At 56.3% G+C, this 57671-nt stretch carries 46 protein-coding genes (2 of these 46 only partly in view); 35 read left to right on the plus strand and 11 right to left on the minus strand.

The window, feature by feature from the left end; translation table 11 throughout:
• The 4 genes in view from VGE55_RS01960 to flgL are tightly spaced (at most 16 nt apart) and all read left to right on the plus strand, a layout consistent with a single transcriptional unit that may run on beyond the window.
• Positions 1 to 393, plus strand: the 3' portion of a protein-coding gene (locus tag VGE55_RS01960; RefSeq protein WP_331130036.1) for a flagellar basal body P-ring protein FlgI. It extends 732 nt beyond the left edge of the window; only the last 393 of its 1125 coding nucleotides appear in the window; its start codon lies off the left edge, out of view; the stop codon is at positions 391 to 393.
• Positions 393 to 743, plus strand: a complete 351-nt coding sequence (locus VGE55_RS01965) for a rod-binding protein (RefSeq protein WP_256765351.1) — start codon at positions 393 to 395, stop codon at positions 741 to 743. Before VGE55_RS01960 ends, VGE55_RS01965 begins: the two co-directional genes overlap by 1 nt.
• A gap of 16 nt (positions 744 to 759) precedes the next feature.
• Positions 760 to 2496 (plus strand): flagellar hook-associated protein FlgK, encoded by a 1737-nt coding sequence (flgK, locus tag VGE55_RS01970; protein ID WP_331130037.1) that lies wholly within the window; start codon positions 760 to 762, stop codon positions 2494 to 2496.
• Positions 2497 to 2510: 14 nt separating this feature from the next.
• Positions 2511 to 3458: a flagellar hook-associated protein FlgL gene (flgL, locus tag VGE55_RS01975; RefSeq protein ID WP_331130038.1), complete on the plus strand. Its 948-nt coding sequence runs from the start codon at positions 2511 to 2513 to the stop codon at positions 3456 to 3458.
• A 73-nt stretch (positions 3459 to 3531) separates the two neighbouring features.
• On the opposite strand, the gene VGE55_RS01980 is transcribed toward flgL, so the two are convergent.
• From VGE55_RS01980 to VGE55_RS01990, 3 genes are all read right to left on the minus strand, one after another.
• Positions 3532 to 4137, minus strand: coding sequence for a hypothetical protein (locus VGE55_RS01980; protein ID WP_331130039.1), 606 nt, complete (start codon positions 4135 to 4137; stop codon positions 3532 to 3534).
• Positions 4138 to 4149: 12 nt separating this feature from the next.
• Positions 4150 to 4728 (minus strand): hypothetical protein, encoded by a 579-nt coding sequence (locus VGE55_RS01985; RefSeq protein WP_256765355.1) that lies wholly within the window; start codon positions 4726 to 4728, stop codon positions 4150 to 4152.
• 345 nt (positions 4729 to 5073) lie between these two features.
• Positions 5074 to 5523 (minus strand): NlpC/P60 family protein, encoded by a 450-nt coding sequence (locus tag VGE55_RS01990; protein ID WP_331130040.1) that lies wholly within the window; start codon positions 5521 to 5523, stop codon positions 5074 to 5076.
• Between the two features lie 167 nt (positions 5524 to 5690).
• Between VGE55_RS01990 and VGE55_RS01995 the strand changes: the two genes are divergently transcribed.
• A complete protein-coding gene (locus tag VGE55_RS01995; RefSeq protein ID WP_256765357.1) occupies positions 5691 to 6392 on the plus strand; it encodes a DUF599 domain-containing protein in 702 nt (233 codons plus the stop codon).
• On the opposite strand, the gene VGE55_RS02000 is transcribed toward VGE55_RS01995, so the two are convergent.
• Together VGE55_RS02000 and VGE55_RS02005 are read right to left on the minus strand one after the other, a co-directional pair.
• The gene (locus tag VGE55_RS02000; protein WP_331130041.1) at positions 6379 to 7554 is read right to left on the minus strand and encodes a hypothetical protein; all 1176 of its coding nucleotides are present in this window, start codon (positions 7552 to 7554) and stop codon (positions 6379 to 6381) included. The two genes, VGE55_RS01995 and VGE55_RS02000, sit on opposite strands and share 14 nt — an antisense overlap.
• Positions 7555 to 7650: 96 nt before the next feature.
• Positions 7651 to 8292: a TetR/AcrR family transcriptional regulator gene (locus tag VGE55_RS02005; RefSeq protein ID WP_331130042.1), complete on the minus strand. Its 642-nt coding sequence runs from the start codon at positions 8290 to 8292 to the stop codon at positions 7651 to 7653.
• 107 nt (positions 8293 to 8399) lie between these two features.
• Here VGE55_RS02005 and VGE55_RS02010 point away from each other — a divergent pair, with 107 nt between their 5' ends.
• Together VGE55_RS02010 and VGE55_RS02015 are read left to right on the plus strand one after the other, a co-directional pair.
• Positions 8400 to 8594: a type II toxin-antitoxin system VapB family antitoxin gene (locus VGE55_RS02010; RefSeq protein ID WP_256765360.1), complete on the plus strand. Its 195-nt coding sequence runs from the start codon at positions 8400 to 8402 to the stop codon at positions 8592 to 8594.
• A complete protein-coding gene (locus VGE55_RS02015; protein ID WP_331130043.1) occupies positions 8591 to 9019 on the plus strand; it encodes a type II toxin-antitoxin system VapC family toxin in 429 nt (142 codons plus the stop codon). The genes VGE55_RS02010 and VGE55_RS02015 overlap by 4 nt, the downstream gene beginning before the upstream one ends.
• 22 nt (positions 9020 to 9041) lie before the next feature.
• Here VGE55_RS02015 and VGE55_RS02020 read toward each other — a convergent pair whose 3' ends face one another.
• Positions 9042 to 10265, minus strand: a complete 1224-nt coding sequence (locus tag VGE55_RS02020; protein ID WP_331130044.1) for a voltage-gated chloride channel family protein — start codon at positions 10263 to 10265, stop codon at positions 9042 to 9044.
• A gap of 211 nt (positions 10266 to 10476) precedes the next feature.
• Between VGE55_RS02020 and VGE55_RS02025 the strand changes: the two genes are divergently transcribed.
• The 3 genes from VGE55_RS02025 to VGE55_RS02035 all read left to right on the plus strand — a co-directional run bounded on the left by VGE55_RS02025 (position 10477) and on the right by VGE55_RS02035 (position 16300).
• Positions 10477 to 11682, plus strand: a complete 1206-nt coding sequence (locus tag VGE55_RS02025) for an acetyl-CoA C-acetyltransferase (RefSeq protein WP_256765363.1) — start codon at positions 10477 to 10479, stop codon at positions 11680 to 11682.
• Positions 11683 to 11700: 18 nt separating this feature from the next.
• Positions 11701 to 13836 (plus strand): 3-hydroxyacyl-CoA dehydrogenase NAD-binding domain-containing protein, encoded by a 2136-nt coding sequence (locus tag VGE55_RS02030; RefSeq protein WP_331130045.1) that lies wholly within the window; start codon positions 11701 to 11703, stop codon positions 13834 to 13836.
• Positions 13837 to 13951: 115 nt separating this feature from the next.
• Positions 13952 to 16300, plus strand: a complete 2349-nt coding sequence (locus tag VGE55_RS02035; protein WP_331130046.1) for an acyl-CoA dehydrogenase — start codon at positions 13952 to 13954, stop codon at positions 16298 to 16300.
• Between the two features lie 52 nt (positions 16301 to 16352).
• Here the strand turns inward: VGE55_RS02035 and VGE55_RS02040 are convergent, their stop codons facing one another.
• Positions 16353 to 18836 (minus strand): hypothetical protein, encoded by a 2484-nt coding sequence (locus tag VGE55_RS02040; protein ID WP_331130047.1) that lies wholly within the window; start codon positions 18834 to 18836, stop codon positions 16353 to 16355.
• A 497-nt stretch (positions 18837 to 19333) separates the two neighbouring features.
• Here VGE55_RS02040 and VGE55_RS02045 point away from each other — a divergent pair, with 497 nt between their 5' ends.
• From VGE55_RS02045 to VGE55_RS02055, 3 genes are all read left to right on the plus strand, one after another.
• Entirely contained in the window at positions 19334 to 20338 is a 1005-nt protein-coding gene (locus tag VGE55_RS02045; protein WP_331130048.1) for a CaiB/BaiF CoA-transferase family protein, read from the plus strand.
• 512 nt (positions 20339 to 20850) lie between these two features.
• Positions 20851 to 21660, plus strand: coding sequence for a hypothetical protein (locus VGE55_RS02050; protein WP_331130049.1), 810 nt, complete (start codon positions 20851 to 20853; stop codon positions 21658 to 21660).
• Positions 21661 to 21881: 221 nt separating this feature from the next.
• Positions 21882 to 23648 carry an AMP-binding protein gene (locus VGE55_RS02055; RefSeq protein WP_331130050.1) on the plus strand — a complete coding sequence of 589 codons (1767 nt, stop codon included), beginning with the start codon at positions 21882 to 21884 and terminating at the stop codon, positions 23646 to 23648.
• 37 nt (positions 23649 to 23685) lie between these two features.
• On the opposite strand, the gene VGE55_RS02060 is transcribed toward VGE55_RS02055, so the two are convergent.
• From VGE55_RS02060 to VGE55_RS02070, 3 genes are all read right to left on the minus strand, one after another.
• Positions 23686 to 24057 (minus strand): hypothetical protein, encoded by a 372-nt coding sequence (locus VGE55_RS02060; RefSeq protein WP_331130051.1) that lies wholly within the window; start codon positions 24055 to 24057, stop codon positions 23686 to 23688.
• 283 nt (positions 24058 to 24340) lie between these two features.
• Positions 24341 to 25012 (minus strand): OmpA family protein, encoded by a 672-nt coding sequence (locus tag VGE55_RS02065; protein WP_331130052.1) that lies wholly within the window; start codon positions 25010 to 25012, stop codon positions 24341 to 24343.
• An 83-nt stretch (positions 25013 to 25095) separates the two neighbouring features.
• Positions 25096 to 25872: an SDR family oxidoreductase gene (locus tag VGE55_RS02070; RefSeq protein ID WP_331130053.1), complete on the minus strand. Its 777-nt coding sequence runs from the start codon at positions 25870 to 25872 to the stop codon at positions 25096 to 25098.
• Positions 25873 to 25982: 110 nt separating this feature from the next.
• On the opposite strand from VGE55_RS02070, the gene VGE55_RS02075 reads away from it, so the two are divergent.
• From VGE55_RS02075 to VGE55_RS02130, 12 genes are all read left to right on the plus strand, one after another.
• Positions 25983 to 26351, plus strand: a complete 369-nt coding sequence (locus tag VGE55_RS02075) for a CidA/LrgA family protein (RefSeq protein WP_331130054.1) — start codon at positions 25983 to 25985, stop codon at positions 26349 to 26351.
• Positions 26344 to 27096, plus strand: coding sequence for an LrgB family protein (locus tag VGE55_RS02080; RefSeq protein WP_331130055.1), 753 nt, complete (start codon positions 26344 to 26346; stop codon positions 27094 to 27096). Before VGE55_RS02075 ends, VGE55_RS02080 begins: the two co-directional genes overlap by 8 nt.
• A 127-nt stretch (positions 27097 to 27223) precedes the next feature.
• Positions 27224 to 28720, plus strand: coding sequence for a hypothetical protein (locus VGE55_RS02085; protein WP_331130056.1), 1497 nt, complete (start codon positions 27224 to 27226; stop codon positions 28718 to 28720).
• Positions 28717 to 29664: a hypothetical protein gene (locus tag VGE55_RS02090; protein ID WP_331130057.1), complete on the plus strand. Its 948-nt coding sequence runs from the start codon at positions 28717 to 28719 to the stop codon at positions 29662 to 29664. Before VGE55_RS02085 ends, VGE55_RS02090 begins: the two co-directional genes overlap by 4 nt.
• Before the next feature lie 24 nt (positions 29665 to 29688).
• Positions 29689 to 31380 (plus strand): GspE/PulE family protein, encoded by a 1692-nt coding sequence (locus tag VGE55_RS02095; RefSeq protein WP_331130058.1) that lies wholly within the window; start codon positions 29689 to 29691, stop codon positions 31378 to 31380.
• A gap of 7 nt (positions 31381 to 31387) precedes the next feature.
• Positions 31388 to 32635, plus strand: a complete 1248-nt coding sequence (locus tag VGE55_RS02100; protein WP_331130059.1) for a type II secretion system F family protein — start codon at positions 31388 to 31390, stop codon at positions 32633 to 32635.
• A 1-nt stretch (position 32636) separates the two neighbouring features.
• A complete protein-coding gene (locus VGE55_RS02105; protein ID WP_331130060.1) occupies positions 32637 to 33503 on the plus strand; it encodes a hypothetical protein in 867 nt (288 codons plus the stop codon).
• Complete coding sequence (locus VGE55_RS02110) at positions 33500 to 33985, plus strand: hypothetical protein (protein ID WP_331130061.1); 486 nt, start codon at positions 33500 to 33502, stop codon at positions 33983 to 33985. The genes VGE55_RS02105 and VGE55_RS02110 overlap by 4 nt, the downstream gene beginning before the upstream one ends.
• On the plus strand, positions 33978 to 34892 hold the full coding sequence (locus tag VGE55_RS02115; RefSeq protein ID WP_331130062.1) for a peptidylprolyl isomerase: 915 nt from the start codon (positions 33978 to 33980) through the stop codon (positions 34890 to 34892). Before VGE55_RS02110 ends, VGE55_RS02115 begins: the two co-directional genes overlap by 8 nt.
• The gene (locus tag VGE55_RS02120; protein ID WP_331130063.1) at positions 34889 to 35584 is read left to right on the plus strand and encodes a hypothetical protein; all 696 of its coding nucleotides are present in this window, start codon (positions 34889 to 34891) and stop codon (positions 35582 to 35584) included. The genes VGE55_RS02115 and VGE55_RS02120 overlap by 4 nt, the downstream gene beginning before the upstream one ends.
• Positions 35585 to 35701: 117 nt before the next feature.
• Entirely contained in the window at positions 35702 to 36259 is a 558-nt protein-coding gene (locus VGE55_RS02125; RefSeq protein WP_331130064.1) for a hypothetical protein, read from the plus strand.
• 22 nt (positions 36260 to 36281) lie between these two features.
• Positions 36282 to 43586 carry a tail fiber domain-containing protein gene (locus tag VGE55_RS02130; protein WP_331130065.1) on the plus strand — a complete coding sequence of 2435 codons (7305 nt, stop codon included), beginning with the start codon at positions 36282 to 36284 and terminating at the stop codon, positions 43584 to 43586.
• Positions 43587 to 43642: 56 nt separating this feature from the next.
• Here the strand turns inward: VGE55_RS02130 and VGE55_RS02135 are convergent, their stop codons facing one another.
• Positions 43643 to 45175: a hypothetical protein gene (locus tag VGE55_RS02135; protein ID WP_331130066.1), complete on the minus strand. Its 1533-nt coding sequence runs from the start codon at positions 45173 to 45175 to the stop codon at positions 43643 to 43645.
• 134 nt (positions 45176 to 45309) lie between these two features.
• Here VGE55_RS02135 and VGE55_RS02140 point away from each other — a divergent pair, with 134 nt between their 5' ends.
• The 10 genes from VGE55_RS02140 to VGE55_RS02185 all read left to right on the plus strand — a co-directional run.
• Complete coding sequence (locus tag VGE55_RS02140) at positions 45310 to 46482, plus strand: NAD-dependent epimerase/dehydratase family protein (RefSeq protein ID WP_331130067.1); 1173 nt, start codon at positions 45310 to 45312, stop codon at positions 46480 to 46482.
• Positions 46483 to 46575: 93 nt separating this feature from the next.
• A complete protein-coding gene (locus VGE55_RS02145) occupies positions 46576 to 48555 on the plus strand; it encodes a hypothetical protein (protein WP_331130068.1) in 1980 nt (659 codons plus the stop codon).
• 125 nt (positions 48556 to 48680) lie between these two features.
• Entirely contained in the window at positions 48681 to 50828 is a 2148-nt protein-coding gene (locus tag VGE55_RS02150) for an alpha/beta hydrolase (protein ID WP_331130069.1), read from the plus strand.
• 233 nt (positions 50829 to 51061) lie between these two features.
• Complete coding sequence (locus tag VGE55_RS02155; RefSeq protein WP_331130070.1) at positions 51062 to 52855, plus strand: DUF1302 domain-containing protein; 1794 nt, start codon at positions 51062 to 51064, stop codon at positions 52853 to 52855.
• 172 nt (positions 52856 to 53027) lie between these two features.
• The gene (locus tag VGE55_RS02160) at positions 53028 to 53825 is read left to right on the plus strand and encodes a ParA family protein (RefSeq protein WP_331130071.1); all 798 of its coding nucleotides are present in this window, start codon (positions 53028 to 53030) and stop codon (positions 53823 to 53825) included.
• An 84-nt stretch (positions 53826 to 53909) separates the two neighbouring features.
• Positions 53910 to 54044 carry a hypothetical protein gene (locus tag VGE55_RS02165; protein ID WP_331130072.1) on the plus strand — a complete coding sequence of 45 codons (135 nt, stop codon included), beginning with the start codon at positions 53910 to 53912 and terminating at the stop codon, positions 54042 to 54044.
• A gap of 33 nt (positions 54045 to 54077) precedes the next feature.
• Complete coding sequence (locus VGE55_RS02170; RefSeq protein WP_331130073.1) at positions 54078 to 56375, plus strand: penicillin acylase family protein; 2298 nt, start codon at positions 54078 to 54080, stop codon at positions 56373 to 56375.
• A gap of 41 nt (positions 56376 to 56416) precedes the next feature.
• The gene (locus VGE55_RS02175) at positions 56417 to 57043 is read left to right on the plus strand and encodes a ParA family protein (protein WP_331130074.1); all 627 of its coding nucleotides are present in this window, start codon (positions 56417 to 56419) and stop codon (positions 57041 to 57043) included.
• A gap of 113 nt (positions 57044 to 57156) precedes the next feature.
• On the plus strand, positions 57157 to 57558 hold the full coding sequence (locus VGE55_RS02180; protein ID WP_331130075.1) for a response regulator: 402 nt from the start codon (positions 57157 to 57159) through the stop codon (positions 57556 to 57558).
• A gap of 83 nt (positions 57559 to 57641) precedes the next feature.
• Positions 57642 to 57671: the start of a pilus assembly protein TadG-related protein gene (locus VGE55_RS02185; protein ID WP_331130076.1), read on the plus strand. Its footprint extends 1452 nt past the window's final position; the window shows 30 of its 1482 coding nt (coding positions 1-30); it begins with the start codon at positions 57642 to 57644; its stop codon lies beyond the right edge, outside the window.

Genomic DNA, 57671 nt, shown 5'->3' on the forward strand with positions numbered 1-57671 from the left:
TTTATTGCGTCCATTCAGGCCATGCCCATTGAACCGACTGGCCCTGCTGCCCGCGTGGTGGTCGATTCAAAGACAGGCGCAGTGGCCATGAACCAATCGGTGAAACTGTCGCCAGTGGTGGTGGCCCATGGCAGCCTCACGGTTGAAATTACCCAGACACCGCTCATCAGCCAGCCTGGCCCCTTCAGCAATGGTCAAACCATTGTTGCAAACCGAACCGACATCAACATCACGCGCACAGGTGGCCAGGTCATGAAGCTGGAAGCGGCGGACAACCTCAATGATTTGGTGACGAGTTTGAACAAAATGAACGCCACCGTGGATGACCTGATTTCCATCCTCCAGGCCATTGAACGTTCCGGCAGCATTCGCGCGGAAATCGAGGTGATTTGATGGCCAGCGGTGATGTGGGCAACAACACAGCGTACTGGGATTCACAGGGCCTGTCGCAACTCAAGCGCCTGAGCACCGGAACACCCGATCAGCAGCGCCAGGCCGCCAAGGCAGCCGCACAGGAATTTGAAGCGCTGTTGTTGTCGGAGTTGCTGAAAGCCGCCAAAGCTGGCGAGGGCACTGAAGACGGCTTGTTTTCTTCCGATGCGATGAAGAGTTACCAGGGCATGTTCAATCAGCAAATTGCCCACAGTTTGGCGGGCAAGGGCCTGGGGTTTGCGCAGCAAATCGAGCAGATGATTCTACAGTTCAGTGCCCCGAAAACCGTAGATCCACCTGATTCGCAATAACACTGGAACACAGCGCATGAGCATATTATCGGTGGGTTTGTCAGGTTTGCTCACGTCGCGGGATGCGCTCTCGGTGACGTCCAGCAACGTGGCCAACGCCAACAACCCGGCCTACAAGCGGCAAGTCTTGAAACAGGCTTCAGGCCTGAGTCAGTTCTTGCTGGGCGGTTATGTGGGTCAGGGTGTGCAAAGCACTGGGGTTGACCGGGTGACCAACCAGTTCCTGTACAACCAGATTTTGAAAACAGGTTCCGAGTCACACTATGCATCGACGTTGAAAGGTCAGTTGTCGCGTGTGGATGAAATTTTTGCCGATGGCAACAACGCCTTGGCCGATGCCATGACGGCATTCACCAATGCCGCGCAGGACCTAAGCCTGCGACCTGCGGACAATCCCTCCCGTCAACAGTTCTTGTCCAGCACACAGTTTCTGGTCGAGCAGTTCAACAGCGTCAGTGGCCGGTTTGATGCCATCCGGCGAGACAACACCGAACAGATTCAATTCACGGTCAACCAGATCAACGACCTCACCGGCAATATTGCAGACCTCAACAAGTCGATTGCGAAGTCATACCTGACGGGTGACGGGAAAGGGGTTCCGCTGAACCTGCTGGATCAGCGGGAGGATTTGATTTTGCAACTGTCCGAGAAAGTCGATGTTCAGGTGATTGAAGGCGAGCGTGGGGAATTGAATATCCTGATGCGCCAGGGTCAACCGCTGGTTACATTCGACAAAGCATATTCATTGCTGGCCCTGTCTGATGCCAGCGACCCCGAAACCACCGTGATTGCGCGCGACCCTGAAACCGGTGGCGCCCCCATTCGCTTTGCCAACAAAAACCTCGGCCGTGGCGAACTGTCTGCTTTGCTGGAGTTTCGGGATACGGCGATCAATCAGTATCAAAACACCCTGGGTTTGATGGCATTGAGCATTCATGATCAGGTCAATGCCATCCAGGCCGGTGGCGTTGAGCTGGTGGATGATCCAGGCCCGCCCGCTGCCAATGTGCCTGGCAAGCCGCTGCTCTCGTTTGCGAAAAACACCAGCGACCCCCTGGACAATGGCTTTTCCCGGGTGGTGGCCAATGCATTCAACAGCGATGCCAACACACGCCTGGCGGTGGGCACAGTCAACACCAGCACGTTGCAGTCCAACGAGTACGAGGTGTTCGTCTTGAACAATGCGGGCACACCCGAGGTGCGCTATCGCCCCTTGGGGTCCAAGTCGGCCGGTCAGGTTGCAACCGACCTGGGGGGCGGCAACTACCAAGTGCCCGATGCATTCACATTCTCGATCTCGGGCGGCGCATTTGTGCCGGGCGACAGTTTTCAGGTGAAGCTGACAGCCAAGGCTGCACTGAATCTCCGACTGGAAAACCTGGGCACCGACCAGGTGGCCACCCGTGCACCCAGTGCCTCGGTGGGCGACAACACGCAGGTGTTGAAAATGACCCGCGTGCTCGACCAGGCCACCCTGTTCCAGCGTGCAGGCAGCAGCGGCATTTCCGTGCGCGACACATTCAGCCGCCTGCTCACCACCGTGGGCAACGATGTGCGCGTGGCTGACAACTCCGCCAAGACCAGCCTGGGGGTGTTGGAATCCCTGAATGCCGAGCAATCTGCACAGTCTGGCGTCAACCTGGATGAAGAGGCTGCCAAGCTGATTCAGTATCAGCAGGCCTACAGTGCCAACGCCAAAATCATCAGCTTGTCCAAAGAGCTGTTCGACGACCTTCTGACCGCTGTCCGCTAAGCACTGGAGCCATGATGCGTGTATCGTCACTTCAATATTTCCAAGGCAATGTGGGCAAGCTGACCGATGTGCAAGCCCAGTTGGTTGAACTACAGCAGCAAATTGCCTCCGGGGTGTCGGTGGACCGTCCATCGGACGACCCAACCCGACTGTTCCAGGGCATTCAGGCGCAGCGGGGCATCGACCGCGCAGCTCAATACAACCGCAACATTGTGTTTGCACGCACACAGCTCGAGCAAATCGAAACCGGGCTCTCCCGCGCCTCAGACAACCTGGTGGATGTCAAAGAGCGCATGATTCAAGCGGCCAACGGCACCTTGAGCGCGGCCGATAAAAAAACCATCGCCATCACCGTGCAATCCCTGCGTGACGATCTGCTGCAAACCTTCAATCAGAAGGACCTATCAGGCCGGTATTTGTTTTCAGGAAAGTCCGAGGATCAGCAAACGTTTGCAGTTCAAAGCCCAGGCCCGACCTTTCCGGTGTACCAGGGTGAGGTGGCTGCCAGTGCGGGCAGTGCTGGTTTAACCGTGGAAGTGGGCAACGGCATTTTTGTCAATTTGGGCCTGACCGCCCGCGAGGCCGTGGTGTTGTCAGACGCCGATGCGCTGACTGCCACACCCGAGGTCAATGTGTTTTCGCTGCTGGACGACGCCATCAACTTGTTGAACAACAACGCCAGTGCCGCGCAATTGGCCCCAGTGGCCAGCCAGCTGGATGCGGTATTCGACAAGGTTCAGAATTCCCGAACCGCGGTTGGGATTCGACTGGCCACATTGGATGCGAATGAGGCCATCAATTCATCAGACCAGTCCACCTACGCCCAAATGAAAAAAGACGCTGTCGACACCGATGTGGCGGATGCCATTTCCAAATTGGTGCAAGGGCAGTCGCAGGCGCAGGCTTTTCAGTTGTCCTATTCCAACATCGCCAAGCTGTCGCTCTTTAATTTCATTGCATAAAAAAATCGGGCTCACACTGTGAGCCCGTCAATCATTCCCTGCAAGTTCTCATGCTTGCTCATTCCCAAAGTCATTAAATGCGCACCGACTCCCGGGCCTGTGCCAAGCGAAGGCTCGCTTTCTTTTCCTGCCGAACAGCGCAAACCGTGCAAGGAGTCTGAATACCATCCATTCGACTACCAATGCTGTTGCAGTAGTTGCACTGTGCCAGTTGCCAGTCGTTGTGCAGGTAGTAACTCATGACAGCGACCAAATCAATGAGGCGAATTTTTTTCTTGGTGACCAATTCTTGATTCTTGAAGCTGTCCCACACCCGCAGGGTTGCCATCAGCATGAGGCGCTGGTGTTGCGCCAGTGGGCTCTCCGGTTGAATTTGCTGCCGATAGCAGGTTTCCAGTTTGACGATCTGTTTACACAGCACGGTGTAAATCAACGCCAAGTCCCGGTTGTTCCGCATCGGGTTTTGGCAGTATGTACCGCCAGAACCCTTTCGGTTCGGGTTCTTGAACTTGTTGATGTACTGCTGAATTTCTTTGTTCTCCCGCCCGTTCAAGAATGTGTGAACAGCCTGACGTACTTCCACCTGGCGCAAATCGTGGCCAAACAGCCGATCAATAATCCACTGGTCGGTTACCTTTTGGCAGAAGAAGTGATTGGCAACGCTGGCGAATTCCTGCATGGGTCGTTTCCTTCAATCAAACAACAAGCCAACAGGCACCAGGCCTGTTTTGCCCAGCACTTGCAAATGGGCCGCTGTGAAACGTGGCTTTGTGCATGTGGCTGCGGATTTGGCCAGCTTGAGCACACTAGCGGCGTCGAGTCGTGCAATTTGTTCCACCACCGACTGCGAACAATTGAACCGGTAGTTTGTGGTGGTACTAAAGGTCGACCAGCTTTGGATTTCCTGCAGCACCCACTTGATGAATGCGCGGGATGGGGTGGCGGCCACCTCCAGCATCAGTGAATTGGCTGTGAACAAACTGCCCAGCACCGACACCTTGCGCTCGGCCTGTTCGGCCAGCAGATCCGTCAATTCAGTGGCTGACACTTCCAGTGAAAACAAGGTGGTGGTGCGGCCGTTGAGCAAGTCCTGGATGCCGGGCTCATCGGCTTGTGCAAGGCCAGCCAGCAGGTCTGCATCCATGTGCAACGTTTCGGCCAGTTCGTCGACCTGCTTGTTCCATTGCAAATGTTGGATCAATTGAATGTAGGCTGCGTTCAGCTCATACACCCGTTGGCTTTCTCTGCAACTTGTGGAAGTGATGCTCATGGGCACACGCTCTTCTTGGAATATGTTTCAGGTCGATTGGCAACCTGTACAAATCAAGAATAGAGCACCTGCTCAAAACTTAAAATCCGCACTATTACAGGCATTTAGTGATTTATTTTGCGACGCTTTCTAATGTTTGAAGTGTCAAATTGTGTCAAATGTAGACACATTGTTAAAAATGGTGGTTTTGAGATCGACCGGTTTCGAACGGTGAAAGACCGTTTTGCCGCTTACAGCCTTGTAAGTTGTTGTCAGAATGAACAAATCTCAAACCCCCTAAAAGATGGGGGGCTCAAGGGGTGTCGGTAAATCACCGATGGTATGTTTTAAGAAATTTGCGGCTCATCACATGAGCCGCTGGGCTTTGAGGAACCGCTTGCGCCAATAGCTTTCATCCAGGTCGCTCAGCATGACACCGCGTCGAGTGGACACATGCAAAAAGCGGTTGTTGCCGATGTACACCGCCACATGCTTCAGGGTGGGGCCCGTGCGGAAAAACAGCAGGTCACCAGTGCGCAGATTTGATTTGTCGACCGTGGTGCCCAGTTGCATTTGCTCGCGCGAACTTCGGGGCAGCTCTATCCCGAAATGTTTCTCGTACAGCTTCTGGATGAAACTGGAGCAGTCCACACCGGCATGGCTGGTTCCGCCCAATTTGTGCCGTGTGCCGCGCCATTCGTCGTAATGCTCAAGGATGGCTTCTTCCACGTTTGGATTGCCATCATTGGCCATGGCTTTGCTCGGCAACAGCCCGTGGGCCACCAGCAGCAGCGCAGCGCAGCTCCATGCGTGCACCCATTTTCTCAACCCCACCTGTCTTGGCATTTCTGCTCTTCTCCCGTCGGTTGATCACCCCAAACTGCACGTGATGGCGCAAAACTTAACACGCCATATCGGGATCAACAATTCGTAACTTTTCCACCTGTGTCACAATCTTTTCATCACCAACCCATGCTTCATTCATGCCAACAGTTCATGCATCACTTTCACTTCTAACGCCACTGGATTGGTTTTCTTTGGTGTTTTTTCTAGTGTGTTTTCGTGGTTACGGTTACCTGCTGGAGGGCTCCAAACGGTTTGGTCGAAAAGGCTTAAGCCGCACCACGCACGAATATCGCCAGGCCTGGGCTGCAGAGTTGATCAAACGGACCAACCGGGTCGGTGATACAGCGCTGATTGGCAACCTGGTCAACAGCGTGACCTTTTACGCCAACACCACCATCTACATCATTGCGGGTTTGTTTGCGTTGCTGGGTACGCTGGATCAACTGGTCAACATCGCATCCGATTTGCCCTTTAGTCGCGACGTGCCGCGTGGGTTGATGGAAATCAAGGTGCTGTTGGTGTTGACCGTGTTTGTGGTGGCTTACTTCAAATTCACCTGGAGCTTGCGGCAGTTCAACTTGCTCACCATCCTGGTGGGCGCAACACCGGAAAATGCCAAGGACGATCCCGACATTGATGCGCATGTGGAGCGCATGGCGCGAATCAACAGCCTGGCGGGCGATGATTTCAACCGCGGCTTGCGCAGTTATTATTTCGGCATTGCCTCCGTGACCTGGATGATCAACCCAGTGATGTTGATTGCATTCAGCAGCTTGGTGGTGCTGATTCTGGTTCACCGGGACTTTTACTCTGAAGCCCTGAAAATCATGTCCAAGTAAGCCGGGCACGGTCACGGTGGTGCCGCTTCATGGGGTCGTCCGCTGGGTTGGCTGTGGCCGCCACAAGCGGGGGCAGACCCCAATGCTTGCCTAGGCTGTAAAGCGCCGCTGAATACCGCTGTGCTGGGGTGGGCCATTCCCCCCGCAAGTGTTCGACGTGCTGCAGGGCCTCGTCAAACGTCAGTGCGACCGGCGGCTGTGTGCCGTCTTGCCCAGGCAGGCTGGCCAGCAGTTCTTGTTGTTTGCCCAGTTCCAGAAGGTGTGCTTCGATTTGCGCATCGGGTTTCAACCGCACGGTGCTGTAGTCGTCATTGAATTCCAGCAGGGCGTGCAGGTCCACATCATCACCAAATTCGGTTTGCAGCAGGCGTTGCACCGTGTCGCCTTTCAGGGCGCTGCTGGGGATGCCTGTGTGCAGCTCACTGCCCAGCGCGGTGGTCAAGATGGCCACCAACTGTTCACTCAGGTTACGTGCCACCGCCTGTGGCGTGACAGTGCGTTGGAGCAATGCACGCGCCATGTTGCCAGCCTGTTGGCAGAACGCTGCAGAGGCATGTCGGTCTTGGTGAACAGGAAGCCCCCATTCAGCCGCCAGGTGGTTTTTCAGGGTTTGAACATCGTGAATTTCGAGTTGTTTGGCAAGGCTGGCGCTTCGGTGAATGCTGCCTTCATGTCGAACCAAAGCAAGCAATTGTTGCTCGACCAATTGATGAACAGCCTGCTGCCACCGCATCTTCAAACCGGCCGCGCTGCCCTTGAGCATTCGTGTGCTTTCCAGGATGTTCAGGCATTCCCCTTCCTTGCAAACGCCCAGCCCCTGTGCCAAGTTGAGCAGCGCGCTGGTTTTGTGGTGCTGGCCCAGGTCTGGATTGCCCAGTGCCTCAACAAATTCGCCCAAGGCATTCTGTGCAGTGGCTTCAATGGGCGATGGCGGGTGTTCATCACCCCGGCGCGCATGCCGTTGCCCATACCGACGGAGCGCTTCCAGGCAGTCGGATCGGGCTTTTCCCATGGGCAGGTGTCGATCTGCATAGTCCACCATGGCTGCCAGGTGGGTTTGCAGTGTTGGGTGCGGCCCAGGTGCCACGGTCGGCGGTGGGTTGTGGACTGGCCCCCGGGCTGTTGGCAGGGGGGTGTGGCCAATGTGGGGAAGGGAAGACATGCATACACCCGCAGCGTTTGAAATGGACGGTCTGGTCGAACGTTGTTGAACACATCGTCCATTTGGGTGGTGATTTGACAGCCAGCGGTTCCATTCTCAAGCCGGGTTTTTCAATGCCCCCCACACCATGGCAAACAGGCTCTCGAACTGTTCCAGCAGCGGGTTGGGTTCCCGCCGCAAAAAATGCATTTGCACCACACGGCCAAAAATGCCCATGAACACATCCAGCAGTACTTTGCTGGACACCTGGTTGTTCAGCACCCCGCGGTGCTGTCCGTCCTTGAGCAGACCCAGAAAAGCCGCCATCAGCTGGGGGCTTTCATACACAGGCAGATCCCGGTAGCGGTGCGCCGGAATCGACTGTGTCATCATCACGATCACCTTGGGGTGTCGGTCAAAATAATCCAGCATCACCCACAAGGTTTTTCGCAATCGCTCGCGGATGTCCTCAATGCCTTCCAGGTGATCAATCATTCGGTCGGCCAGGCGGCTTAACGCGCTGTCCAGCACGTAGGCCACCAGTTGTTCTTTGCTGCCGAAATATTTGTAAATGGTTTGTAGCGACACATTGGCCATGCGCGCCACGTCAATCAATGCCACCGAGTTGAAATCAGCCGATGTAAACAACTCCAGCACCGATTTTTCAATCCGCTCCAGCGTGGCTTTTCGCATGGTTGATGGATGGGCGGTCGCGCCGTCGTCGCGTGTGGACATGGTCTGTGGCGTGGAATGGTTCATGGCCAGAAGTGTAACCCGTGTGAGGCAGAACGGAGCCGCGCGTTGATCAACGGGTGTTGCTGCGCCTAGCATCAACTGATGAGCTTTTTGATGCACTGGACCCCATTGTGAGAACCACCGTAAACCTGGACGACACGTTGTTGAGCAAAGCCGAGGAACTCACCGGCACCACCGAGCGTACCGAGTTGCTGCGCGAGGCACTTCGTGCACTGATTCAGCGTGAGAGCGCCCGTCGCCTGGCCCTGCTGGGGGGCACGCAGCCCGGCCTTCAAGCGGTACCCCGCCGGCAGATGCAGCCATGAAGGTGCTGGTGGATACCTCGGTGTGGGTGGGGCACCTTATTCACCGTGAGCCGCAGTTGGTCCGCTTGCTCAACGAGGGGTGTGTGTTGATGCACCCCTGTGTGCTGGGTGAACTGGCCTTGGCCAACCTCACGCAGCGGGATGATGTGCTCAAGCTGCTCAGTGACCTGGAGCCTGTGGTGCAGGCGTCGCCGGAAGAGGTTTGGCGCCTGATCACCCTGCGCGGTTTGCATGGCCTGGGTTTGGGTTACGTGGATGTGCATTTGTTGGCATCGGTGTTGCTAAGCCCTGGTGCCACCCTGTGGACCCGGGATTGGCAATTGCTGCGCGTGTGCAAGAACCTCGGTGTGCATGCACCCATTCAGGACCGCTTTTTCATGCACGATACCCAAGCCGATTATGGTGCTGCCGGCTCGGACACCTGAACCCGCAGCCAGCAGGCCATGCTCACTTGGGCAACCCGCGCCGCTGTGCCTTGTAGATGCTGCTGTGGCCTGAAAACAGATAGCTCATGACGCAGGCCAGGCCTGCATACACACCCATGCCGCTGCCAAACAGTTCCATCGCCATGATGGTGCAGGCAATCGGGGTGTTGGATGCCCCGGCAAACAGCGCCACGAAGCCAACACCAGCCATGAGCGCAAACGGCATGTGCAGCAACGGGGCCAAGGCGTTGCCCAGGGTGGCGCCGAGGAAAAACAGTGGCGTTACCTCTCCGCCTTTGAAGCCACTGCCCAGCGAGAGCACGGTCAGCGACAGCTTGCCGATGAAGTCGGTGATGGCCAGCGGGTGTTCGAAACTTTCCAGAATGACCGGAATGCCCAAGCCCTGATAGCGGTCCAGCGGGAAGCTCCAGAACAACGCAGCCAGCAGACAGCCACCCAGGAATGGCCGCAGTGGCGCGTAGGCAATGCGCTGTTTCATGAAGCCTGCCAATGCATGGGTGGTTTCGGCAAACAGTTTGCCGCCCAACCCAAATGCAGCACCGGCCAGCGCCACCGCGCACAGGCCCCACAGGCTGATGGCCGGAATGCTGGCCACCACATAATGGGTGTGCTCCACGCCCCACAGCAGGCAAACCTCGTGGGCGACCACAGCGGCCACCGTGCAGGGCAGCAGGGCGTCGTACTTCAACTTGCCGGTGGTGAGCACTTCCAGTCCCCAAATGGCGCCTGCCACGGGCGTGCCAAACACGGAGGCAAAGCCCGCACTCACGCCACTCATGAGCAAAATTCGGCGGTCTTCGGGTTTCAGGCGAAACAGGTGCGTGAGTTGGTCGGCCAGTGCCCCACCCATTTGAACGGCCGTGCCCTCGCGGCCCACTGAGGCGCCAAACAGGTGGGAAATCAACGTGCCCCCCAGCACCAGTGGAGCCATGCGCAGCGGAATGGTTTTTTTGGGGTCGTGGATCTCATCGATCAGCAGGTTGTTGCCAGCCTCCACCTGCTGTCCAAACCGCAAATACACCCAGCCCACCACCAGGCCAGCCAACGGCAGCCCCAGCACCAGTTGGGGGTGGGTGGTCCGGGTTTGGCCAACCCAATCCAGTGCGATCAGAAACCATGCAGACGCAGAGCCTGCCAGCACGGCCACGAGGCTCGCCAGGGCGATCCAGCGGGCCGTATTGGCGGTGCGTTCCAGGCGGTCGGACAGTCGTGGGTGGATTGGCATAGGCGCCAGTGTATACCGAAGTCTCGGGGCAACCCGCTGGGGGTTGGTCTTCAAAATGGGTAATGGATATTACCAAATTCCTAGAGTCGATACTCTAAAGTAACTTGGTGGGTTGATTGTGCGTTTGCACATCGACATTCTGGACTGTGAAGAACTCACTTCCAAATCGGTAATGGCGATTACCGAAATGCAATCCAACAGGAGTCAAAGCATGCCATCTGCACTGATTTTCGATGCAGTACGAACACCCCGAGGAAAGGGAAAGAAGGACGGAAGCCTGCACGGGGCAACGCCCGTGTGGTTGTTGAACAATTTGCTGACCGCCCTGCGCGACCGCAACCAGCTGGACACCAGCCTGGTGGACGACGTGGTGCTGGGTTGTGTAACCCCCGTGGGCGAGCAGGGTGCCGATGTGGCCCGCACTGCGGTGCTGGACGCCGGCTGGGCCGAAACCGTGGCGGGTGTTACCCAGAGCCGCTTTTGCGCGTCGGGCCTGGAATCGGTGAACCTGGCTGCTGCCAAAGTGGGCAGTGGCATGGAAGACCTGGTGGTGGCTGGTGGCGTTGAAAGCATGAGCCGTTGGGCCATGGGCAGTGACGGGGGCGCCTGGTTCATGGACCCTCGCATCAACAACAAACTGGGCTTTGTGCCCCAGGGTATTTCGGCCGACCTGATCGCAACACTGGAAGGTTTTTCCCGTGCTGATGTGGATGCGTACGCGGTGGAAAGCCAGCGACGCGCAGCCAAGGCCCAAGCCGAAGGCCGTTTCAACAAAAGCCGCGTGGCCGTGCGCGACATCAATGGCATGGTGATGTTGGACCATGATGAATTTATTCGTGGCAACGCCACCGTGGAAAGCCTGGCCACTTTGCAGCCGTCGTTTGCCATGATGGGCCAAATGGGTTTTGATGCCACAGCCCTGCGCAAATACACCACCGTTGAAAACATCAACCACGTGCACCATGCCGGCAACAGCTCCGGGATTGTGGACGGCGCTGCGCTGGTGCTGGTGGGCTCCGAGTCGGCTGGCAAAGCCGCCGGGCTCAAGCCGCGAGCCCGCATTCGTGCAGCCGCAGTGATTGGTTCTGAACCCACCATCATGCTGACTGGTCCAACACCCGCATGCCAGAAAGCGCTGCGCAAGGCGGGTCTGAAGGCTTCCGACATCGATCTGTGGGAAATCAACGAGGCGTTTGCCGTGGTACCCATGCAGACTGCCCGTAACCTGGGTGTCAGCTTGGACCGCGTGAACGTCAACGGTGGTTCGATTGCCATGGGCCACCCACTGGGTGCCACCGGCGCCATCATTCTGGGCACGTTGCTCGATGAACTGGAGCGGCAGGACAAAACCCTGGGCTGCGCCACGCTGTGCGTGGGCGGCGGCATGGGCATTGCCACCATCATCGAACGCATTTAAGGCCGAAGGAGAACACACATGAGTGCAGTGAAATTTGAACTCGGCCAGGACGGCATTGCAGTGGTCACACTGGACATGCCCGGCCGTTCCATGAACGTATTGAATGAAGAATTGATGGGCCCTTTCGCCGAGGTGCTCAGCCAGATTGAAACCGACGCCGCCGTGAAGGGCGTGGTGCTGACATCGGGCAAGCCCGAGTTTTTGGCCGGTGCCGACCTGGACAAGGTGTATGCCATCACCAAACCGGAAGAAGCATTTGAACTGGCCGAAGCCTTTAAAACCCTGCTGCGCCGCATGGAAAAATGCGAGAAGCCGATTGTGTGCGCCTTGAACGGCACCGCGCTGGGCGGCGGTTTGGAACTGGCACTGGCCTGTAACCACCGCATTGCACTGAACAACCCCAAAGCCAAGTTTGGTTTGCCCGAAGTGAAACTGGGCCTGTTGCCAGGCGGTGGCGGTACACAGCGGTTGCCCCGCATCATCGGTATTCAGGGTGCATTGGAAATGATGACCCAGGGTTCAGAGCTGCGCGTTGAGCAGGCCGTGAAGAAGGGCATCATCAATGACACCGCCGATACCATCGATGACATGATCGCCAAGGCGCGCGCCTGGTGTGTGGCCAACCCCAAGGTGCAACAGCCTTGGGATCAAAAAGGCTTCAAGTTCCCTGGTGGTGATTCCAAGCACCCCGCCATTGCGCAAGTGTGGGCGATTGGTCCATCCATGGCCAACCAAAAAGCCTACGGCAACTACCCAGCCATTCAGCACATCATGAGCTGCGTGTTTGAAGGTGGTTTGACGGACATCGACACCGGCCTGAAAACCGAAAGCCGTTTCTTCGCTGCTTGCGTGTTGTCGCAGGAAAGCAAGAACATGATGAACACCCTGTGGTACCAGCTCAATGCCATCAAAAAAGGCCAAAGCCGACCACAAGGCCCTGCGAAAAACACCGTGAAAAAAATCGGTGTGTTGGGCGCAGGCATGATGGGTGCTGGCATTGCGTATGTGTCGGCCAAGGTGGGCATTGAAGTGGTGTTGATTGACGCCACACAAGAGTCTGCAGAGAAGGGCAAGGCCTATTCCGCCAACCTGCTGGACAAAGCCATTGCCAAGCGCAAGAGCACCCCGGAGAAAAAAGAGAAGCTGCTCAGCCTCATCACCCCCACCACCGACTACAGTTTGCTGCAAGGTGCTGACCTGGTGATTGAAGCGGTGTTTGAAGACCGCGGTGTAAAAGCCGATGTGACTGCGAAGGCAGAGGCGGTTATTCCTGCCACAGCCGTGTTCGCATCCAACACATCGACATTGCCCATCACTGGTCTGGCCGAAGCATCCAAGCGCCCCAACCAGTTCATTGGCCTGCACTTCTTCAGCCCAGTGGACAAAATGCCGCTGGTTGAAATCATCTGCGGCAAGCAAACCGATGATGACACCTTGGCCAAGGGTTTCGACTATGTTCAGCAAATCGGCAAAACACCGATTGTGGTGAACGACAGCCGCGGCTTCTTCACCAGCCGTGTATTCGGTACCTACCTGATGGAAGGTGCTGCCATGGTCGCCGAAGGCGTACACCCCCGCAGCATTGAAATGGCCGGTTTGGAATCGGGCATGCCCATGCCACCACTGGCCATTCACGATGAGGTCAGCTTGTCGCTCTCTATCCTGATCGAGAACCAAACCCGCAAGGACATGGAAGCCGCTGGGCAGAAGTTCCCAGAGCACCCAGGTTCGAAAGTGATGCGCACCATTGCTGAAAAGCATGGCCGCATCGGCAAAAAAGCGGGCAAGGGCTACTACGACTACACCGCCACGGGCAAAACCCTGTGGCCTGGTTTGGCCGAGGAATTTCCTTTGGCCACCGTACAGCCTTCCAGCCAGGAAATTCAAGACCGGTTGATGTACATCCAGGCCAACGAAGCCGCCAAGTGCTTGCAGGAAAAAGTGCTGCGCACCGTGGCCGACGGCAACATCGGTTCCATTTTTGGTTTGGGTTTTGCACCGTTCACGGGCGGCATGTTGCAGTTCATCAATGCCAAAGGCTTGCCCCAGTTTGTGAAGCGCTGTGAAGAGCTGGCCGCGAAGTATGGCGAGCGCTTCAAACCCGCCAGCCTGCTGGTTGAGCTGGCTGCGCAGGGCAAAACCCTGCAGGACTAAGCCGCTGGCCCGGCTGGGTGTGCACCCTGGTGTAGAGGTGTACACCCACACAAACGGCCACTGTGCATGCACAGTGGCCGCACCCCAAAAACGAAAGACAAACAGGAGCAGTACCATGGTGTTTAAAGCAATCATGAATGGCTTGATCAAAGCCAAAGCCATGCCGCAGATTTCCGCCACAGAGCGCCAGGCCCTGGAAGCCGGCACCGTGTGGATTGACGGTCAGGTGTTTTCCGGCAAGCCCGACTTTGCCAAAATGTTTGCCGAGCCCTACAGCAAGCTGAACGCACGCGAGCGCGCCTTCGTGGATGGCCCCGTGCAAGAGCTGTGCACCTTGTTTGATCCGCATGAGGTGGCCACCACCCGCGTGATCCCCCAAGCTGCCATCGACTTTTTGGCCAAGAAAGGTTTCTACTCCTTCCTGATTCCACAGGCCTACGGTGGTCTGGAGTTTTCGGCCAATGCCATTTCCACCATCATGGCCATGCTGACCAGCTACAGCCCGTTGCTGTCCACGCTGGTGGTGATTCCCAACAGCCTGGGTGCAGCCGAGTTGATCAAGCACTACGGCACGCAAGCGCAGAAAGACCACTACCTGCCCAAGCTGGCCAGTGGCGAATACCTGCCGTGTTTTGGTTTGACCGAGCCCACCGCAGGTTCCGATGCAGCCTCTATTCTGGCCCGGGGCGTGGCGTTCAAAAATGCCGACGGCAAGGTGCAAATCAAGCTGAACTTCCGCAAGCGCTACATCACGCTGGCGCCCGTGGCCAACCTGATTTCACTGGCCTTCAAACTGCACGACCCACAAAACCTGCTGGGCAAAGGCGAAGACGCGGGCATCACCGTGGCGCTGGTGCACCGTGGCACGCCTGGCCTGGAAATGGGCAAGCACCACCAGCCGATTGGCGATGCCTTCTACAACGGCCCGATTGTGGGCAAAGACGTAGTCATTGACGCAGACGAAATCATTGGTGGTCAAGAATGTGCAGGCCAGGGCTGGCGCATGCTGATGGAACAGCTGGCCGGTGGACGTGCCGTGTCGCTGCCGGCTGGTGCGGTGGGTGGCGTGCGCGCTGCTGCTGCGGCTGCAGGCGCTTATGCCAAGGTGCGTCAGCAGTTTGGTATGCCCATTGCTGAAATGGAAGGCATTCAGGAAAAACTGGCCGAAATCGCTGCCATGGCCTACCTGTCCGAAGGTGCCCGGGTGTACGCACTGAGCGCGCTGGACAACGGCGAACAACCCCCTGTGGTGTCGGCCGTGTGGAAAGCCTACCTCACCGAACTGTCCCGTGAACAGGCCAAAAACGCCATGGACGTGATGGCCGGTGCTGGTGTGATGCAGGGCCCCAACAACATCATTGGTCGCGGCTACTGCTCCGCACCGGTTGCGATTACGGTGGAAGGTGCCAACATCATGACCCGCAGCCTGATCACGTTTGGTCAGGGTGCTGTGCGTTGCCACCCCTATGCATTCAAGATTGCCAACGCACTGGAAGCCAACGACCTGCCCACTTTCAGCAGCGCGCTGAAGGGCTGGATTGGCCACATGGTGACCAACACATTGCGACTGATTGGCATGACCGCCACACGCGGCGCGATTGCGAATGTGCCGCAGATTGAAGGTGTTACGCCTTACCTGAAAAAGCTGGCCTGGGCCTCTACACGGTATGCTTACCTCACCGACATGGCGCTGATCAATGTGGGTGGCAAGCTGAAAGCCCGCCAGCAACTCACCGGTCACTTTGCCGATGCACTGGCTTGGCAGTTGCTGGCCATTTCGACTGTGCGCCGTTATGTGGCCGAAGGCGAAATCAAGGAAGACCTGCCCCTGGTGCAATACGCCATGGAATATTCACTGGAAAAAGTGCAGCGCGCATATGAAGCCATCTACGCCAACTTTGGCAACAACCTGCTGGGCAAGTGGATGCGCACGGTGGGTTACTTTGGCCTGCGCATGAGCCCCCTGGTGGGCGCAAGCCGCGATCGCCTGGTGCCCACGGTGGCCAAAACCATCACCAAAACCGATGCGCAGTCGGCCCGCATTTTGGGTGACTTGGCCATGCCCAAGATCAACTTGGCCGAGCTGGACAGCGACGAGGTGCTGGCACGCACCAAGGGTGTTAAACGCCTGATGGCGGCCTTCCAGGCAGTGCAGGAAGCCGACGTGGTGCAGACCAAAATTCTGCAGGCGCGCCGTGCCAAGCTGATCGAGAAGGGCAGTGTGCAAGACATGGCCGCCGCCGCGTTGGCCAAAGGCATCATCACGGCCGCTGACAAAGTGCTGCTGGACCGTGCCAACCGCCTGAGCCTGGAAGCCATCATGGTGGATGAGTTCACGCCAGCCGAGTTCTTCGGCATCGAAGGCGCCACGTATGCACCGGGCTTTGAATGCGCCAATGTGCCCAACATTGGTCATGGTGTTGTACACGACGCACCCGTTGAGAAGCTGCGCGTGGTTGCTTAAGAAAGCGTGCTGTCAACTAAAAAGCCGGGCTCATCCAATGAGCCCGGCTTTTTTATCTGTAGAAATCTCCGGGTAGCCGAAGGTAGAAGTCACGCTGATTGGGATCTGCTCCAAATTGCAGTAGACAATTGATCAGCGCTTGATCTTGAAGTCGATAGGCCAAGTGCAATGGTGCTTTGTATCGATGCTGTAAGCCCGTTTTTAGGTTGGGGTTCGCGCCTGCGCTCAGCAGGGCAAGTACGCGCTGCTGATTGATGGTACGCTCCAAATCGTTTCGGGGGTTGGCAGTCATCAGGATTGCCCGGTGCAATGGCGCATAGCCGTCTTTTCCGATCACATCCAGTTGACCTTGGTGTTGAAATAGCAAGGCTGCAACCCTGGTGTTGTGAATGCCCACTGCATTTTCAGCAGGTGTTTTGCCCCCTGAATTTGCAGTGTTAGGCACACCCAACGCCAGCAATCGTTTGATTTGATTTTCCTCACTAGGCCGACCTGCGATCCAATGCAGGGCGGTATTTCCCTCGGCGTCTCTTGCCTTGGGGTCAAGGCCGGCATTCACCAACAAATCGAGCAGCTGGGGTGAACGGCTGGCCGTGGACAACAGTTGGGGTGTCATTCCTGACAAGGTGGTACTGTCGATAAAGTCTGGGTTGATCAGGCGCTCCACGATTGTTGAATAGAGCGCGGATGGTGTATCGGCTTTCGCTAGCCAGGTGTTCAGGATAGTGAGTAAACGTTCGCCATTGTGTGGGCCTTGAGCAAACCCGGGGTGTTGAATGATGTTGAGTGCAAATGCGTGTTGACCTTGGTTGATCGCCGCTTCAAGCGCTGTAGAAATTTCCCTGTCTGCACCGTACCACTGGGCGCCTTTGTCCAGCGCGATGTTGAGGATTTGCAGCTTTGTTGCCTCCTCAAGTTTTGACGTGAGTAGCATGCTGAGAAATCCGACAGTCCCAATCGACCGTGTTTGGGTCACTGAATCGTCCCTGATCAACTGCTGAAGCAGATCGACCTGCCAGGTTTTTGGATTGGGCCGACTCATTTGATACGCCAGTTCATCGAACAAGGGTTGGGAGAGGTCCCGGCCCTCGGAATGCCATTTCTCTCGAACCGCTTCGATGAAGGATGGGTCGTCCTGTTCAAGCGCACCGCGCACGGTCTCCCAGGGATGTAATTCATTGGTATTCACATGCGCAAGGCCCCAGCGAAACAATGTGAGGCTGTGGGGGCCGTGTGAATCTGGCTGCCAGTGTTGCATGTTGCACAGGTAACTTGGGAATGTTTCGTCTTGCCCTGCTTTGTTATGCCAGTGGTGGTTTTCAAGGTCAGGTGTCTCCAGCAACATGTTGATGGCTGCAGAGGGCATCGTTTGGCTCAGTGTTCCCATTAAAAACTCGGCAACTTGTCCTGGCCTTGGTTCGGTGATCAGATCTTTGCAACTGTCGGTCAGTCCTGGAAATTTCTTCTCCATGAGCTTGCAGCAGACATACAACGCTGTGGTTGCAGTGCCATTAAAAACGGAGTTGATTTGATGCGAGAACGCACACGCAGCGTCATTGGTGTTTCTCAGTGCCTCCAGAAGGGCCTGATCGACCTGATTGAAGCTCAAAAATTCACTGTGCTCATCATCATCGTTCTGCAGTTTTGGCATGACTTTCACAAAATCATCCAATTCAAAAGCTCTTAGGGCTTTTCCGTCCGGGGTATTTGATTCAACCCACGTTAATGGGCCCGCCTGCATGACGCTTTCTCTGAAGGGCAGAGGCCTGAAGCCATGGATCTTCGCTGCCTCAAAGGTGTCGGGGCCCACCTGGCCAAGATTCGTCAAAATACCGGCGGCCAGCGGAGTTGGCGTCAATGCAGGGCCAGCAGGCAGGCCGTTATCATCACAATGGTACAGCCAAGCCGTTTTTACATTGCCAAACGTCTTTGACAACAGATCCGCTTTTTGTTGAAACCACATGGATTTATCACCCACTTTTCCTGCTTCGTTGGGCCACTCTGACTGGATACCTTCCAGCAAATGTGAGGCGATTTTCAGCATGACCGACTCGATTCGCAACGACCTCTCCAGTTGGTTTTGCAGATAAGGCAAATGGGGCTGGTATTCGTGAACATAGCGATTCACTGCGTAACGGTCATCCACCTTGGGCAAACGGAACCGCTCAGCAAAGTGATTTTGCAGCGCAGTCACCATGTGGATTTCATTGCCAGCAAAATTCGTTTCATTTTTCAAATGTACCTTGACGAATTCGAGGAGTATTTGCTGCGCAATCTCAACGCGTTCAGACAAAATGAGCTTGTCCAGACGGGGTGGGAGCAGTGTTTGAGAAACCTGCCGGTATGCCTCATCGACGTTCTGGATAATCCCGGGACCACACACATTGATGCCTCTGCCCAGGCTTGTAACCGCAGCCCTCACATGGTCGAGCGTGTGGGGTGGGAACGAGGATTGGTACCCTAGGGCCAGCTGGATGAGCATGCTGATTTTGAGCAGCAGTGGGCCGCTGATTTCATAGAGTTGGAACAAGTCCACACGCAACTCATCTGCGCTGGGTGTCGGGCCATCCAAGCCCAGTCGTTCAGCCAGTTGGCCCCACGGTGAGTCTGAAAAGGTGCTGGCTGGTAACGCCCGGTCCATGGCTTGCAAAGCGGCCAGAGCGCTTAGCATGTTGTTTCTGAATGTGACGAAGTCAGCCGAGTGAACAAACCGATCAACAGCATGCAGTTGGGCCTGGGTGGCGTTCAAAATGTGTTCGGGCAGCAGTGCGGTCAGTCCCGGCGATTGTATTTCGGCGAGGCGTTGTTCAGCCTCGGACTGAAAAGTAGGAGTCGACGAAACCGGAGCACTGCTGGACGCAGCAGTATTCGTGAACGGATGAATTGAGGCGGCGTGTTGTGGCATGGTGCTGGCGCACGAGGGCAGTCATCAATAACCCCCTTTGAGGGTGTCTAAATGGGTTTTTGGTTCCATACAGCACAGCAAAACCCGGTAATATTCAATCAATCGTTCGTTCAAAAAAAGGACCCAATATGGCCCCCATTCAAGACCCCACATTGCTGGAAGGTGTTACGGTGCTCGACTTGTCTCGCAACCTGCCAGGGCCAGCCACATCGCTCATCCTGCAACAAATGGGTGCAACCATCGTCAAGCTCGAACCACCCCATGGTGACGATGCCAAAAGCATGCCGATGCTCTATCAGGCGCTGAACAGCCAGAAGCAAATCGTGACGGCTGACTTCAGAACAGCCGAGGGTATTCAGATTTTGAAAGACCATGCAGCGAAAGCCGATGTGTTGATCGACGGTTTCCGACCTGGCGTCATGGCCGAAATGGGCTGTGGCTACGACACGCTGAAAGCGGCCAATTCCAGGTTGGTGATGTGCTGCATCACGGGCTATGGTCAGCAGGGCCCCTTGGCCGAGAAGGCCGGGCACGACATCAATTACATGGCCCTGAGTGGCGTACTGGCGGGCTTGCAAACGGCCAATGGCGATATACCGGTACCTGCCGTTCAGTTTGGTGATTTGTTGGGCGGTACGGCTTACGCGGTGCAGGGCATATTGGCGGCGTTGCTCAAAGCGCAACGCACGGGGCAGGGCAGTTTGGTGGATGTGTCCATGACCCACAACTTGTGGAAGCAAAACATCATGCCCGAGAGCATGGAACAAATGTGGGTCATGCTCAGCGGAAAGCCGGCTCGTCATCAGGATGATTTGTTGTCGGGTGGTCTGGCCTGTTACAACGTGTACCGAACTGCAGACAACCGCCACCTGGCCGTGGGTTCGCTGGAACACAAGTTCTGGAAAGTGGCCTGCGAGGCCATGGGCAAACCGGAGTGGGCTGGCATTCACTGGAGTCGAGGGGCAATGCCGGGCACTCCTCAGGCCCGCGAGATGCTGGACAACATGCGGGCTTTGATCGCAACTCAACCTTTGGCCCATTGGGAGCAGGTGTTTGCGTCGGTGGACGCTTGCATCACCCCGGTGTTGACTCGTGCAGAAGTGAAAACGAGGGGTCTGTTGCGGGCTGGCTAATGTGAGGCCCCCTGTTATGCTGCACTGCGGAAAATACTTAGAATAATTGGTGAAACAAAGGGCTGGGCGATGGTCCTAAGTAGGGTCTTCGCCCACAAGGCGCGAACAGTGTCAAAGTCCAATCAGGTCTTTTTATGCCCGTTTCACACAATCAAGCCCCGAGTGCGTCCAACACGCATGCGCCTGTCGCTACACTGGTCCCTTCGACCACCAACCATCTCCAAACGGCTGTTCACCTCCTGTCCGACTCGTTGGTCAAGCAGTGGGTAGCGCAGCGCGGCGTGCAGTGCCTCCAGGCCTCCAGTACGTTGGTGTTCACGCCGCCATCCGCCTTGTCCCGTTTGCGAGCTGAACTTTTGTCAAATGAAGTGCTCAATGTGCAATCTCTCACTGCGCACCTGTGGCGCCTGCGCCAGGGTTGGCAGAAGTTGATGCCGAGTAGCGTCCCGTACCCCTTTGTGGAGTGCTCCCTGTTAGCGCCAACTTTGGATGTCCAACCCGTGAAATACTGTGTGTTGAAACCGCTTGATGTTGCGCGGGCGCATGTGTCGGACCACTACCAGCGAAAGTACGGCATACACATTTTGCCAGCGGCAGCACCCGCGCACGGTGAAGGCTGGGTTCGTTACCTCAATCGCACCGCACGGCTTGCCGAGGGGCACGCGGTTGGCTTGGTGTTGCGCGGTCTTCGAAACCCTTACTACAACCCACGAAGCAACTATGAAGACCATGTGGTACCGGTGGTTCTTCAATTGGACAACGGTTGGCTGAACCTCATCAGTCTGGATTCTTTGGGTGAAACATCGCCGGGTTTCACTGGGCTTGGGGCAGCGTTGAAGGCGGAAGGTTGCCGTGTTCGCAGCGCAGCGCCTGTGGTTTGCCGCCAGGCCGATGAGCAGTCTTGTCACACCGATGCCATGCAGGTGTTAAAAGACTTGTTGGTGCGTCACCAAGGCAGTTCCTGCAGGTCCATCTGGCAATTTCTGGTGGGTGAGCAGGCCATCAAACCTGAGTCATCGGGCCATGGTACACAGCCGCTGGCGCTTCCATTCTGGCTGAACAAAACCACGCAGCGCAGCAAAGCGTTGCCACCCCAAGCCACAGCGCATGTGGATATTGTCGCCCATCGCAAAAAGTATGCGGCGGCATTTCCGGTTCGGGGCGCGGGGTTGACCGGGAAGGTGGCCAACCAGTTTTTGCTGTTGAAGGCAGTGCGGAATGCGGAACATCTGGTGGATACGTTGACAGGAATTCCAGGGCGACATGAGCGGCAAGCGTGGCTTGCTGCGCTGCAGCGTCGTCATGGGTTGCTGGTGCAATAGCGCCAAACCGAAAAATACTTCTAAGTTGCAGGCAATGTCGGGTGAACTTACGCCAAACTTACCCAATATGGCGTAGAGGTGCTATCGTAGAGTCTTGTAGAAGACTTACACACCATTATAAAAAATCGAGTGGCACAGGGCTCGACCACGGAGACAGCAAACAGGCCGGCGCAAGCAGGGTCTCCACGGTCATCCACGCGCGATTTCCAAGGAGATACCACATGTCAGCACGTCCCGATGAGGCCGCCGCAGTGTCGGCCACTCAATACAACGGCTTTGTCAGCGCCGAGGCGCAAGCCCTGTTTGAATCCCGATACTGGATTAAAAGTTACCCACCGGGGGTCAGTGGCGACATGCCACCCGTGCGCAACAACAGCATGCTGGAGTTGATGACCAAATGCCTGAAGGAATTTGCGGATCGCCCAGCCTTTGTGTCGGCTGGTACCGAGTTTACCTATCGGCAGGTTGATGAACTGTCAGACCAGTTCGCAGGCTACCTGAAAGGCCTGGGTGTGAAGGCTGGCGATGTGGTCGCCATCATGTTGCCCAACTGCGTGCAGTTCCCGGTCTGCTTTATTGGCGCCATGAAATTGGGCTGCACGCTGACCAATGTGAACCCGCTGTACACCGTGCGCGAGTTGAATCACCAATTGAAAGACTCGGGTGCCACCACGATTGTGGTGTTCGAGAACTTTGCCAACACGCTGCAAAACGCGCTGGAAGGCACGAAGGTCAAGAACATCGTGATCACGCAGCTTGGTGATTTGTTGGGTGGTTTGAAGGGTTTGATCGTGAACTTCGTGATGCGCACCGTGAAGAAAATGGTGCCAGCATACAACCTGCCACAAGCAGTCCCCATCAAGAAGGCCTTGGCGCAGGGTAAAGGCGTGAGCTACCCCAAGCCCAACCCGCAGCTGGACGATGTGGCCTTGCTGCAATACACCGGTGGCACCACCGGTGTATCCAAGGGCGCCATGCTGACCCAACGCAACTTGATGAGCAACCTGGAGCAAGGCCTGGCCTGGATGAGCGAGGCCATTGGCAAGGACCCGATCACTGTGGTCACCATGCTGCCGCTCTACCATATTTACGCCTTGGCCGTGAACTGCATGTTGTTCATGACCTTTGGTGCACGCAACATTCTGATTGCCAACCCCCGCGATGTGGGCACAGTCATGAAGGTGCTGCGCAAGGAGGAGTTCCACGTGATCACCGCGGTGAACACGTTGTTCAATGCCTTCCTGAACAATGAAGAGTTCTGCAACCGTGATTTTTCCAAAATGAAGTTTGCCATGAGTGGCGGTATGGCTTTGCAACAACCCATCGCCGAGCGTTGGTTCAAGGTGACGGGTTGTGCCATCTCCGAAGGCTTTGGCATGACCGAAACGTCGCCGGTGGTGTCGGTGCCGCCCTTGCATGGTGCACCCCGCCCCGCCTTCCGCGGCAATGTGGGCTTGCCCCTGCCTGGTACCGATGTGCGCCTGCGCCGTGACGATGGTCTGTGGGCTGGCTTGAACGAGCCCGGCGAAATTTGTGTGAAGGGCCCGCAAGTGATGCTGGGTTATCTGAACCGCCCGGAAGAAACTGCCAAGACCATCGACAAGGATGGCTGGTTGGCCACGGGCGACATTGGCACCATGGACGAACAAGGCTTCCTCAAAATTGTGGACCGCAAGAAAGACATGATCATTGTGTCGGGCTTCAATGTGTTCCCGAACGAGATTGAAGATGTGGTTGCGCAACACCCAGGCGTGCTGGAATGCGGCGTGGTGGGCGTGCCTGACCCTGTGACCGGCGAGAAGGTGAAGCTGGTGGTGGTGAAGAAAGACCCGGCATTGAGCAAGGAAGACGTGATTGCCCATTGCCGCAAAAACCTGACCGGCTACAAGATCCCATCGTTTGTTGAGTTCCGTGACGATTTGCCCAAAACACCTGTGGGCAAAATTCTGCGTCGTGAACTGCGTGACAAACCCAAAGAGACAAACTGAGTTGGTCGTGACTTCCTGAGACTTGCCGGCGAGTGGATTAAGAGTGCGTTCTGTCCACTGCGCTCGGGAAGTCTTTAATGAGTCTTCGATAACGCTTGGTTTGGTCTGGGTCGGGAACCCAAGCTTGTCCGTTAAAAAACTGCACAACCGGTTCCCGTCCGCCGGTGTAATGCCATGTGCCGGTCAATATCTGATTCCGTGCACTTTGGCTGCCGAGCAGCAGCACCGATCGGTGGGTGTCCGGTGCTCTGCCAAAATGGCCCTCGGCAGTGCCATCTGATTTGATGCGGTAATCCAGCAATCGCCGGTCGTGATGCAAATCGGTGAGTTGTAATCTCAAGCCTTTGCGGTTCCAAGTTCCCTTGATTTCGCAGGTGTGAATGAAGCTAGGCAAGCTCCACGCAGTCATTTCTAGTTGTGCATTCAAAACCGTACTCAAGGCCAGAGGGTTGGGCAGGCATGGCACCCCCCTGGCTTGAAAGTCGCCAACCAAACTTTGTGCCAGTGACACAATGGCCCTTGTACATTCGGAGCCGACAGACAGCGGACCCATATCGGGTTTGATGTGAACCAAAGACCGTGATTCAACTTGCTGCTGGGATTGCCAGGAGTCTAGGGGTAATGTGGCGGGTGGCATTGGGGGCACTCATGGATATTAAAACGATGAGTAACCCACCGACCCCCCCGAGTTCCTAGTTGCGCACGTACATTTCTACACGGCGGTTTTGTGAACGGCCCTGTTCATTCTCGTTGCTGGCCACGGGGAAGCGCTCGCCCAAGCCAGCTGCGGTCAAACGGGTGGAAGCCACGCCTTTGCCAACCAGAAAGCCTGTTACCGATTGCGCGCGGCGCACCGACAGGTCTTGGTTGAATTCACTGCCACCCACGCTGTCGGTGTAACCGATCACGCACACAATCGTGTTGGGATTGTCACGCAGGGTGGCTGCAATTTGGTCCAGTGTGCTGGCAAACTGCGGTTTGATGTTGGTCTTGTTGGTGTCAAACAGCGCGGCACCGGGAATGTCCAGCATCACTGAGCCATCCCGTTGTTCCCGAACAGCAATTTGACTGCCTACCAGGTAGCCAAACAAGCCGCCCAAGGCTGCGCCCCGCACTGTGTTGGTCCCGCCGATGGCATTGCCCACCACCGCACCACCCAAGGCGCCCACGGCAGTGCCGATGATTTTCTTGTTGTTGTCCACAGGGCGTTCGGCTGCCAGCGGGCAGCCAGCCACAGCGAATGGTGAGTTGGGCGCAGGTTGTGCGGGTGCCTGCGGTTGAAGTTGGGCACAGCCTGCGGCCAGCAGGGTGAGCACGCCCGCAGCCAAGGTGGTAAAACGGGTATTGCGGTGGAATGGGGTCATGGCCTTGCTCCTTGGAATTGAAACGGATAGCCAGTTTAACGTGACCCCAGGGAGTGGGTTGACAGCAGGTGCTTGCTGGCGGCTTATCGCCGGAACAGAAACCCCGCGGTTTTGCCCACCACGCTGCGCGGCAACAACCGTGAAGCCCACGGAATGGGCTTGTTGGTCAGGCCTGTCACCACGACGCTTTTTCCAGCAGCTGAGGCTTTGAGTGCAATTCGCGCCACTTTGGCTGCGCTGTCCATCAGTTTCATGGCCAGTGCGTTGCTGCTGCCCGCCACTTCATGGAAATTGGTTTTTGTCGCACCTGGGCACAGCGCTGTCACGCTAACGCCTGTGCCTTGCAGTTCCAGGTTGAGGGCTTCGCTCAAGCTGAGCACAAAGGCTTTGGTGGCCGCATACACGGCGAAATTGGGGCATGGCTGGAATGCTGCCACAGAGGCCACATTGATGATTTGTCCGCGGCCTGCGCGTTTCATGATGGGCACCATGCCGTGTGTCAACTCGCACAAGGTGTTCATGTTGAGCTGCATCATGGCCTGGGTTTTTTCAAGCGAGATGTTGTTAAAGCTGTCATGAATGCCAAAGCCCGCGTTGTTGACGAACAGATCAATGCGTTCCAAACCACCTTCGCCGATGGTGTTCAACAGTGCTTTGGCCGAGCCCGGTTTCGACAAGTCAAAGGAATAAACCTCCACATTCACACCATGGGCCAGGTGCAGTTCTTCGGCGAGGTCGCAAAGGGCTTGTTCGTTGCGCGCCACCAAAATCAGGTTGTGTTTGCGGCTGGCCAATTGGCGGGCCATTTCCAGGCCGATGCCGCTGGAAGCACCGGTGATGAGGGCGTAAGGGGTGGTCATGCGTGATCTCCTTGGAATGCGCACAGTGTAGGCAATCTTCAGTCCTTGTGGGAACCTGGCCAGTGGATGGTTTACTCTAGGGCGATTCTCAACCCGATACCCACAAAGCCATGTTGAAACCCTTGACCGCGTTGTTGGCCTTCCAGGCATTCGGAGAATTGGTGAGCGTCACGTTGTTTCCCATGATTCCCGGGCCCGTGATTGGTTTGCTCAGCCTGTTGTTGTTTTTTGTTCTTCGGGGTGGTGTGCCAGACGACATCGGTCAAACCTCGGCGGTGTTCACCGCCAACCTGGGTTTGCTGTTTGTCCCCGCCGCCGTGGGGGTGGTGGTGTATTGGAAGGTGTTGGCTGAACAAGGCCTGATTTTGCTGGCCGTGCTGGCGGGCAGTGTGGCTTTAACCCTGGCGGGAACCGCCTGGGTATTGGACCGGTTGGCGCAGCGTTTCATGCCCGATTTTGGAGCCGACACCGATGCGTGAGCATGCACTCAAACTGTCGGACATTCCACAAATTTGGGTCTACCTGTCGGGCAACCCTCTGACGGCTTTGCTGCTGACGTTGCTGGCCTACCAGGTGGGGGTGTGGTGCTACCAGCGCAGCAAGCAGCACCCATTTTGCAACCCGGTGCTGATTGCAGTGCTGCTCATTGCGTCCTTCCTGCTGGCGTCTGGCTGGAGCTACCAGCAGTATTTTGCCGGGGCGCAGTTTGTGCACTTTCTGTTGGGCACAGCCACGGTGTCGCTGGCGGTGCCCATCTATCACGGTCTGCAAGCTGTGCAGGGGCGGGCTGGCCGCATGTTGGTCTTGTTGCTGGGGGCTTTGCTGGCGGGTGGCGCCATTGCCATTGCCAGTTCGGTCGGTCTGGCCAATCTGCTCGGTTTGCAACCTGAGCTTATCCATAGCCTGTGGGCCAAGTCGGTGACTTCACCCATTGCCATGGGCATTAGTGAGCGCATTGGTGCCTCGCCCACACTCACCGCCATCTTTGCCGTCATCACTGGTATTTTGGGGGCGGCCATGGGCACCTTGCTGTTCAATGCCATGGGCTTGAAGCGGTGGTGGGTTCGCGGCTTCACGATTGGTTTGGCGGCGCATGGCATCGGCACAGCACGGGCCTTTAATGTGCATCCGGAAGCTGGGCGGTTTGCCAGCCTGGGCATGGGCTTGCATGGCGTGGTTGGGGCGGTGCTCATTCCCCTGGCTTATCACCTGTTGATGGGCTGAAACCCGCATCAATCCACGATTGATACCCCGGAGGGGTGGGGTGGTTTGGCTGCCTCCTTAGAGGGATGTTTAACCCGCTTGGCTTGCAGATACTGGTTGAACTCGGGCAACCAGGACAACTGTGACCATGAAACTCTACTCAATATCCAGACCCATGCAGCGTGTGCAGCAAGCGGTGGTCTGTATTGCTGCAGTGGCGTACCTCTCGGCCTGTAGCCCATTGCGCCCCTGGGGGTCTGACAAGCTGATCCGCAAAGCCATCAAGCAGCCTGAGCTGACGGTGCAGGATGAGGCTTCACCGGTGGTGACACTGCCCATTGAGCGCTTGCCCGACGACACCTTCTGGGTTCGCCCCCAATTCTCGGAAGGGGCCTTGCCCACGCGCACTGTGAGCAACCTGTCGGTGACCGAGCGAGGTCTGTTTGATGTTCTTCAAATCCTGTTTGCAGACACCAATGTGCCGCTGAGCTTCGAGGGCGGACCTGAGGCTGCTGCACGATACGGTGTGGTCACCCTCAACAACCTCAATGGCACGCTTCAGGATGTGATGAACAAACTGGGCGAGATCATGGGGTTTTTCTGGACGGTGACCGACAGCGGTGTGCTGCGCATCATGCCGGAGCAACAATTCGTCGTGACCATGCCCCCCGTTCTCAACGAGGACAGCATGGCCGGCATCACCAACACTTTGCAATTCTTGGGTGCGCGCGATGTGTACCTGGACCGAATCAACCGTTCGCTGGTGTTTCGGGCCAACCGGCGCGCGCTCAGTTCCATCCAGGTTTATCTGGAGAAAGCACGGGCCACCCGTTCGCTGATTGTGTATGACATGAATGTGTTGCAGGTGGACCTGAACAACAACAGCAACATGGGTGTGCGTTGGGAGTTGTACAAATCCGGTCGTGGTTTGAATTCAGCCCCCGATTCGAGCATTGCAGGTGCAAGCAGCACTGCAGATCGCCTCACTCAAATGTCCAGAACCTCGACAGGCATTGAGACCCTGATATTTGGCGAAAATTTTTCCAGCAAGTTTTTGATTGATTTTCTGAAAACCCAAGGGGATGTCAAAACACTCAGTCAGCCCAAGATTGGCTTGATGAACGGAACCAATGGCTCCATCCGCGTTGGCCAATCCACCATCTATGTCGCCCGGGTTGGCTCCCAAATCATCAATGGTGTGGCGCAATCCACCGCGGACACACAAAACCTTCGCACTGGCCTGGAAGTCTCGCTGACTGGCGAAGCCCACGACGCCACCATCTACACGCGGATCAACATCTCCATCACCGAGTTGTTGGCATTGACCAAATTCACCGCCCTGGGTGTGGACCTCAATTTGCCCGAGGTGGCTGATCGTGAACTGAAAACCCAGGTGCGTTGCCGACCTGGCGACACCATTTTGTTGGGGGGTATCACCGTGTCCAGATCCCAGGATGACTTTCAAAGCGGACTGGCTTTGCGCAACAGGGCGGAAGTGGCCAAACAAACAGAACTGGTCATCACGATTCGACCCCGGTTGCTGATGTTCGACGGTCCCATGAACACGACTGAAAAAGTGACTTACAAACGAAACGCCGCCGCATTGGCCTTGAGCCTGATCCGTCCCGCTGGAGATAAGCCATGAAATTGCTGTTGTGCGCAAAATCCCCTCGTGGATTGACTCGCCTGCAAGGTGTATTGCTTCTGGCCTTGCTGGTGCCTTGGAATATTGCAGTGGGACAACAGATCATTCCCAACCCATTGGTCCGTCCCGCCTGGAGCGTGCCGGGCAATGGCGGTGGAGCAGGAGCGGGTGGAGCCGCTGGTGGGGCACAACCAGCAGCAGCCCGTGGCCGAGAGGCGGCATCGGCCGCTGCATCTGCCGAAAGCGATGCCTCATCCGATTTGCGTGAACGTGCATCCAGTCGCCTGTCGCAAGAGGACTTCAATGTTCGGCAACAAGCCCTCAACGCATCGGCTGTTCCAGCCCCACTGGCCGCCTTGTTCAGTCAAATGACGGTGAGTGCCCATGTGGGTGGCGCTGTGGTGCTGCGCCGAAGCGAACTGGTGTCCGCTACCCTGGCAGCTGCGCTGCCGAATCCATCCAGCAACTCCAGCAACAGTACAGCAAACAATTCAGCGGGAACTTCACGGTCTGCCAGTGGGGCTCAAACCGTGAGCCCCATCACCACCTCATCCGTTCTGCGTTTGCAGCTGGGCCGGGTGTCCAACATCAATGGTTACCAGTTGAGGGCACGACTGGAAGGGCAGGATGTCACGGTGGAGTGGATGGGTGAAAAGGGGGGCTGGGTCACGGTGTTTTTCGGTGCCATTGAGTCTGCACCAAACATCGCCTTGGTTCCTGCCAAGGAGAATCTGGAGAAGATGGATACACAGGCATTCAACTACCTCAAGCCCTCGCTGACCAATCGGATTTCAAGCAATGGCGGCTATGGTGGGCTGGGAACAGCCGGTGGTCTGGGTGGTGGATTTGGCTCGGGATTTGGGGGGGGCGGCGGATTCAACAACGGCCTGGGCGGCGGGCTTCCGGGTGGTGGTGGCTTTGGCTCATCAGCCCCCTTTAATTGACAACGGACAGCAGGCGGCAATCCCATGAAACTGGATGAAAACGACCTGGCAGGCGCAGGTTTGAATCAGTCCCAACTGGACCTGATTCGCCTTCAGCACATTCACATGCGCTCGGAAGGCCGAAGCATGGAATTGGGCAGCCTTGCATTGCGTTCCCGCTTCATCAATGTAGACGATCTGCAGGATGCTGATGGCGGTGATATCCGATCGTCCACGGATGCCCACACCCTGGAGACACTGCTGCCCCTGGACATTTGCCAGCGCTTTGTGTGTGTTCCGCAGGACTTGAGCAAAGGTGTGCTGACATTGAAATGTGCGCTGCCACTTCACAAACGGCAGGTCGAGCGGATCCGTCAGCGGATGCGTGTCAATGTCCAGCAGGTGCGAGTTGTACCAGCCAGCCGCCAAGAGGTGATGCTGCAAATTCAGGCTGCTCAGCAGTCGGGCTCGGTGCTTGGCTTGCTCGCCCAGTTGCGCAACGAGGGGCTTGAAGCTGGGCGTTTGCGTGGCTTGGTGTTCGCCTTGTTGCGTGAGGCCTTGACCTTGCGCGCCAGTGACATTCACTTGAACAGAAAGCCGGATCCAGACGCCTGGATTGTGTACCGCGTGGATTCGGTGATGCGGCCCACACACCTTCTGCCTGAACTGTTGATGCAATCGTTGGTTGCGCGAATCAAAATTGAAGCGGGCATGGACGCTTCGAACAGTCGAACGGCACAAGACGGTCGATTGGCTGTTGAGCATGAAGGCCGTGTGGTGGACTTCCGAATTTCCACCCAACCCTTGGTGGATGGAGAGTCGATCGTGTTGCGTGCGCTCGATCCTTCCCAATTGCCCAGCCTCGGCGCCTTGTTTCCAAACCAGCCGCGCATGCTGGACTTGATGCGTTCCATCACACTCCAGCAAGGCAAAACTGGTGGCCTGATTTTCATCTCGGGTGCCACAGGGTCTGGAAAAAGCACCACGCAGTACACCATGGCCTGTGGCTTTCGGCGGGATGAAATGAACATCATCACCGTGGAAGACCCTGTCGAGTACCTGTTGCCATTTTCAAAACAGATTCAATTGCAGGCGCTGATCAAACAAAGGGCGATTGAATTGGAGCGCTCCATTCTTCGGCAAGACCCCGATATTTTGATTTTTGGCGAAATTCGGGACGCCGACTCCGCGAGGGCCGCATTGGCCTTTGCAGAAAGTGGACATTTGGTCATCTCGACCATCCACGCCAACAGTGCCGTCCAGGTCACTGAGCGTTTTCTGTCCATGATCGATCCGGTGCACCGTGCAGATTCCGAGTTCTTGATTGCCCATTATTTGCGGTTGGTCATTCATCAAAAACTGATGCCAAAATTGTGCACGTGTGCACAGCACTGTTCCGAAGAAGAGCGCACACAAATTGGTCAACACATGGCGCGAACAACGGGTGGTCTGTTGACTTTGCCAGGCGGTCTCAAAAAAGCGTTGGGTTGTTCACGGTGCCAAGGCAGCGGTTACAAAGGGCGCATTGCAGCACATGAAACCCTGCACATTCCTGCCGACGAAGAAAGCCGCAGTCGTTTTGTTCAGGCATTTCGCGCGGGTCGAGTGGAATTGCCAGCTGACCTGGTGTTGGAGAACGGCATTGAATTCATCAGCCGCCTGAATACCTTGCAAACCCTATTGGAGCAGGGCCTGCTGGATTGGCCAACAGTCATGAAATCGCTGGGGGTGGATTGACATGGCGGTGAGCAACTTTCGAATTCAATACCTGGCGCCCAGCATGCTGGATGCCACAGGGCGTCCAGACCCGTCATTGGCTGGTTATTTTCGGCATGAGCTGGTGATTGCTGCACAAAAGCCTCGCGATGCCATGCAAGTGGTCATGGATCGAGGGGGCGTGGTCTTGCAGTTCGCGGAAGTCAAGCCAGCCAGTGGTTTGTGGCGTTTGATCAAGCCCTCCGTCAACCGCAGCTACAAGCAAAAATTTCTGCAAGCCATGGCGTTCAACGTTCGCTCAGGTTTGTCGCCTGAGAAATCGCTGGAGCAGGTCATTCTGGGCGAGTTGGGCGAGCCACGCGTGGCTTTGAATGAATCGTTGAACGCGCTGCGTCAAGGCTTCGGGTTTGTGCAGGCACTGGAGGTATTGCAATGGTTTGATGATTCAACGCTGGCTGTGTTGCGGGCGGGCGAGGCGGCCGGTCAACTCAGCCAGGCGCTGGAAACGGCGGTGGGCTTTTACGAAAAAGGGTCCGCCACGCTGCGCTTGATGTTTGGAGCTGTGACCTGGACAGCGCTGGACCTAATCATGGCGGTGTCAACGGTGATTGGGATGCGGTTTGGCTTGATCGAGCAGTTGAGAAAAACACCGATTTTGAGTGAGGACCCCACCAAAGTTGCCCGCTACATGGCGTCATTGAACCTGGCGCAGCATGTGAATGATGGCTTGCTGGTGCTGTCATTTTTGTTCATTGTGGCATTGCTCTATTTCACATTGATGCTGCTGTCTCCCGATGAAAAAGTGCGGGCCCAGGCATTTGGAATTTTAGAGCGAACACCGGTGTTGGGTGGATTGCTGGTGAGCGCAGGTTTGTCTGCAACCACCCGGGTATTGGCCTCGCTGCTTCAAGGGGGAGTCACGTTCTTGAATGCGGTTCAAATTGCTCGCAAGGGCACATTGACACCCTCGGTCAGTCGACTGTGGGCGGACATCATCGCCCGGTCCGAGATTGGCGAACATCCGTCCAGTGCATTCAGTCATCCACTGCTCGACAGCAGCGAGCGTCTGTTGATTCGTGCTCACCGTGATCAAAACCAACTGGCTGAGTGTTTGTTGTCGGTCTCGGAAACCCGGGAGGAAAAAGCCAATTCGGCTGCCAAGAAATTTGCAGTGATTGCCTTCATTGCGTCTTTGCTGTACTCCGGCGTTGCGGTGATTTTCAGCCTGGCCGTGGTGTATCTGCAGAATGAAGTTGTCTTGTCCGGAGGTGGTTAACATGGACACGGGTGCCCTGAAAACGCTGTACAGCAATTTGATTGCAGGTCGTTTGCCTGTTGGCAGCGGCAGTGCTGTCAACGTGGTGAGTAATCACGCATATGCCATTTTGGGTACAAATCGTCTGCATGCCGTGGTGTATTCCAAGGCTGGTTATGTGTACTTTTTTGCTGTCGAAAGTCGATGGATGGGCTCAGGCCTGAATGTGGACATTCCTTTTGTGGACTGTTTGCCCGGCAAGCCCCATCACCAAGGCGATGGTGTTTACCTGCAGCAGCTGGGCGACTGGGCTGCAGCGTTGATCATTGAGTCAGGCAATGTTCAGTTTTTGTGCAATGAAGCTGAAGTTCTGGAAGACCACCTGCTGGGTCTGGATTTGCCGGTGTTCAACATCACCCACACCACTGGCGAGCCGCTGCGCAGCATTCCGCAGGCCATTTTGGGTGTGACTGATCGAATCAGTGCCTGGATTCACAAGGTTTCCCTGGCGACTTTGGCGGTTTCTGCTTTGGTGTTTGTCGGCGTTCATGCATATGGTCTGCTCTCCAGCACCTGGAATACCCAGCACCTGAATGTGCGTGCTGTGGAAAACGACCTCAACGCCACCTTGGAAAAAATCAGCATTCAACAGCCTTTGGCCATGCAGTTGTCGCGGCTGCAGCAGGTCACCGCCACGGTGGTTCGGTCTGGTGGGTGGATTGAGAAATACACCATCAAGGGAGACAAAAGCGAGCAATTTGAAATTGTTCTTCCCAGTTGGGTTAGCCAGGATTACCTCGATCAGTTGGGTCGGGATGTCACCACCGATCTGAGGGATATGGACGGGTTACTCATTGTTCGTAAACATCAACAAGGGAAGAAGCCATGAAGCTGGATTTGAAAAATGACACCTCGCTGCTGCTGACGGAGGTCACCCGATTGATGGGCTTGGCACCGCTGCTGATGATGAGCGCGGCGGTGTTGATGCTGATTGTGACGGTGTTTGCAGTGAAGGATTTTGTGCAACAGGAGCAAAAGGAAAAGCGCAGTGCCGAGTTGCCGCAGTTCAAGCTTGTGACGCAGTCGGTCCCCAAGAAGCTGTATGACGAGTATGCCGCAGTGTTGGCGCGCTTAAGCCCGGTGGTCCGTGTTGAAGCGCTGAAAGACGGGCTGGAAATTTCGATTCAGAACGAGGGCAGCTACCCAGAGTTCATGTTTGTACTCAACAGCATTCAAGGTGTGTCGAAAAACGTGATTTGGCGCGCGGAGGAAATTTGCCTGGCCGGTTGCCAGGGAAAGGCCTCTGTGGCGATTGTGAAAGGATTGACTGAGAAAGTTCAGGTGAAACTGAGGGGGACTGACCATGAATGAAAACGCAACATTGAATGAAGACATCGCCATGAATGAAGACATGACAAAACCCAACGGCAACAATCCTGTTGTGAAATGGGGTGCAGTTGCTGCCGTGTGCATTGCTGTGGCCTGGGGCGGTTGGACTGTGTTGGGTTCGCCGAAAGCTCAGGGCGTGGGCAATGCCAGCGCGGCCAATTTGAGCAAAGGCATTGAGCCGACTGCGGTGGTGGCCAAGGTCAACGGTCAGGATGTGACCGACTCGGAAATTCGCGGCATTGTGGATTCAGGGGTGGACCGTGCCATTGTGATTGACCGCTACATCAACAAGGTGTTGGCCGCTGAGAAAGGTCGCGAGCTTTACCAGAAAGAAGCAAATGCTGCGCTGAAAGCAGCTGAGCGGGAAGTGCTGTCCACGTTGTACACCACTCGGCGGATGCAGGAGCTTCGCGAGGCTGTGACCGACGAGCAAATCCAGGATTACTACAAGGTCAATGTGCTTGATGACAACTTCAAGTTGTGGAAGGTGAGCTACTACCTGAGCGGCGATGTGAAAGACGCTCAGACCACTCAGAGCAGCATCAAGCAGGGCGACAGCAAAGCAATGAGCCAGCTCAAGCCTTTGGTTGAACAAGGAGATGGCTTTGCGGCGGCCACTGCACTGCCATACAACCTCGGGCGTGTTGTGGCCAAACTCAAAAAGGGAGAAGTCAGCGAGGTGCTGCAACTTCGCAATGGTTTGCTGGTGCTTCATGTCGACGACATCAAGCAACTGGAGAAACCCAAACTTGACGCAGTCAAGGACGAGATCCGTCAGGCGCTCGCCCTACAACGTTTTAACCAGGAACTGGAGCAGGCCCGCAAGCAAGCCAAAGTGGAGTTGAGTGCGGTTGAGTCTCCAATCGAACGATCGAGGAGCACATCATGATTAAAAGACATGTATTTCCGCACGGACCTTTACCCCAGGGTGGGTTTCGTCAACAAGCAGGTTTTATCCAGGCGGCTTTGTTGTTTGGCATTGCCTTGATGACCGCCGTTTTGGGCGGGTTTGCACTGGCCAATCGAAGCCCGACATCTCAAACGGATGTCGAGCAGGCCAAGGTGAATGCATCGGTGATTTTGAAACAGGCCAGTGACCTTCGCGACGGTGTTGCCCGTTTCTCCAGTGACTTTGGTTCCTCCACGGTCACCAACACCATGGACTTTTCAACCACAGCCAGTCAGGGTTTGTTTGATCCGGCAGCCCGGTATGCATCACCGCAAATCATGCCGACCTCTGCATTCAACACAGCAGTGACAATTGCCGCACCTTCGGCCAACCAGGCCGGCCATTGGTATTACAACCGCGCCACTGTGGGTAAAGCGATTGGCACAGGCGCAGCCGACCCCTTGGTGTTTCTGCCCAATCTGCGGCCCGATGTATGCCAGCGCGTGAACACCCTGCTGTACGGTTCAAACGGCATTCCGGTTTCGGGTGGTGCGTTGTCCGATTGGACCACCATCACCGGCGATGGCGATTTGGCCGGTGCCACCGGCACAGACCCCAGTGGCTGGCCAGAGGGATGTGTTCAAACATCGGACAGCAAATACCTGTACTTCAAGATTGTGCAAGAAAACTAAGCGCAAAGCCGTAGCCCAAAAAACCCGCCGACATGGCGGGTTTTTTTTTCACCAGTTCGAGCGATGTAATACCGCTCAAACCCTGCCGTTAACTTTCATGAAAAGGAGTATGTCGCCATGATGAATGCAGGGTTAATCCATGAACGATTGCGCAGGCAAACAGGTTTTATTGCCTCCTACATTTTGTATGGAATTGCGCTGATGGGCATTGTGGGCCTGGCCTATGGAAAAATTTACTTCACCAACGAACAGGCCAAGATTATTCAGGACACCGTTGAAGAGCTGAATGCACAGGTTGAGGTGATTCGTGGAAAGGTGCTGTTGTGTGGGGCCATTTATCCCGATGGTGACCATGGGCAATTCAACGCCCGTCATGCCTATCCCGCACCACCCAACGCACAGGCCAATCGGGATGCACTGAACAACGTGACCTGCCCTGGCTCACCAGGCGGCGCTTTGCACCTGGGCCAGCTCAGTGATGGCGTGCCTTTGCCGCAAGTTACCCAAGAATTCAATCCCTGGATTTATGAGCACACCGATGCCGCTGGTATTCGATTGATCTTGAGCCCCAAAGTGGCGGGTGGCGGTGCGCAAGTTCGTCAGCGTTTGCTGCGTCAGTTGGGTAGCCTGGCCTCGGCCAGTGGCGATGATGTTGTGATTTCTATTTTGCAGTGATGCACCGGTTTGGGAGAGCGCTATGTTGATCACCCCATGTTTGAATGAACAGCACTGCATGCGCACACTGCGTACGCCATTGCTGGTGCTCATGGTGGCTTGTATGGGTTTGTATTCCACCATGGCCTGGGCTCGCAGCAGCGAAACATCGGCTGCTTTCACCGCCACGCAGTTGGTGCGGCAATTCACCTTGAAAAATACGGTGTCACAGGTTAATCAGGGGCTGCAGGGCTTTGTCAGCGACAACAATGGCACGCTGCGCGGTCTGCCCATGGCGGCACCGGCCAGCAATTTTCCGGCCGACATGGGTACTGTGCCAGTAGGGTATGGTGTGCCGACTCGGGACGGGGCCGGTCGCCCTTTGGGCTATTGCGCTTGGGACAATGGAACCTCCTCGGCTGGCGGTGGTTTCAATGCGGGCCTGGGTGCTTCGGTGCCGTTGGTTTATGCGGTGGTTTCTGCTGGAATGAACGGTGCCATTGAGACGAGTTGCGCACAAATTCTGGCCACCCGCACCGCCGCGGGCGATGACTATGTGGAATTCAAGCAGCCCCAGCAAACTGCATCGCAGCAATACCGTTCCTCGGTGGCCACTTACGCGGACCTTGCTGGAACACCCGGTGCAGAAGGGGATGTGCGGTTGGTTCGTGATACCAACCGGTTGTATGCCTATCAATCGGGCAGTTGGACACCGGTTTCCAGTGCTTCAAACACTTTCAGTGATGACTCGGCATCCAACGGCGCTGGTGCCATTTCATACACTGCAGGCAAAGTGACCATGGCTGAGTTTCAGGCCACGGTGGCAACCCTCAGCAGCAACTTGAGCGTGGGGGGCACTGGTACGTTTAACGGTGCCCTGACTGCCAAAAATGGATTGACGGTGACCACAGGAGGGGCAACCGTTACTGGCAATGTGTCAGTCAACGGCAACATCACCAGCACTGGTACATTCACCGCGACGTCGATTGCGGGAAGTGGATCAGGTCTAACGGACCTGAATGCGAGCAATATTTCCAGTGGATTGTTGACCCCAGCATTTGGTGGCACGGGTGTGAATGCATCCACAGCCGGAAACGGTCAACTGCTGATCGGGAATGGCAGTGGCTTTGCGCTGGGTAATTTGACGGGTACAGCGAACCAGGTTTTGGTGAGCAATGGCCCTGGTTCCATTGTGTTGAGCCTGCCTCAGAATATAGCCACCACCAGTACTCCCACCTTTGGTGGGCTGACCTTGAATGGTGCCGTGAATGGCACCACGGGCACCTTCAGCGGAAATCTCAGTGCCAGTCGCTTGATTCTGTCTGATTCAACCGGCGTATCCACGCCCAATCTGGTGATTGGAGCGGGTGCCATGACGGCAACCCAAAGCGGCTCTGGCGGCAATACGGCCGTGGGCATATCGGCCATGGCAAACAACACCTCAGCACAGGCCAACACGGCTGTGGGCAAAAGCGCTTTGGCAGCCAACACCAGCTACAGCGACAACACTGCCTTGGGTGCGTATGCACTCACGACCAACAGTGGCGGTAACCAGCTCACTGCGATTGGCAGTGGTGCCATGATGTTCTCCGTGAACGCGTATGAATCCGTTGCTGTAGGCTATAGAACATTGTTTGCCAGCAATGGCCCGTACAACGTGGCTGTGGGCAACTCAGGTTTGGGGGCGCTGTCCAACAGTTCAAGCTACAACACGGCTGTGGGCCATTACGCCATGTCGACCATGACCTCTGGCTCATTCAACGTGGGTGTGGGCGGTCAAACCGGCAACGCCATGACCTCAGGAAATCGCAATACGTTTTTGGGTCAGTTGGCCGGAGGAACGTTGACAACGGGTAACAACAATACATTTTTGGGACGCAAGGCCGATGTGACGGGTGGTACCAGCCTGAGTTATGCAACGGTTCTTGGGTCGGATGCATTGGTGTCAACCAGCAACACAATTGTGTTGGGCCGCACCACCGACACCACGGTGATTGGCGCCACTGGAACTGCCAGCAGTGGAATACTGCAAAACAAGATTTTGCAAGTGACGGGCGATGTTGGCATCAGCGGCAACCTCACGATTGGCGGCACGTTCACCGCCTCGGGGTTTAGCGGCAACGGCAGTGGCCTGACCAACCTGAATGCGAACAACATCAGCGCAGGCACTTTGGGCGTTGCAAGAGGTGGTACTGGCGTGGATGCATCGGCAGCGGCCAATGGCCAATTGTTGATTGGTAACGGCAGTGGGTTCACCTTGGCCAACATCACTGGTACTGCCAACCAGGTGAATGTGACGAATGGTGCCGGCACCATTACCCTGAGCCTGCCGCAAAGCATTGCGACCACCAGTACCCCCACCTTTGGTGGCATGACCTTGAACGGTGCCATGACAGGCACCACCGGCACATTTGCTGGAAACCTCAGTGCACAGCGACTTATTCTTGGCGACTCCACGGGCGGTGTCACCAACCCCAACCTGGTGATCGGCAGCGGTGCCATGGCTGCCACACCCAGCGGCGCAGGTGGCAACACAGCGGTCGGTTTAAATGCGCTTGCATCCAATACCAGCGGCACTGCCAACGTGGCCATGGGTTTTGAGTCGGGCAACGCAAACACCACGGGTTCATGGAACGTGAACCTGGGCTACCAAGCCGGAAGAAACAGTACAACGGCCTCAAACAATATTGCGATTGGTTACCGCGCATTACTTGGGAACACCACGGGTTGGGGCAATGTGGCAATCGGCAATTCCGCGCTGCTGAACAATACGTTTGGTCAGCGAAGTGTGGCCATCGGCGAATACGCATTGCAAAACGCCACGGTGGGTGCATTGACTGCAATCGGTTGGTCATCGCTGGGAGCGAACACCACAGGTGGTGAGAATTCAGCTTTTGGGTACCAAGCAGCAGCGTCCAATACCACGGGCGCTTACAACGACGCATTTGGGTATCAGGCCTTGTTGAGCAATACGACGGGGTCGTTCAATACCGCGTTCGGAAACAATGCCTTGGCCAACAGCAACGGCAATGGCAATGTGTCATTGGGCTCATATGCCATGTTTTCGTCGACCAGCGGAAACTACAACGTGGCATTGGGTTTGGCTGCGCTGCAAGGTGTGACCACCGGGTCTAACAACGTTGCATTGGGTAAGGATGCGGGCTACAGAAACAGTGCAAACGACTTCAGCAATGCCAACACCACCGGTAGCAACAACACCTTTCTAGGTGCCTACGCCATGCCAGGCACCACCACGCAGTTGAACTATGCCACGGTGGTGGGCTCGGAAGCGAATGTATCCACTTCCAACACCGTGGTGTTGGGCCGCACCACGGACACCACGGTGATCGGCGCCACTGGCACAGCCAGCAGCGGCATTTTGCAAAACAAGATTTTGCAGGTCACGGGAGATGCAGGCATTAGCGGCAATTTGGTGATTGGTGGTACGTTCACCGCCACCGGGTTTAGCGGCAATGGCAGTGGGCTCACCAACCTGAATGCGAGCAATATCAGCAGTGGCACACTGGGTGTAGCAAGGGGCGGTACGGGTGTTGATGGTTCGGCAGCAGCCAATGGTCAATTGTTGATTGGCAATGGCAGTGGTTACACCCTGGCCAACATCACCGGCACGGCCAACCAAGTGAATGTGACCAACGGTGCAGGTTCAATCACGCTCAGCTTGCCGCAAGACATTGCCACCACCAGCACACCCACCTTTGGCGGACTGACCTTGAACGGTGCCATGACAGGTACCACCGGGAACTTCAGCGGTGCTGTAACAGCGCTGCGCTTGAATGTTGCCGATAGCACCGGTGGCCTTACCCAACCCAACGTGGCGGTGGGCACTGGCGCCTTGACTGGTGCCAACAGTGGAAATGGCGGCAATACCGCTGTGGGCTACTACGTGCTGACCAACAACACGACTGGGGCCTACAACACGGCTGTGGGTGCCTTCAGCCTTTTTAACAACAGCACAGGCACCTACAATGCCGCGTTGGGTGGTGGTGCATTGCAAGCCAACACCACGGGCAGCAACAACACAGCGATTGGCATGTCCAGCCTGACGTCCAACACCACTGGGGCAGACAACACTGCAGTGGGGCTGAATGCCCTGCGTAACAACACCACCGCGAGTGGAAACACCGCTGTGGGCAGCTCTTCCCTAAACCAAAACACCACAGGTACCAACAATACCGCCTTGGGGCGATACGCATTGCTGAGCAACACCACAGCGGGTAGCAACACCGCCATTGGTGAAAGCGCTTTGTATTTGAACACCACGGGCGACAGCAACACCGCCCTGGGCCGAGAGACGTTGCTGAACAACGACAGCGGTGGCCAAAACGTGGCCGTTGGGCGACGCAGCTTGATGACCAGCACCAGTGCCAGCAGAAATACTTTGGTGGGCAATTATTCGGGCATGCTCATCACCACCGGCGGGGAAAATGCAGGGCTGGGTTACGATGCGTTGCGCCTGGCGACCACGGGTGTACAAAATACGGCCTTGGGTGCCTATGCCTTGAACAATTTAACCACTGGTGGTCAAAACCTGGCGGTAGGCAAAGCCGCTGGTTCGGCGGTCACCACCGGCAACTACAATTCATTGCTGGGCACAGGCGCTGATGTGCTGTCGGGCAATTTGTCGTATGCCACAGCATTGGGTGCTGGCGCCCAGGTGGGCACATCCAACACTATCGTGATAGGCCGCACCACCGACAGCACAGTGATTGGTGCAACTGGCACCGCCAGCAGTGGAATTTTGCAAAACAAAATTTTACAGGTGACCGGTGATGTGGGGGTCAGCGGAAACGTGACGATTGGTGGCACCTTCACAGCAAATGCATTTAGCGGTGACGGAAGTGGGCTGACCAACCTGAATGCAAACAATATCAGCAGTGGTACCTTGAGTGCCGCACGCGGTGGTACCGGTGTCAATGCCTCATCGGCAGGCAACGGCAAGTTGCTGATCGGTAACGGCAGTGGCTTTTCCCTGAATAACTTGACCGCAGGAAACGGGATCAATATTTCAAACGGGTCAGGAACCATCACCATCACGAACTCAGGCGTACGGAGCTTCAATGGGCGAACAGGTGTGGTGAGTTTGATCCGTGACGATGTGGACACTGCGGTCTATGTTGCTGGGAACAACACCGCTTTGGGTGCTTCTGCACTCAGCAGCAGTTCCAGTGGGTTTTACAACGTGGCTGTTGGGCTTTGGAGTGCGAAGTCACTGACCTCCGGAGGCAGTAACGTGGCCGTTGGTGTGGGCGCGATGGAGTTTGGCGATGGCAGTGACAACGTGGTGATTGGTCGTGAGGCCATGCGCGATGCCTATGGGTCTGGCAACACAGCGATTGGCAAGTGGACCTTATTAACCAACAGGAATGGGTCTAACAATACCGCCTTGGGCTCCAATGCGGACACCACGGTTGATGGGTTGTCATACGCGACAACGATTGGGGCTGATTCCGTGGTTTCAACAAGCAACACCATTGTGTTGGGCCGTACCACAGACACTACGGTGATTGGTGCAACTGGCACCAACGGTAGCGGTGCGTTGTTGCAAGTGACTGGTAAAGCATCGGTGACTCGTCTCTTGTTGTCTGATCCCAATAACGTAGTAAACCCCAACCTCGTTGTGGGAACCAGCACCACCCTGAGTGCCGCGCAGTCGGGCAACGGCGGCAACACGGTTTTCGGGAATGCTGCAATGACCACCAACACGTCGGGTGCAGACAACTCTGCATTCGGTTTTCGCGCCTTGAGCAGTAGCACAACCGGGGTCAATAACGCGGCCTTTGGTGCGAATGCATTGCGCTCGACGACCACTGGTGGATACAACGTGGGGGTCGGTAGTGCTGCACTAAACGGTAACACCACCGGGTCGTTCAACACGGCGGTGGGGATAGATGCCCTTAACAGCAACGGTGCAGGTACGGAAAGTGTGGCTGTGGGTATGCGCTCTCTGTATTCGAGCTCTGGTGCAAACAACGTTGCAATCGGCAACTTTGCCTTGGCCAACAACACCACAGGCCAGTCCAACGTAGCACTGGGTCGTTTTGCTGGTTATGCCGATGATTGCGGATGTGCCGGCAACGCCAATATCACCGGCAGCAACAACACGTTCTTGGGGGCCTACGCCATGCCTGGCACCTCCACCCAGTTGAGTTTCGCCACGGCTTTGGGTTCCAAAGCAACCGTCACCACCAGCAACACGGTGGCTTTGGGGCGAAGCAGTGATGTGGTGGTGATCGCAAAAACCGGTGATGATGGCAGTGGCAACAAATTGCAAGTCAGTGGGTCCGTGAAGGCCACTGCATTCAACACAAGTTCTGACCGCCGCCTGAAAACCGACATTGCTCAATTGGGCGATGACTTGTTGGGCAAACTGACTCAACTCAACGCGTATCAATACCGTTTCATTGCCGACCCCACGCAGAAAATGCGGTACGGTGTGATCGCGCAGGAAATTGCACAACTCTTTCCCAACGCAGTGTCTTATGATGCACTCGGCTTCATGACGGTGGACTACGGTGCCTTGGGGGCTATTGCAGCTGCCGGTGTTGGCAAGCTCAACAACCAGGTGGTTGGCTTGAACAAAACCGTGAAGGAACAGGGCGAGCGCATTGTTCAAATCGATCAGCGTGTGGTGGCACTGGATGGCCGGGTTGGTTTGCTGGAAACCTGGAAAACCGAGGCCACTGGCCGCATGGACTCGATGCAAAAAGCCATTGATGTGAACATCGAGAAAATTGCTCAAAATGCACTCAAGATATCTTCCAACACCGACCGCATTGTGGTGCTTGAAGATGCCATGGGCCGTATCGACAAACGCATGCTGGCGGCTGAGGGGCGATTGGACAAAATTGAAGGCCAGTGGAATACCCAGTTCAGCGTTTCCGAGGATGGCCAAACCCTCACCGTTAAAACGCCCAACCTGGTGGTGAGCAATTTCACCGCTGAGCAAGTGCGTGCGAAGGCGGCCTACACCGAGCGCCTGGAAGCTGAAATGGCCCGCATCCGCATGCTGGAGGTGGACAACCTGAAAGCCGGTACAGCCCTGGCCCGCAATGTGCAGGCTGAAACCGTGAACACGGGCAGCACCCAGGTGTATGCCGGTGCAGGTTTGCCAGCCTTCTTGTTTGCTGCGCAAGCTGATGGCCATTACACTGTCAACACCAGTGCCATGGATGGCAGCTATGCCACTGCCACGGTGATTGTGAATGCAGGCCAGGCCAAGGTGGTGACCATCAAGAGCGAAGGCATTGAGCTGATTGCCGAGGGCAACACTGTAAAAGCGATTGCCGCCGGTAAAACCATTCGTGCCAGCTGGATTAAAATGGGTTAAAAAAAGAGGCTCACACCGTGAGCCTCTGTTCGTTCTGAATGTCCAGTGAGTCTTGCTTAAACGCCGGTGTTCAGGTGGGTGGGGTCGATTGGCAAACCACCGTGACCCAGTGCGTCGGCACCCGACGAAATTCCGCTGGTCACGGTGTTGATGATGTCGCCACCCCCTGCAGCACCCGAAGTGGCACCTTGCAAAGCATTGGTCAGTGTATCTGCACCGCCCAGCAAGCCTTCCACCTGGCCAGCCAGTGGGGCTAACTCAGCAGGCAGGCCGCTGGTGGGCAATCCCTCGGTTGGCAATCCCTCGGTTGGCAATCCGCTGGTCGGCAATCCACCACTGCTGACTGTGTCAACAATCGTGGTCAACACACTGCCCAAGTCGCCAGTCGGCAAGCCTGTGGTTGGCAGGTCACTGGTGGGCAAGCCGCCCAAGCCAATGTCACCAATGGGCAGTGCATCCGGGTTCAGTTGGCTCAGTGCGCCGCTCAAATCAGGCAGCCCGCTGGAACCACCGGACATCACTGTTTCAAGGCCTTGTGTCAATTGTCCAACCAGTCCATCCAACACGGTGTCCACCTGCGGGGCCAACAGGCCCAATTGGTCCAACACCACGTCCACTGGCTCCACTTGCTGAGCAACCGGGCTCAACAGTTCGCTGGCGGTGTTCACCACCGAGGTCACCAAGCCACCGGAAGTCAGGCCGTCCAGCGGTGCTGCATCCAGAATGGTGTTCAGGCCGATGTCGGTATTTACCAGGCCTTGCAGTTCGTGGGTGATGGGGGCCAGGGGTTCGCCCAGCGGCGTGGAGTCCAGGCCGCTCACCAACTGGTTCACCAAATCGGCTTGGGGGGTACCCGGGCCTGTGGTGGCCACCAACAGGTCATGCACATTCTGTGCGCCGCCCATCAATACATCTTGGCCACCTGTCGACAAGTTGTCGGGTGTGGAGGCGGGGTCGCTTGCGCTGTTTTGCACCGCGTTCACGATGGGGTCCAGCAGCGACGTCTGCAGGTTGTCTTGTGTCAGGTTTTGGTTGGCAAATTCCTGCAGGCTTTGGGGGCTGTCTTGCGTCGAGAACTCGCCGCTGTTCAATCCACCACCCAAGCCTGTTCCGCCATTGCCGCCCGAGCCTGAGGTGCTCAGGTTGCTGCCGGAGTCGCCACCATCGCCGCCGCCACCGGCCAGAAACGCCCCAGCTGCCAGTGCACCCAGGCCCAATGCGCCACCGCCACCAGCCCCAGCCAATGCACCAAACAAGCCCATCGCACCGTCGCTTTCCGCAGCGGCGGCGTTTTCCGCCAGGTCGGTTGTGAATTCAAAGCAGTCACCGTCTTCCGCCACCACCATTTGTGCTCCATGAGGGCCTTGTTGTTCGCCCAAGGTGATTTTGCCATTGCTGGTCATGATGCCCGCTGCAGCCACTTGCCCGGCCAAACCAGGGAATTCCAGCGACAGGCGGCCTGTGGCACCCGTTTTCACCACATCGCCTGGCAACAGCGTATCGCCTGCTTTCAAGTTGACAACTTCGCCGTTTCGGGTAACGCTAACTTCGCCTTCCAGGTCTTTGATCAGTGCGGTGGGTGCAGCCATTTCAGGGCCTCCTGTCTTGAATTTGATAGAAATTTCATGTGCTTGCATTTCGCAATGGACCTAGTGTGCAGAAAGGTTTTCAAATCAATTGTCCAAATAGGGGTGCTGTTTATCCCCCAATTAGCGGAATCACGATGGATATTCGCACGGCGCGCATGGAGGCCATTCCCGGCCAAGGTGGATTAAAAACGACAGCAGCCACTGGGGCTGTGGGCACGCCCACCCAGGAAATGGCTGAATTGCAGGAAATTGACCCCAAAGGCACCAAAGAGGCCGACCAAAAGCAAACCGTGCTGGTGACGGGCCATGCGGGCTTTATTGGTTACCACACCACCAAGGCCTTGCTGGAGCGCGGGGACAAGGTGATTGGTTTTGACAACCTGAACACCCACTACGACACCCGCTTAAAGCGCGAGCGCCTTGCCATGCTGGAAGAGGTGGCCAAAGCCACTGGCTCGAAGTACCACAGCGTGAAGGCCGACCTGTGCAGCGGCCCTGAGTTGATGGAAACGCTGGAAACCTACAAGGTGCAGCGGGTGATTCACCTGGCTGGGCAAACCGACAAATACCTCAGCAATTCCAGCCCGCAAGATTGCGTACAGAACAACATCACGGCATTTTTGGCTTTGCTGGAGGCGTGTCGGCATTTCAAGATTCACCATCTGACCTACGCCAGCAGCCATGCGGTGTACGGGGCTGGTTTTCAAAAGCCCATGAGCGAGCGTGATAGCGCCAACCACCCGCAGCGGCTGGACGCAGCCACGCAACGTGCTTGCGAGCTGCTTGCGCATTCCTACAGCCATCAATTCAAACTGCCGACCACAGGCTTGCGGTTTTTCTCGGTGTATGGCCCTTGGGGCCGGCCAGACTCGGTGCTGTTTGCCTTTGTGAAAAAAATTCTGGAGGGCAAGCCCATCCAGATTTACAACGATGGCAGCAACACCCGCGACTACACTTACATTGCGGATTTGGTCGAGGGTATCGTCCGCGCCAGTGACACCCCCGCGCAGCCTGACCCTGCCTGGCTGACTGAGCTGCCCAACCAAGGCACCAGCAGTGCACCTTGGCGTGTACTCAACATTGGCAACAACCACCCTGTGTCGATTGAAGAGTTGATTGCCGCGCTGGAGCAGGCCTTGGGCAAGCCGGCGATGAAGGAATTCATCACCGGCCCAATTTTGGAAAAAAGCCAAAGTTGTGCAGACACCACCGCTTTGCAAAAGGCCACTGCATTCAAGCCCAATACCTCGTTGGAGGAGGGGGTGCAGCGCTTTGTGGATTGGTTTAGGGCTTACCACCAACTTTGACTGGTGAATTCCATTTTGAACTTGGCTTGTGACTCAGGTACTTAACGATATCCCTGCGCTATGCCGCGCCTCGATATCCGGAATCCCTGAGTCATGGTTAAATTTTTTAGTAGCTCTTCGCCCGTCCAAGCGAATACAAATACCGGTGTAGCAGCTCCATTGAATTTGTCGATCCGTGGCGCTGCGTTTCAGCAAGCCCTTGGGAAAATCGTGCATTTGGCAGGTAGATTAAGCAGCAATTTGCTCGGGCAAGTGTCTCGATCGGCAATCCCCAACGCCAGTCCGAGACAAATAAAAACCACCTTCAACGACGTTGCTCCTGATGGCTCTGATTTTGACGGCTTAAGGTCTAGTCAAGCTGGCACGTCCAAATCCTCAAAGCGCGAGGTTAAGCCAGGCTGGGGGGTTGATTACAAAATTTTTAAAGACCCCTTTCGTTATCGCGCATTGTCCAAATCGTTTATGGGTATGGATCCCCCCAAGTTTTCAGATCCAATTGGCAAGGCTGAATGGCTAATTGGCAGGCTTGACGAGAAGCAGCAATCTCCGGATCGCAAGTTGTCGGCTCAGGAGGTTATTTTTTTGAAATCGGCAATCGCAGGGCGCTGGCCGGATGGTCGTGATTTCGCGCCGCCATTGAGCAGAGCTGATTTCACCACAGCGCTAGATGTCAAGTATGGCGTAGACACGCCACTTAACCGAGGTCACAAGGCTGAAGTCTTTCGCGTACTGAGGTCGGCGCTGGTGTTAGGCGCTAGCCTGAGAAGTGAGTTTACCAGGTCGAAAGATGAGAGTTTTCCTCAACAGATTGCTACTTTGTCCAAGGAGAATCAGGCACTTTTATTGCTTGCTGCGATGCCATTGGAGTACTTTGCAGAGGAGCGATCAATCTCCCCGTTGGAAAATTTGAGCGGTTTTGCAGTTGAGCGAAACAGGAAAGCGCTGATGTCCAAGTTGTGGTCATCGGCAAAAAAGGCCACCGCTGAAAAAGGATCAAAGGGGGAGCAGAACCGATATTTTCATTCACCCAACTTCGGTGAACAATTGCGTACACCACTTGAATCTGACTGGCTAACCCCGCCACGAATTACTCAGTTTCATAAGGATGAGCGGGCATTTCAAAGTATTGACCTGCTGCAGAATTCAGCTGTTTTAGAAAACGCGATGAAAAGCGGTCAGTCGCGTTTTAATTATTTAAAACATAGCTTGGGTATCAACTTTCCAAACGAAGAGTTTTCAAAAAATTACGCTGATTATCGCCAAATGCTGACTGAGCGATTTGTGGTTGCTGGGTTGAATTCAGAAGGGCAGAAAGTTGCGTTGGACCTGCGCACCAAATTGAACAAAGTGGGTATACGGGACTCGTTGAGAAACAAGGATTTTCATGCTGACCGAGCCAGCAGTGTCAAGCAAATTGTTGATCGATGGAAGGACCGTACAGAGGGGGCATTGAAGGCTCTGGTTGAAGAGCAAGATGGCATGACTTTGGCAGAGCAGAGTATGTTGATTTTAAGTGTGCTGCCCGTGCATGAATTGAACGATGCTGGCGTCGCAAAATACTGCTCGGTGGGCACGCTGTCGACGCTACTCAAGTGGGCCAAAGGAGGGGATGGGGCAAAAGTTCTTCTTGCAAAGCCCGATTTGTTGCCTCCAGATCGTATTGAGGCACTCAGAAAAAACAGTGGGCAATCAGAAAAAAATAGCTATGTGATCTCGGCTGAGCGTGGCGGTGAGCTTGAAGATTACTTGGTACAAGAACACAAAGTGTTTGAAATTCGTCAGCCGTGGAGCGGTGCTAGCACTGACCCGACATTGCTGTTTGGTTTGTCCAACAAAGCGCGGAAAAACGCGGCGGTGTTGTCCAAACTTCAGAATGCACCGTCTAGCATACCGCCGCTTGGTGCGGCCCTGACTGCGAAAAATTTGGATGTTAAACAGGCCCCCGATTTAACTCGCGTTCTAAATGGTGAGTTAGGGGTTGAATCCCACAATTTCAATAACCACGCTGTGTCAGCCAGTAAGCCAGCGCCATACCCTGAAGACGATCACGGTGTGAACTCCGAGCGAGGGTAATTGCACCTTCGATTGTGTGGTGCTGAATCCGAATATTGAGTGGCCTGTGTACCACCAATGCGGCGTGTTGATTTGTCACTACGCCAAAACAGCCTGGTACAAGGCGAAATTCGGAGACATCACACATGAAGCACCCCCTCCGCCTGGGCAACAGCGTTGCTGCAGGCCTGCTTTGCCTTTCCCTCACGGGTTGCCTTGGCGGTGGCGACAACGCCCTGCTGGCCAACACCCCCGGCGGCAGCGGCACCCCCACCACCCCAACCGAAAACCCCAACCCAACACCGGTGCCGGTGGTGCTCACCGCCAATTCGGCCAACCCCGACTTTGCGGGCGCCACCCGCGAATTTGAAGCACCTGCCTGTAGTAAAAATGCCGATAGCCCACGCGCTGGTGGCGGCACCTACAGCGTCAACCTTCAGTCGGCCAGCGGTTACAACATCGCGTTCACGGTGTTTGAGCCAGCCAGTTTCAACTGCAAGCAAGGCAACCCCTTGGTGTTGCACGGCCATGGCTACGGCGGCAGCCGTGAAACCACCGCCACGGGTTTGCTCAAGCGCCTGGTGGATGCCGGGGCTGGTGTGATCAGCATCGACCAGCGTGGTTTTGGTGAAAGCGGCGGCACCGTGCGGGTGATGGACCCCGACTTTGAAGGCCAGGATTTGCTCCAAATTCTGGACTGGGCAGAAACCCACCTGGACTGGCTGCGCTATGCCAACGACAAACCCGTGGGCAATAAAAAGCTCAACATGGTGCTGGGCTCCACCGGCGGCAGTTATGGCGGTGGTTACCAACTGTTGATCAACAACATCGACCCCAAGCAGCGGCTGGACGCGATGACACCCGACATCACCTGGAACGACCTGCGTTACAGCCTGAACCCGGGCGGAGCCTACGGCATCAAAGACTTCAAGCCCGCCGAGGGCGAGATTGCACCCCTGGGCACGGTGAAGTCTGGCTGGGCCTTGTTGCTGGTGGCTGGTGGTGAAAGTGGTTCGCTGCAACCCAAGTTGCAGGCCGGGCAGGTGCAAGCGCTGCAAACCAGCGGGCAGGACATGTTGATTCGCGAAACCCTGCTGCGCGGCTCGCTGGCCAATCGCTTTCCGGATGGTGCCAAGGAGTTTTTCCGCTACCACAGCCCAAGCTATTGGTGCGATGCCGAAGTACCCGGTGCCCAAACCTTCCTGCAACAAACCGTAACGCCGGGCCTGGCACCCAAAACACCGCCTGCGGTGGACGTGCTGTTCACCCAAGGCTTCCGCGACACACTGTTCAACTTCAACGACGCCTGGCACAACGTGCAGTGCTACCGCAAACTCAAGGACAGCAAAGGCAAGGCTGCGGATGTCCGTCTGCTGACGCACCAAAGTGGCCACATTCTGCCCCTGTCGCCCTCCATGGTGCCCGGCCTGGCTGACCTGGCCGCTCAGGGTGCTCAAAATGGCTTGAATGAAATTGAGTTCCAAAGGCCTGCAGGCCCGTTTGCCTGTGGCGCACTCAGCATTCAAGACGCCCAGTTCGCCTTCCTCGTCGAAAAGCTGTTCACCGCCAGCGAAGCACAAGCGATTGCCAAGGCCGCCAACAACAAAGGCTTTACCGAATTGGCTGCCAACAAGGGCAAGATTTGCGTCAGCCTGACCGATGACGTGGGCGCCACTGAGGCTAGCCCCAACGCAGCAGTGTGGGTGGACGAGAACGCGTTTTTTGCAGCCAACGGCCCTGCGGTGAAGGGTGGCAACACGCAATCGGCCATTCCCCCGGTGAATATTGACTTCACACCGGGTGCCGACCCAGCCTCGGTATTGCTCAGTTCGGTAGGCGGCCTGTTGCGTTACCCGGTTGCACCGGCTGTATTCCCCATTGAGTTGCCAGCCGGCGTGAATACCTTGGCTGGTATTACCACCGGAAGCTTGGAGATTGCGCCACCTGCTGCCCCCTTGATGAACCCGGCCTGCCCACAATTCAACACCGCCATCACCACCTCGCCCGTTGGCCTGCTCGGCCTGGACCCCGGCTGTGACCCCATGTTGTTCATCGGCTTGGGCGTGAACCGAAACGGTGCGTGGCGCTTGATCGATGACCAGGTGACGGCCATTCGAGGCTTTGGCAAGCGGCATGTCGAGCTGAATGGCGTGGCTGAGCGACTGGCCGATGGCGAAAAGCTCGGCTTGCTGGTCTATGGTTATCACCCGCAGTATTTGGCCACCGGCTCTCGAGACTTGGTGTCGCCCGTGGTGGCGCTGAAGGGGACTTTGAACTTGCCGATCCTGAAGTAACGACTGCGGAACATTTCTTACATTTGTTTGCATTCTTGCTCCGGTGTTGTAGTGAATTCACCACTGCACCGGGGCAATCGTTTTAAGTGCTTTCCACAATGTTTATTCCGGTGATACATTTTTAGAACATTGCTTCTAATGCGGCGGTTTGGAGGAACTGGTGCAGGGTGGCAGTACAACGATTCAAAAAATGATTAAAAACAACGCCCCCAAGGGCGTGCAACGGAGGTGACATGTCCAAACTCGCGTCTTTTTCGCGTTCTCGTACCAGTGCGTCTGTGCGCAGCATGATTGCAGTGGGTCTTTTGACCGCAGCGGCTTTGCCCGCCCATGCGGAAAACTACCAGCTTGGTGACTATGACCTGACCGTGAACTCCACGGTGAGTGTGGGCAGTTCCTGGCGGGTCGAGGGGCGTGATCCCCGCCTGATTGGTGCCAACAACGGCATGGGTGGACGGGGTGCCAGTACCACCACCGACGACGGTAACCTCAACTACGATGCAGGCGACCGTTTCTCGACAGTGATCAAGGGCATTCATGAATTTGAATTGAAGAAAGCCGATGACTATGGCTTTTTCACGCGTGTGAAGTGGTTTTACGACGATGCGCTGAACAATCGTGCCGTGGCCAAAGGGCACGCTCCCAATGGCTACATCCCCAATACAGAATTGAACGACAGTGGTTTTAACCCGTACAGCCGTTTTGATGGCATCGATTTGCTGGATGCCTATGGTTACAAAAATACGGACATCAACGGCATGCCCCTCTCCGTTCGCCTGGGTCGCCAAGTCATTGGTTGGGGCGAAAGCACGCTGATTTTCAGTCCTTTGAGTGGCATCAACACCCTGGACTTGTCGGCTCTTCGCCGCCCCGGTGTTGACCTGAAAGAGGCGTTCACTCCATCGGAGCATCTCTACTTCAATCTGGGACTGAACGACACCACCAGTCTGGAAGCCTTTTATCAGCTGAAGTGGCGCAAAACGGTCACTGAAGGCTGTGGAACAATCTTCGCGTCCAACGACATCGCTGGCGATGGTTGTAATTTTGTGTCTGTGGGGCCCGATTCCAACGCGGCCCTGACAGGCGGTGTGGGCGTGTTCCGAACCCTGGATGTTCAGCCCAAGAATGACGGCCAGTTTGGTGTGGCGCTGAGAAAGTATTCCACCGATTTGGGTGCTGAGTTTGGTGCCTATTACACCCAGTATCACAGCCGTCTGCCCATCATCAGTGCCGTCAAACAGACCACCGCCAGCCCGTTCTCTGCAAAATACTTGCTGGAATATCCCGAGGACATCGGTGTTTTCGGCCTGAGCTTTGCCACCAACGTGGGTTCATGGGCTTGGTCGGGTGAAGTGACTTACTCCAAGGATGTGCCACTGCAGTTGAACACGGCCGACTTGTTGTTGTCCGTACTGAATGCAGGGTACGGCAGTGCGTCCTACTTCGGCCAGCGTTACAACGCTGCCGCAGCCGGGCAAAAGGTGAGTGGTTACGACACCTTCGACGTCACACAAATCCAAAGCTCGGTGATCAAACAGTTTGACCGCGTGCTGGGCGCCAGCCGCTACTTGTTCCTGGCCGAGGTTGGAGCCACCTTTGTATCGGGCTTGCCCGAGGCCAAGGGTGTGGCTGGTGCGGGTGGTATTGCGGGTGCGCGTTATGGACGCAGCCCCGTGTTCGGTACCGCCAACGGCAGTTTGTCTGCACCCGATGCGGTGTCCTCTGGCGGTTTTGTCACCGACTTTGCCTGGGGCTACCGCGCCCGCCTGACGGGCGAGTACCGCGATGCCATCGGCTCCATCGACCTGTTCCCACAAATTTCGTGGGCGCATGATGTGGATGGTTGGTCACCCGAACCGGGTCAAGCTTTCAACGAGGGCCGACAGGCGCTGGGTTTGGGATTGGGCTTCGAGTTTGATGCCAACACCAAAGCCTCCATCAACTACGTGAAGTTCGTGAACTCGGCTGCTTACGACGTGTTCCGCGACCGCGACTTTATCAGCCTGTCTGCATCTTATTCTTTCTAAAAACCACAGAACTTCGCGGCTCACGGGCCGTGACCTCAAACCCGGCCTTGGCCGGGTTTTTTTATGCCGGCCGCTTTCACAACCCCATCGGCAATGCTGCACTGCACGATCCTCTAAAAACTTGATACATTAGTGAAAAATCTCACAAGCCATCACACAGAGGAGCAGGCGCATGCGTCGCGTGGTATTCAATCAAAAAGGCGGTGTGGGCAAGTCCACCATCACCGCCAACCTGGCTGCCATTGCGGCCAATGCGGGTCTTAAAACCCTCCTGATCGACCTGGACCCCCAGGGCAACAGCACCCAGTACATCACCGGGCAGGGCGGTGAGGCACTGGAATACTCATTGGCCGACTTGTTCGACCAGGCGCTGAATTTCAAAATTCGCCCCAAGCAGGCCAGTGAATTCATCAGCGAAACCCCCTATGAAAACCTCGACGTGTTGGCCAGCCACCCCGCGCTGGAAGAGCTGCAGGTGAAGCTGGAAAGCCGTTACAAGATTTTCAAACTGCGCGAGGCGCTGGACGAGCTGGGCAGCCGGTACGACCGCATTTACATCGACACCCCACCCGCGTTGAACTTCTTTTCACGCTCGGCGTTGATTGCCGCCAACAGCGTGCTGGTGCCGTTCGATTGCGACGAGTTTTCTCGCCGGGCTCTGTACAACCTGCTGGATTCGCTCAATGAAATTCGCGCCGATCACAACCCGGGCTTGGCTCTGGAAGGCATTGTGGTGAATCAATTCCAGCCCCGTGCCAGCCTGCCTCAAAAACTGGTCGCTGAGTTGCTGGAGGAAGGCTTGCCGGTGCTGCCCACCACGCTGTCGTCTTCGGTCAAAATCCGCGAAAGTCACGAAGCCTCGCAGCCCATGATCCATTTCATGCCCTCGCACAAGCTTGCGCAGGAGTTTGTGGCCCTGCACGAGGAATTGGAGCGTGCGTCGGCCAAATCAGGGCGCAAGGCCGCTTAACCCAGCAAGCATGGCAAGCCCCTGTCACGCCATTGTCATGTGGCGGGGGCACACTGAAAAGCGTTCCAGTTCATTCTTTTTGCCATGCGCGCAGCCATTCAACACATTCACACCTTGGCCACCCAACTGGGCCAGCGTGTTCAATCCATCCGCCAGCAACGCCAACAGCGTGTGTTTCAACGCCGGCTGGGCAAATTGATTTCTTACGGTTTGCGGTAAAGCATCACCCCGGCCTTTTCGCACCGCTGAACCATGTTCAAAACCCTGGGCCCGTCCCGCAACCGTGTTTTACGGGCGGTGGCCCGCTTGCTGGCCAGTGCAGCCAGCTGTTTTGGTTGGTTGTCTGTGCGCTACCCAACCCTGTCCCTTCAAGCGCGCTTAGAGCAATTCAACGCGCTCAGCATCGCGCTGCCACCTGGCACCACCATTCGGTTTAACGACCATTTTGTGCCCTACATCACCGCGCAAAGTGATCCACAGGCGGCTTTTGCACTGGGTGTGGTCACCGAGTTTCAACGTGGCCCACAGTTGCAGTTCCTCAAGCGCTTGGCGCAGGGGCGCTTGTCCGAAATGGGGGGAAGTGGGTTTGTCGACATGGACCACCTCATCCGCCTGCTGGACTTTGCCAAATCGGCACCCGCCATGTGGGAGGCCATGCCCGCCGACAGCCGCGAGTGGGTTGAACAATTCGTGAACGGGTTGAACGCCGTGCAGTCCAAACGCCCCCGTGGTGTGGATGAAAAGCTGTTGGGCATTCAGCCCGAGCCCTACACGCCACTGGATGTGTTGTTGTTGGGGCGACTGGCTGGGGCCGATGTCAATTGGTCCATTTATTTCTCGCTGATTGAGCAACGCCACAACCACGACTTTGTGCATTGGTGGCGCAAGCTTCGGCAGGTGGGGGCTGGTGTGCTCACCAGTTTTGACCTGCCCGAGTCCACCACGCAACCCACGGTGGCACAGCGCCTGGCCGACTTTTTGTCCGAGCTGGGGCGCTCGGGCAGCAATGCATTTGCACTGTCGGCCCACAAAACCACCACTGGCTTCCCGCTGTTGATGAACGACCCGCACCTGGGTCAGCACTTGCCCAATGTGTGGATGCTGGTGGGTTTGCACAGTCCGTCTTACCAGTGTGTTGGCCTCATGTTTCCGGGGGTGCCCGTGTTGGGCCTGGGGCGAAATCTGGATGTGGCCTGGGGCGGCACCAACTTGCGCGCTGCCGCATCGGATTGTGTTCGGCTGACCGAACAGGACGAGGCCGATTGCATCGACGTGCAGACGCGCATTCGGGTGCGTTTTTCATGGTCCAGGCGACGCCGCTTGCGCCATTCCCGCCATGGCCCGGTGCTGACCGACTGCCAAGCCCTGGGGCGCTTGTTTGGCCGCGAAACCCTGGCGCTGCGTTGGGCGGGCCATTGGGTCACCGACGAAATCACGAGCTTCTTGCAAACCATGCGGGCTCACACCGTGAGCCAGGTGCATGCGGCCATGGCGGGTGTTGGCGTCACCCCTTTGAATGTGCTGGCTGCAGACCGCCACGGCAACATTGGCCATGTGCTGGCCGCCACCTTGCCCCATCGGGACGGTTTTCCTGAAGACGACTGGATACTCAGCAGTGATTCAGCGGCTGCCAGTTGGGCACAACGCCGTTGTGCCAATGATTTTCCGAAAGTCATCAACCCGGTGGCGGGCTATTTGGTGTCGGCCAACAACCGGCCTGCCGATGCACCCGGCTTGGGTTTCTTGTTCAATGGCGATGACCGCGTGGCCCGCGCCCGGCAATTGCTGGACGCCAAAGGGCGGTTTACCACACCGGAACTGCTGGCCATACAACGCGATGTGACTTCACCCAAGGCGGCTGCCTTGGCTGGGCAGATGGCCGAGTTTTGCTTGCCGCACATTCACAACACGGACCAACGGGTGCTGTGCAACGCACTGTTGAACTGGAATGGCCAGTACAGCGCCGACAGCATGGCTGCCTTGCAAATGGAATTTTTGCTCACCGCGCTGGTTCGCCTGCTGGCCCGCCTGCGGTTGAAGGGCCGGGTGCCCAGCCTGATGCATGAGTGGACTTACCTCACCGATGGCCTGATGGACGACCTTGAGTCGTTGACCACTGCAGAGCGCACCCAGCACGTGCCCGCCTGTGTGGACGAAGCCTGCCGCATGGCGCAACGTTGGCAAATGTGGGGCAATTTGCACAAAATACGGCCACGGCATGTGCTGGGTTATCTGCCCATTCTGGGCAAGCTGTTTTCTGCTCGATCCTTTCCGGCCTCAGGCTCGCGCGAGACCTTGATGAAAAACGCCCACGGCCTGATCACCGGGTTTGATGAAACCAGCTATGGTTCGCAAAGCCGGCACTGGTCTTGTTTGTCTCACCCGGATGCCAACCATTTTGTGTTGTTAGGCGGGCAAGACGGTTGGGTGGGCAGCCAGCTGCTGGTCGACCAAATCCCGCTGTGGCAGGCGGCACAAACCATCCAGATGCCCCTGCTGCCGCAGACGGTGCACGCCCTCTTTACCCACTGCGTGGGCACGCTAGAATAGGCGTTCGCCTTCTCATTCATTCCCCAGCAGGACGGGCTTTTATGAAGACAGTGATCGTCAGCAGCCGCAAAGGCGGTGCCGGTAAAACCACCCTGTCGTTGAATTTGGCCACCGAGGCCAGTCAACAAGGCAAGCGCAAAGTGGCGCTGGTCGATCTCGATCCCCAGGGTTCCAGCCTGTTTTGGGCCAGTCTTCGGGATCGGGCTTATCCCTCAGTCGTCAAGGGCAACCCGGCCGATGTGTTTCTCACCCTGGGTGAGTTGGAGGACGAGGGCTACGACACGGTGTTTCTCGACATGCCGCCCACCGACAAAAAATGGATTCGCGAGTCTTTGGGGCAGGCGGACCTGGTCATCATTCCCACCAAACCCAGCCCACTGGACATCCACAGCGCCACCAGCACCCTGGAATGGGCAGAAGAGGCGGGTGCGCGGGTGTCTTGGGTCATCAATGGCGCATCGCCCATCAGCAAAAATCCGGACATTGTTTTTGAGCTGTTGAAAGCAACCCGGGTGCCTGTGTTCAAAACCATCGTCCATGAGCGGGGCGATTTCGTCACCAGTTTAAGCCGGGGCTTGTCGGTGAGCGAAGCCGCACCCCACTCAAAGGCAGCCGCTGAAATTGCCGAGCTGTGGCGCGAGGTGAAAAACACCCTGTCGCGCAGTTGAGCCGTAGGCCCAGCCTTTGCACCAAAACAAGGCTTGCTTCTGCCATGGCCGGCCCAAATCCTCAGGCACCGTTTTTGCTAAAAACTGGCAAATAACCGTGCGTGAGTGGGGACATGACAACAGTGCTGGTGGTGGATCGCAACCCGGCTAGCCGACAACAACTGAAGCAGGAACTGCAGGACACCGGGCAATTTGCCCGAGTCACGGCCTGTGACGGGTTGGAAGCCGCCGACCTCTTTTTGCAACAAGGCCACACGGTGGATGTGATGCTGTGCGACACGCCTGAATCCACCCACGCCCGTTGCGCGTTGGACCATCTTCGGGACAAGCACCCAGACTTGGGGGTGGTGTTCATTCAGGAACGCGACCAGTGGATGGACAAAGTGGCACTTCAAAAGGCAGGGGCCGATGCCCAGGTGCTGCGCATGTCCTCTCCCATGGAGTTGATCGCCTGTGTGGCCAAGGCTTTGGTCGCCCGTATTAAAACCGCTGGCAAACGCACCAGTTCGCAATAATTTGGGTATACCCCTCTCTTTAGGGTTCAGATTTGTAAGCAATTGTTGCAGAATCGGGTTAACTCCCGCATTGATGTTGCACCATGCACGCTTTTGAACCACGGTTTTACCGC

The sequence above is a fragment of the Limnobacter sp. genome (assembly GCF_036405155.1).
GTDB lineage: Bacteria > Pseudomonadota > Gammaproteobacteria > Burkholderiales > Burkholderiaceae_B > Limnobacter.

Bases quoted from the DNA above. Each gene is read 5' to 3' on its own strand.
- VGE55_RS01965 (WP_256765351.1), top strand. From the start codon at position 393: ATGGCCAGCGGTGATGTGGGCAACAACACAGCGTACTGGGATTCACAG.
- flgK (WP_331130037.1), top strand. From the start codon at position 760: ATGAGCATATTATCGGTGGGTTTGTCAGGTTTGCTCACGTCGCGGGAT.
- flgL (WP_331130038.1), top strand. From the start codon at position 2,511: ATGCGTGTATCGTCACTTCAATATTTCCAAGGCAATGTGGGCAAGCTG.
- VGE55_RS01980 (WP_331130039.1), bottom strand. From the start codon at position 4,137: ATGCAGGAATTCGCCAGCGTTGCCAATCACTTCTTCTGCCAAAAGGTA.
- VGE55_RS01985 (WP_256765355.1), bottom strand. From the start codon at position 4,728: ATGAGCATCACTTCCACAAGTTGCAGAGAAAGCCAACGGGTGTATGAG.
- VGE55_RS01995 (WP_256765357.1), top strand. From the start codon at position 5,691: ATGCCAACAGTTCATGCATCACTTTCACTTCTAACGCCACTGGATTGG.
- VGE55_RS02000 (WP_331130041.1), bottom strand. From the start codon at position 7,554: ATGTCTTCCCTTCCCCACATTGGCCACACCCCCCTGCCAACAGCCCGG.
- VGE55_RS02005 (WP_331130042.1), bottom strand. From the start codon at position 8,292: ATGAACCATTCCACGCCACAGACCATGTCCACACGCGACGACGGCGCG.
- VGE55_RS02015 (WP_331130043.1), top strand. From the start codon at position 8,591: ATGAAGGTGCTGGTGGATACCTCGGTGTGGGTGGGGCACCTTATTCAC.
- VGE55_RS02020 (WP_331130044.1), bottom strand. From the start codon at position 10,265: ATGCCAATCCACCCACGACTGTCCGACCGCCTGGAACGCACCGCCAAT.
- VGE55_RS02025 (WP_256765363.1), top strand. From the start codon at position 10,477: ATGCCATCTGCACTGATTTTCGATGCAGTACGAACACCCCGAGGAAAG.
- VGE55_RS02030 (WP_331130045.1), top strand. From the start codon at position 11,701: ATGAGTGCAGTGAAATTTGAACTCGGCCAGGACGGCATTGCAGTGGTC.
- VGE55_RS02035 (WP_331130046.1), top strand. From the start codon at position 13,952: ATGGTGTTTAAAGCAATCATGAATGGCTTGATCAAAGCCAAAGCCATG.
- VGE55_RS02045 (WP_331130048.1), top strand. From the start codon at position 19,334: ATGGCCCCCATTCAAGACCCCACATTGCTGGAAGGTGTTACGGTGCTC.
- VGE55_RS02055 (WP_331130050.1), top strand. From the start codon at position 21,882: ATGTCAGCACGTCCCGATGAGGCCGCCGCAGTGTCGGCCACTCAATAC.
- VGE55_RS02060 (WP_331130051.1), bottom strand. From the start codon at position 24,057: ATGACTGCGTGGAGCTTGCCTAGCTTCATTCACACCTGCGAAATCAAG.
- VGE55_RS02065 (WP_331130052.1), bottom strand. From the start codon at position 25,012: ATGACCCCATTCCACCGCAATACCCGTTTTACCACCTTGGCTGCGGGC.
- VGE55_RS02070 (WP_331130053.1), bottom strand. From the start codon at position 25,872: ATGACCACCCCTTACGCCCTCATCACCGGTGCTTCCAGCGGCATCGGC.
- VGE55_RS02075 (WP_331130054.1), top strand. From the start codon at position 25,983: ATGTTGAAACCCTTGACCGCGTTGTTGGCCTTCCAGGCATTCGGAGAA.
- VGE55_RS02080 (WP_331130055.1), top strand. From the start codon at position 26,344: ATGCGTGAGCATGCACTCAAACTGTCGGACATTCCACAAATTTGGGTC.
- VGE55_RS02085 (WP_331130056.1), top strand. From the start codon at position 27,224: ATGAAACTCTACTCAATATCCAGACCCATGCAGCGTGTGCAGCAAGCG.
- VGE55_RS02090 (WP_331130057.1), top strand. From the start codon at position 28,717: ATGAAATTGCTGTTGTGCGCAAAATCCCCTCGTGGATTGACTCGCCTG.
- VGE55_RS02095 (WP_331130058.1), top strand. From the start codon at position 29,689: ATGAAACTGGATGAAAACGACCTGGCAGGCGCAGGTTTGAATCAGTCC.
- VGE55_RS02105 (WP_331130060.1), top strand. From the start codon at position 32,637: ATGGACACGGGTGCCCTGAAAACGCTGTACAGCAATTTGATTGCAGGT.
- VGE55_RS02110 (WP_331130061.1), top strand. From the start codon at position 33,500: ATGAAGCTGGATTTGAAAAATGACACCTCGCTGCTGCTGACGGAGGTC.
- VGE55_RS02115 (WP_331130062.1), top strand. From the start codon at position 33,978: ATGAATGAAAACGCAACATTGAATGAAGACATCGCCATGAATGAAGAC.
- VGE55_RS02120 (WP_331130063.1), top strand. From the start codon at position 34,889: ATGATTAAAAGACATGTATTTCCGCACGGACCTTTACCCCAGGGTGGG.
- VGE55_RS02125 (WP_331130064.1), top strand. From the start codon at position 35,702: ATGATGAATGCAGGGTTAATCCATGAACGATTGCGCAGGCAAACAGGT.
- VGE55_RS02130 (WP_331130065.1), top strand. From the start codon at position 36,282: ATGTTGATCACCCCATGTTTGAATGAACAGCACTGCATGCGCACACTG.
- VGE55_RS02135 (WP_331130066.1), bottom strand. From the start codon at position 45,175: ATGGCTGCACCCACCGCACTGATCAAAGACCTGGAAGGCGAAGTTAGC.
- VGE55_RS02140 (WP_331130067.1), top strand. From the start codon at position 45,310: ATGGATATTCGCACGGCGCGCATGGAGGCCATTCCCGGCCAAGGTGGA.
- VGE55_RS02145 (WP_331130068.1), top strand. From the start codon at position 46,576: ATGGTTAAATTTTTTAGTAGCTCTTCGCCCGTCCAAGCGAATACAAAT.
- VGE55_RS02150 (WP_331130069.1), top strand. From the start codon at position 48,681: ATGAAGCACCCCCTCCGCCTGGGCAACAGCGTTGCTGCAGGCCTGCTT.
- VGE55_RS02155 (WP_331130070.1), top strand. From the start codon at position 51,062: ATGTCCAAACTCGCGTCTTTTTCGCGTTCTCGTACCAGTGCGTCTGTG.
- VGE55_RS02160 (WP_331130071.1), top strand. From the start codon at position 53,028: ATGCGTCGCGTGGTATTCAATCAAAAAGGCGGTGTGGGCAAGTCCACC.
- VGE55_RS02165 (WP_331130072.1), top strand. From the start codon at position 53,910: ATGCGCGCAGCCATTCAACACATTCACACCTTGGCCACCCAACTGGGC.
- VGE55_RS02170 (WP_331130073.1), top strand. From the start codon at position 54,078: ATGTTCAAAACCCTGGGCCCGTCCCGCAACCGTGTTTTACGGGCGGTG.
- VGE55_RS02175 (WP_331130074.1), top strand. From the start codon at position 56,417: ATGAAGACAGTGATCGTCAGCAGCCGCAAAGGCGGTGCCGGTAAAACC.
- VGE55_RS02180 (WP_331130075.1), top strand. From the start codon at position 57,157: ATGACAACAGTGCTGGTGGTGGATCGCAACCCGGCTAGCCGACAACAA.